The organism is Xanthomonas hortorum pv. pelargonii, from assembly GCF_024499015.1.
Classification (GTDB): domain Bacteria; phylum Pseudomonadota; class Gammaproteobacteria; order Xanthomonadales; family Xanthomonadaceae; genus Xanthomonas; species Xanthomonas hortorum_B.
In genome coordinates this window covers 2588207-2645154 of record NZ_CP098604.1, presented here as the reverse complement: position 1 = coordinate 2645154, position 56948 = coordinate 2588207, and the positions used below count along the sequence as shown (strand labels likewise).

49 protein-coding genes, 1 other RNA gene and 2 pseudogenes are annotated in these 56948 nt (G+C 62.1%); 18 read left to right on the top strand and 34 right to left on the bottom strand.

The annotated features are described in order from the left end of the window. The first annotated feature begins 507 nt into the window (after positions 1-507). The 4 genes from NDY25_RS11570 (at position 508) to NDY25_RS11555 (ending at position 3614) form a co-directional block, all read left to right on the top strand. Positions 508-1616 (top strand): IS3 family transposase gene (locus NDY25_RS11570; RefSeq protein ID WP_256627460.1). Its coding sequence is split into 2 segments (ribosomal slippage): positions 508-769 and positions 769-1616, totalling 1110 coding nucleotides; the frame shifts between segments, so codons are not numbered across the junction. Positions 1617-1856: 240 nt separating this feature from the next. Then, positions 1857-2411, top strand: coding sequence for a hypothetical protein (locus tag NDY25_RS11565; RefSeq protein ID WP_233366665.1), 555 nt, complete (start codon positions 1857-1859; stop codon positions 2409-2411). A gap of 291 nt (positions 2412-2702) precedes the next feature. Continuing rightward, positions 2703-3350 carry a hypothetical protein gene (locus NDY25_RS11560; RefSeq protein WP_251755205.1) on the top strand — a complete coding sequence of 216 codons (648 nt, stop codon included), beginning with the start codon at positions 2703-2705 and terminating at the stop codon, positions 3348-3350. A 3-nt stretch (positions 3351-3353) separates the two neighbouring features. Further along, positions 3354-3614 carry a hypothetical protein gene (locus NDY25_RS11555; protein ID WP_180336623.1) on the top strand — a complete coding sequence of 87 codons (261 nt, stop codon included), beginning with the start codon at positions 3354-3356 and terminating at the stop codon, positions 3612-3614. A gap of 44 nt (positions 3615-3658) precedes the next feature. On the opposite strand, the gene NDY25_RS11550 is transcribed toward NDY25_RS11555, so the two are convergent. The 6 genes and pseudogenes from NDY25_RS11550 to NDY25_RS11525 all read right to left on the bottom strand — a co-directional run bounded on the left by NDY25_RS11550 (position 3659) and on the right by NDY25_RS11525 (position 8869). Continuing rightward, on the bottom strand, positions 3659-6487 hold the full coding sequence (locus NDY25_RS11550; RefSeq protein ID WP_168960094.1) for an XVIPCD domain-containing protein: 2829 nt from the start codon (positions 6485-6487) through the stop codon (positions 3659-3661). A 42-nt stretch (positions 6488-6529) separates the two neighbouring features. Continuing rightward, a pseudogene (locus NDY25_RS11545) lies at positions 6530-7176 on the bottom strand (imm11 family protein). A gap of 205 nt (positions 7177-7381) precedes the next feature. Then, positions 7382-7882: an imm11 family protein gene (locus NDY25_RS11540; protein ID WP_256627989.1), complete on the bottom strand. Its 501-nt coding sequence runs from the start codon at positions 7880-7882 to the stop codon at positions 7382-7384. After that, a complete protein-coding gene (locus NDY25_RS11535) occupies positions 7828-8031 on the bottom strand; it encodes a hypothetical protein (RefSeq protein ID WP_256627458.1) in 204 nt (67 codons plus the stop codon). Before NDY25_RS11535 ends, NDY25_RS11540 begins: the two co-directional genes overlap by 55 nt. A gap of 182 nt (positions 8032-8213) precedes the next feature. Further along, positions 8214-8441, bottom strand: a complete 228-nt coding sequence (locus NDY25_RS11530) for a hypothetical protein (protein WP_168960095.1) — start codon at positions 8439-8441, stop codon at positions 8214-8216. Positions 8442-8551: 110 nt separating this feature from the next. Next, complete coding sequence (locus NDY25_RS11525; protein WP_425510817.1) at positions 8552-8869, bottom strand: SymE family type I addiction module toxin; 318 nt, start codon at positions 8867-8869, stop codon at positions 8552-8554. Positions 8870-9066: 197 nt separating this feature from the next. Here NDY25_RS11525 and NDY25_RS11520 point away from each other — a divergent pair. From NDY25_RS11520 to NDY25_RS11510, 3 genes are all read left to right on the top strand, one after another. Beyond that, a protein-coding gene (locus NDY25_RS11520) for an IS5 family transposase (protein WP_168960125.1) occupies positions 9067-9872 on the top strand; the annotation gives its coding sequence in 2 pieces (ribosomal slippage) (positions 9067-9397 and positions 9397-9872; 807 coding nt in all). A 496-nt stretch (positions 9873-10368) separates the two neighbouring features. Next, positions 10369-11400: a hypothetical protein gene (locus NDY25_RS11515; RefSeq protein ID WP_251765976.1), complete on the top strand. Its 1032-nt coding sequence runs from the start codon at positions 10369-10371 to the stop codon at positions 11398-11400. Positions 11401-11803: 403 nt separating this feature from the next. Continuing rightward, the gene (locus NDY25_RS11510; RefSeq protein ID WP_233366671.1) at positions 11804-12490 is read left to right on the top strand and encodes a lytic enzyme; all 687 of its coding nucleotides are present in this window, start codon (positions 11804-11806) and stop codon (positions 12488-12490) included. A 60-nt stretch (positions 12491-12550) separates the two neighbouring features. Here the strand turns inward: NDY25_RS11510 and NDY25_RS11505 are convergent, their stop codons facing one another. Beyond that, entirely contained in the window at positions 12551-12787 is a 237-nt protein-coding gene (locus NDY25_RS11505; RefSeq protein WP_168960130.1) for a hypothetical protein, read from the bottom strand. Positions 12788-12898: 111 nt separating this feature from the next. Beyond that, entirely contained in the window at positions 12899-13249 is a 351-nt protein-coding gene (locus NDY25_RS11500; RefSeq protein WP_251757468.1) for a SymE family type I addiction module toxin, read from the bottom strand. A 518-nt stretch (positions 13250-13767) separates the two neighbouring features. On the opposite strand from NDY25_RS11500, the gene NDY25_RS11495 reads away from it, so the two are divergent. Together NDY25_RS11495 and NDY25_RS11490 are read left to right on the top strand one after the other, a co-directional pair. After that, positions 13768-14457 (top strand): hypothetical protein, encoded by a 690-nt coding sequence (locus NDY25_RS11495; RefSeq protein ID WP_168959226.1) that lies wholly within the window; start codon positions 13768-13770, stop codon positions 14455-14457. Beyond that, the gene (locus NDY25_RS11490) at positions 14454-15905 is read left to right on the top strand and encodes an XVIPCD domain-containing protein (protein WP_168959225.1); all 1452 of its coding nucleotides are present in this window, start codon (positions 14454-14456) and stop codon (positions 15903-15905) included. The genes NDY25_RS11495 and NDY25_RS11490 overlap by 4 nt, the downstream gene beginning before the upstream one ends. Positions 15906-16200: 295 nt before the next feature. Here the strand turns inward: NDY25_RS11490 and NDY25_RS11485 are convergent, their stop codons facing one another. The 12 genes from NDY25_RS11485 to NDY25_RS11430 all read right to left on the bottom strand — a co-directional run bounded on the left by NDY25_RS11485 (position 16201) and on the right by NDY25_RS11430 (position 32836). Continuing rightward, positions 16201-16911: a hypothetical protein gene (locus NDY25_RS11485; RefSeq protein ID WP_168959224.1), complete on the bottom strand. Its 711-nt coding sequence runs from the start codon at positions 16909-16911 to the stop codon at positions 16201-16203. Positions 16912-16978: 67 nt separating this feature from the next. After that, on the bottom strand, positions 16979-17722 hold the full coding sequence (locus tag NDY25_RS11480) for an abortive infection family protein (protein WP_168959223.1): 744 nt from the start codon (positions 17720-17722) through the stop codon (positions 16979-16981). A 76-nt stretch (positions 17723-17798) separates the two neighbouring features. Continuing rightward, complete coding sequence (locus tag NDY25_RS11475) at positions 17799-18263, bottom strand: toll/interleukin-1 receptor domain-containing protein (protein WP_251754966.1); 465 nt, start codon at positions 18261-18263, stop codon at positions 17799-17801. A gap of 352 nt (positions 18264-18615) precedes the next feature. Beyond that, positions 18616-19140, bottom strand: a complete 525-nt coding sequence (locus NDY25_RS11470; protein ID WP_168959222.1) for a pYEATS domain-containing protein — start codon at positions 19138-19140, stop codon at positions 18616-18618. A 347-nt stretch (positions 19141-19487) separates the two neighbouring features. After that, complete coding sequence (locus NDY25_RS11465) at positions 19488-19688, bottom strand: KTSC domain-containing protein (protein ID WP_059030905.1); 201 nt, start codon at positions 19686-19688, stop codon at positions 19488-19490. Positions 19689-19741: 53 nt separating this feature from the next. Continuing rightward, a complete protein-coding gene (locus NDY25_RS11460; protein WP_233366597.1) occupies positions 19742-20125 on the bottom strand; it encodes a hypothetical protein in 384 nt (127 codons plus the stop codon). A gap of 60 nt (positions 20126-20185) precedes the next feature. Beyond that, on the bottom strand, positions 20186-20395 hold the full coding sequence (locus NDY25_RS11455) for a hypothetical protein (protein WP_168959220.1): 210 nt from the start codon (positions 20393-20395) through the stop codon (positions 20186-20188). Positions 20396-20581: 186 nt separating this feature from the next. Continuing rightward, positions 20582-24430, bottom strand: a complete 3849-nt coding sequence (locus tag NDY25_RS11450) for a LamG domain-containing protein (RefSeq protein ID WP_256627988.1) — start codon at positions 24428-24430, stop codon at positions 20582-20584. Positions 24431-24637: 207 nt separating this feature from the next. Further along, entirely contained in the window at positions 24638-25666 is a 1029-nt protein-coding gene (gene pelA, locus NDY25_RS11445) for a pectate lyase (protein ID WP_168959218.1), read from the bottom strand. Continuing rightward, a complete protein-coding gene (locus NDY25_RS11440; protein ID WP_168959217.1) occupies positions 25666-26643 on the bottom strand; it encodes a pectinesterase family protein in 978 nt (325 codons plus the stop codon). The genes pelA and NDY25_RS11440 overlap by 1 nt, the downstream gene beginning before the upstream one ends. A gap of 12 nt (positions 26644-26655) precedes the next feature. Next, complete coding sequence (locus tag NDY25_RS11435; protein WP_256627457.1) at positions 26656-29856, bottom strand: TonB-dependent receptor; 3201 nt, start codon at positions 29854-29856, stop codon at positions 26656-26658. Between the two features lie 232 nt (positions 29857-30088). After that, positions 30089-32836, bottom strand: coding sequence for a TonB-dependent receptor (locus NDY25_RS11430; RefSeq protein WP_168959215.1), 2748 nt, complete (start codon positions 32834-32836; stop codon positions 30089-30091). 287 nt (positions 32837-33123) lie between these two features. Between NDY25_RS11430 and NDY25_RS11425 the strand changes: the two genes are divergently transcribed. Next, positions 33124-34146, top strand: a complete 1023-nt coding sequence (locus tag NDY25_RS11425) for a sugar kinase (protein ID WP_168959214.1) — start codon at positions 33124-33126, stop codon at positions 34144-34146. Between the two features lie 193 nt (positions 34147-34339). Here NDY25_RS11425 and NDY25_RS11420 read toward each other — a convergent pair whose 3' ends face one another. Further along, on the bottom strand, positions 34340-34627 hold the full coding sequence (locus tag NDY25_RS11420; protein ID WP_168959213.1) for a hypothetical protein: 288 nt from the start codon (positions 34625-34627) through the stop codon (positions 34340-34342). A gap of 233 nt (positions 34628-34860) precedes the next feature. Beyond that, positions 34861-36068: pseudogene (gene fabV / locus NDY25_RS11415) on the bottom strand (enoyl-ACP reductase FabV). Between the two features lie 293 nt (positions 36069-36361). Between fabV and NDY25_RS11410 the strand changes: the two are divergent. Together NDY25_RS11410 and NDY25_RS11405 are read left to right on the top strand one after the other, a co-directional pair. Continuing rightward, complete coding sequence (locus tag NDY25_RS11410; RefSeq protein ID WP_168959211.1) at positions 36362-39712, top strand: nSTAND1 domain-containing NTPase; 3351 nt, start codon at positions 36362-36364, stop codon at positions 39710-39712. Then, positions 39709-40101 carry a hypothetical protein gene (locus NDY25_RS11405; protein WP_168959210.1) on the top strand — a complete coding sequence of 131 codons (393 nt, stop codon included), beginning with the start codon at positions 39709-39711 and terminating at the stop codon, positions 40099-40101. The genes NDY25_RS11410 and NDY25_RS11405 overlap by 4 nt, the downstream gene beginning before the upstream one ends. 240 nt (positions 40102-40341) lie before the next feature. On the opposite strand, the gene NDY25_RS22940 is transcribed toward NDY25_RS11405, so the two are convergent. From NDY25_RS22940 to NDY25_RS11390, 3 genes are all read right to left on the bottom strand, one after another. Continuing rightward, positions 40342-40701: a hypothetical protein gene (locus tag NDY25_RS22940; protein ID WP_343243425.1), complete on the bottom strand. Its 360-nt coding sequence runs from the start codon at positions 40699-40701 to the stop codon at positions 40342-40344. Between the two features lie 742 nt (positions 40702-41443). After that, on the bottom strand, positions 41444-42076 hold the full coding sequence (locus NDY25_RS11395; RefSeq protein ID WP_168959208.1) for a response regulator transcription factor: 633 nt from the start codon (positions 42074-42076) through the stop codon (positions 41444-41446). Next, a complete protein-coding gene (locus NDY25_RS11390) occupies positions 42073-43299 on the bottom strand; it encodes a sensor histidine kinase (RefSeq protein ID WP_168959207.1) in 1227 nt (408 codons plus the stop codon). Before NDY25_RS11390 ends, NDY25_RS11395 begins: the two co-directional genes overlap by 4 nt. 32 nt (positions 43300-43331) lie before the next feature. Between NDY25_RS11390 and NDY25_RS11385 the strand changes: the two genes are divergently transcribed. The 4 genes from NDY25_RS11385 (at position 43332) to lldD (ending at position 47476) form a co-directional block, all read left to right on the top strand. Further along, positions 43332-43895, top strand: a complete 564-nt coding sequence (locus tag NDY25_RS11385; RefSeq protein ID WP_256627958.1) for a methyltransferase family protein — start codon at positions 43332-43334, stop codon at positions 43893-43895. A 217-nt stretch (positions 43896-44112) separates the two neighbouring features. Continuing rightward, positions 44113-44535 (top strand): DUF2141 domain-containing protein, encoded by a 423-nt coding sequence (locus NDY25_RS11380; protein WP_168959205.1) that lies wholly within the window; start codon positions 44113-44115, stop codon positions 44533-44535. Positions 44536-44564: 29 nt separating this feature from the next. Continuing rightward, positions 44565-46082 (top strand): carotenoid oxygenase family protein, encoded by a 1518-nt coding sequence (locus NDY25_RS11375; RefSeq protein ID WP_168959204.1) that lies wholly within the window; start codon positions 44565-44567, stop codon positions 46080-46082. Positions 46083-46315: 233 nt separating this feature from the next. Then, complete coding sequence (lldD, locus tag NDY25_RS11370; RefSeq protein WP_168959203.1) at positions 46316-47476, top strand: FMN-dependent L-lactate dehydrogenase LldD; 1161 nt, start codon at positions 46316-46318, stop codon at positions 47474-47476. A gap of 376 nt (positions 47477-47852) precedes the next feature. Here the strand turns inward: lldD and NDY25_RS11365 are convergent. The 3 genes from NDY25_RS11365 to ku form a co-directional block, all read right to left on the bottom strand. Then, positions 47853-47929, bottom strand: a non-coding RNA gene (locus NDY25_RS11365) — sX9 sRNA. 44 nt (positions 47930-47973) lie between these two features. Next, positions 47974-50733 (bottom strand): DNA ligase D, encoded by a 2760-nt coding sequence (ligD, locus tag NDY25_RS11360; RefSeq protein WP_256627957.1) that lies wholly within the window; start codon positions 50731-50733, stop codon positions 47974-47976. 8 nt (positions 50734-50741) lie between these two features. Further along, positions 50742-51689, bottom strand: coding sequence for a non-homologous end joining protein Ku (ku, locus tag NDY25_RS11355; protein WP_256627956.1), 948 nt, complete (start codon positions 51687-51689; stop codon positions 50742-50744). 151 nt (positions 51690-51840) lie between these two features. Between ku and NDY25_RS11350 the strand changes: the two genes are divergently transcribed. Further along, complete coding sequence (locus NDY25_RS11350) at positions 51841-52020, top strand: hypothetical protein (RefSeq protein WP_168959200.1); 180 nt, start codon at positions 51841-51843, stop codon at positions 52018-52020. Positions 52021-52070: 50 nt separating this feature from the next. Here the strand turns inward: NDY25_RS11350 and NDY25_RS11345 are convergent, their stop codons facing one another. From NDY25_RS11345 to NDY25_RS11330, 4 genes are all read right to left on the bottom strand, one after another. Beyond that, on the bottom strand, positions 52071-52475 hold the full coding sequence (locus NDY25_RS11345) for a DUF779 domain-containing protein (RefSeq protein ID WP_168959199.1): 405 nt from the start codon (positions 52473-52475) through the stop codon (positions 52071-52073). Between the two features lie 227 nt (positions 52476-52702). Continuing rightward, positions 52703-53347 carry an NADPH-dependent F420 reductase gene (locus NDY25_RS11340; RefSeq protein WP_168959198.1) on the bottom strand — a complete coding sequence of 215 codons (645 nt, stop codon included), beginning with the start codon at positions 53345-53347 and terminating at the stop codon, positions 52703-52705. A 143-nt stretch (positions 53348-53490) separates the two neighbouring features. Next, entirely contained in the window at positions 53491-53937 is a 447-nt protein-coding gene (locus tag NDY25_RS11335; RefSeq protein WP_168959197.1) for an Rrf2 family transcriptional regulator, read from the bottom strand. Between the two features lie 32 nt (positions 53938-53969). Further along, a complete protein-coding gene (locus NDY25_RS11330) occupies positions 53970-54320 on the bottom strand; it encodes a hypothetical protein (RefSeq protein WP_256627955.1) in 351 nt (116 codons plus the stop codon). Between the two features lie 59 nt (positions 54321-54379). On the opposite strand from NDY25_RS11330, the gene NDY25_RS11325 reads away from it, so the two are divergent. After that, positions 54380-54544, top strand: a complete 165-nt coding sequence (locus tag NDY25_RS11325) for an SDR family oxidoreductase (RefSeq protein ID WP_343204266.1) — start codon at positions 54380-54382, stop codon at positions 54542-54544. Between the two features lie 49 nt (positions 54545-54593). On the opposite strand, the gene adh is transcribed toward NDY25_RS11325, so the two are convergent. Both adh and NDY25_RS11315 read right to left on the bottom strand, forming a co-directional pair. Then, positions 54594-56123, bottom strand: coding sequence for an aldehyde dehydrogenase (gene adh, locus NDY25_RS11320; protein WP_256627954.1), 1530 nt, complete (start codon positions 56121-56123; stop codon positions 54594-54596). Positions 56124-56362: 239 nt separating this feature from the next. Beyond that, positions 56363-56842 (bottom strand): hypothetical protein, encoded by a 480-nt coding sequence (locus NDY25_RS11315; protein WP_233366598.1) that lies wholly within the window; start codon positions 56840-56842, stop codon positions 56363-56365. Positions 56843-56948: the final 106 nt, after the last annotated feature.

Genomic DNA, 56948 nt, shown 5'->3' with positions numbered 1-56948 from the left:
GTGATGCGCGGTGGCGTGTCGCACGCCATACGTTAGGCGGAGGTATTGCCTGGGTCGCTGCGTCGATGCAAGGCGGGTCAGCTCGCCGTTGCGCAGGCGGATGTGGAGGTAGCGACGGGATGCAGGAGGTTAGAAACCGCACAGAATGAGTGGTCGTATTTCCCGACGAGTGTTGTCAGCCGGGCTCCGGGCGCAGGCATCGCGTCGATTACAACCACCAGAAACTACGGACACAAAAACACACTGGGTTGACGCCGGTGGATACAGCTCTTAGAAGATTTTCTATGATCTTGAAATAAAGCTTGCTAGCGATCTGATGCGATACCAGCCCACTGGGACAAAAGCATCGCAAATCGCGCTGACACCTTTATTGCACTATCTGATCAATTTCATACCGTTCGATGCGGCTGCACTGGTGCTTGATCACGTTGCTGTGTCAGCCCCCGTAAAATTGATCCAGCCATAACTAGAGGTCTCCGGGCACACTAGCCACCGAGGAGACCAACGATGCGCAAGAGCAAGTTCACCGAGAGCCAGATTGTCGCCACGCTGAAGCAGGTTGAGGGCGGCCGCCAGGTCAAGGATGTGTGCCGTGAGCTGGGTATTTCCGACGCGACGTACTACGTCTGGAAGTCCAAGTACGGTGGCATGGAGGCAGCTGATGTGCAGCGCCTTCGCGACCTGGAGACCGAGCACAGCAAGCTCAAACGCATGTATGCCGAGCTCGCGATGGAAAACCATGCATTGAAGGATGTCATCGCAAAAAAGCTGTAGACCCGGCGCACAAACGCCCGCTTCTTGCCTGGCTCGTCGAGCAGCATGGCTGGAGCGAGCGCCGGGCCTGTGCGGTCGTTGGCGTGGCTCGCTCGACAGTGCGCTATCGGCGTCGTCCCGATCGCGACGAGGAGGTCATTGCGCTGTTGTCCGAATTGGCCGAGCGTTTTCCCGAGCGTGGTTTTGGAAAGCTCTTTCAGATCATCCGCCGTCGCGGACATGTGTGGAATCACAAAAGGGTGTGGCGCGTGTATTGCCTGATGAAACTCAATCAACGTCGTCGCAGCAGGCGCCGGGTCCCGACGCGTCATCCACAACCGCTGGCATGCGGAGAGCGACCCAATGCTGGATGGTCGATCGACTTCATGTCCGATGCGTTGTGGGATGGTCGACGCTTCCGCACGTTCAATGTCATCGACGATTTCAGTCGGGAAGCCTTGGCGATCGAAGTGGACTTGAATCTCCCGGCCGCCCGCGTCATCCGCACCTTGGAACGCATCGCAGCCTGGCGCGGCTACCCCGCCAAACTTCGCTTGGACAATGGCCCGGAGTTTGTCGCATTGGCCTTGGCCGAGTGGGCCGAGCGCAAAGGCATCGCCTTGGACTTCATCGAGCCGGGGCGTCCAATGCAAAACGGTTTTATCGAACGCTTCAACGGCAGCTACCGGCGCGGCGTGCTGGACATGCATCTCTTCCGCACGCTGAGCGAGGTTCGCGAACAGACCGAACACTGGCTGGCCGACTACAACCAGCAGATCCCGCACGACAGCCTGGGCGGGCTAACGCCCGCCGAGTTCCGTGATCAACATCAACCGCAGACCTCTAATTTTGGCTGGCATTGAATTACGGGGAGTCGACAGCGGCACCGTGGCGCGCTTGCGCGCCGGCTTGGGCGGGATGGGATCGACGCATGGCAACGCTTCTCCTTGACGAACAAGCCTTGCCACCTTGGCGGAATTCGCACAACGTCCTGCAGTCAGATACCCTCGCGAGAATCCCGGCAGACGTGCGGGCTGTTTACGTGACCGACCATTCTGGCGACCTGCATCGCCAACAGCCAAAGTGCAGAAGGAACGATGGGTATGGGTGATAATCACCGAAAGGCCTATGTCGCATTCGTTGGATTGCTTTGCGCCGCAGTGGCGGGGTGTACCTCACCTGCGCCCGCCGTCGCGTCACAGCGCGAGCATCCGAGTCAGCACACTGCTAAGGCTCCTGTTGTCTTCTATCCTTCTCAGGATTTCGGCACGTTTCTGCGACGTTATGCTGATTCTGCCGACGACAGCGTGCACCGCAGCTTTACTGACGACCCGCTGGAGTATGAGGTGGCGACTCACACGGTCGAAAAAGAAACTGACGCGTCACCCACTACGCATCTCTCCAGGCGAACAGGCCTCTCCCGCCTGGAGCTCTTCCCCTATCGTTACTTCAAGGATGCAAAGGTCTTTGATCGAGTCGTTCTGGGGGAGATGAAGCCGGAGCGTCAAAGTAAAGTTGGATACCCGGTCTCTATCCAAACGATGGCCGGTGATGGCCGCAGTGTGGACTTCGGCATGGAGTACGAAGTAGATACCTACGTGTTTAGAGGGAGCCAGGGCTGTTGGTACCTGTCTCGTGCGATCAACCTTAGGGACTAACAAGGAGTAGGCACATGGCCGCACAGGACGCGACACAGCAGGTCCCTTATCGCGTCATTCAACTTGAGTGGGATGCGGGCGGAGAAGGGCTATCACAACGAGGTTGTGGAGAACTTCGATGGCCTGGTCACGCACCATCCCAACAGCAATAGCGGTGCTCATCTGGTCAACGGCAGCGTCGTTGGCGGGCAAGCGCCGAAGTCCCTACTTATGTGAAGCCAGTTCAGAACCCGCTGCCTATTGCAGTGTATAAACGGGCTAATTCTGGATGTCGTCGGCGCTATAGACGACATGCTTTACCAACACGAGGAAGAGATGCGAAGTTTACTGAGGCCATGGATGGTCATACTGCCAATGTTGATCGGTGGATGCGGGGGAAAGGTACCTCCGGCTTATGGCGACGGCTTTCCAGTCGTCAAGCCGATTGATCTAGTCCACTCCGGTGCGACGGTCGAAGCGCGCTTCGAACTGCCTCTGCAGGAGACAGGCGATCCGGGACCCAGCACGTTTCTGATCGGATTCCGTTCTGGTGGGCCACGCAAACGCCCCGATCTGAAGCCAGGGGATGCGGACTTCCTTGAGGAAGCGAAGCTTCCCTTGAGGGTCCAGCTTTGGAAGCAGAATGGTGGCAAAGAGACGCCCGTGGTGCTTCACGAGCTGAATCGTGATTTGCCGGCAGTGTGGCAAGGCACGCGCTACCAAAAGGCAAAGAGTGACGTCTTCCCCTACAGAAGCGCTGTCGGCGCGGATTCCAATAGCCTGGTGAAAGCCGGCAAATACGACATGTCGATGGCCTATATGGAATATGAGGTTGCCAGTGCCGAGTCTAAGGACCTGACTCCCGGGAAATACCGGTTGAAGGTTACCAATCTTCAGGACAACCCGCAGATCGCTCACCTCAGCTTTGAGCTTCTTGTCGCTAACTACAACGTGAAATAAAACATGGACAGTCAATCTCATAGCAGTGCTCAGGCCCAACCTGGCAGGAAAGATCCCGGCCCCTACACCGTTACCGTCTATCTCGCTGCACCCGGTACGACCGTGCGCGATGAAAAGGGCCATGGTCACCCTTCCTCCGCAGGCCATGCGTACTTCATGATCTCTGACGGCGAGCACAAGAGCGGATATGGATTCTCGCCGATCAAAACGGGTGTTAAAGGCCCCGGACACGTCGTCAGATACGAGTACAAGAGCGGTATGTAACTAGGCAGGAGACATGAGATCAAACTGACACGCTCTGAGTTTAATCACACCATCCTCGGCCCGCTCTTGCTCGGATCATCAGGACCGCGATCACGCGCTTGCGCGAGCTCTTGCAATCGTGTCTGTTCCTGCGCATCACGTGTTTGATTGGCGGCGAGGTATTGTTGTTCCGACGATGCGGTGATTGCTTCTTGTGTCGGCATATTTGCACGGTTGGCGAAAGGATCCGGAGAGGCTCCAGGGCCGGTACGCATCACGAACATCGTGACTCCCCCTGGGAGCTTATCGGTGGGCACGTTCAACGCAACGTCCACGTTGTCGCCGGGTTTGAATCCCGCTTCTACCGCCAGCTTGTATGCGCTCGCGACCATGCGATCGCTTCGCTCGTCCCAAGGCTTGTTGGCGCTTTCATCGAGCTTGGCGATGGACAAACGTATCTGCTCCACCAACGCGGCGTCTTGCGGTTTGGGACCAACAGGGCTCTGACGGTCTACGGATCGCTGATCGTCAATCGGCGGATCCTGCGATGCAGTGGCGCGCGCGCTCAGCTGCATTGCCGGGGCAGCACCCTGCCCTGCAATCGTGCTCGTAGAAGCTCCACGCTCTTGTGTCTGGCCGTCGTCCAGCGAGGATGACCGTCCTGGCACAGTTGGTGACGAAGGCGCACTAGGTAACGGTGCTTCCGACGACGGCGTTGCAGGTTGTTGTGTCTGAGGCGCTTGCGTAGGAGCACCGGGTTGGGGAGTTTCCGCAGGCCTGGCTTGCTGCGTTTGCGCTTGCGATATCTCTGCTGCTGTCGTGGTCGCCCTGATCTCCATGCGGTCGTCATTTTGGCCAACCACCGTGGCGATCGAACCGTCTTTCTGTAGCTGCAGGAAGAACGGCATCGTTGGGCCAGTGTCACGCGCGTGGTCTTGTGCGACCGCCGAGGTCGCCGCGTCGATCTGCTCGTCGGTGCGTGTAATGCCGGCACGGGCGTAGACACCGGCTACCTGGCTGCGCAAGTCGCTTTGTGTCGGCGTGGGATGGGTGCGCGCAACTTCCGCCATCGACGCCATGTCTTGAAGCCCGGCCTGCTGACTCTGCAACGTGCGGTTCAATTCCTCGCGCGTGTTGCCGGTTGCCTGGTTCGTTCCGTAAAACGTTCCTGGCGTGCTCCATTCGCCACTGGCATCACGGGTGTAAGCGTTGCCGTCGGAGGCCTGCAGTGACTGTGGTTGTGCGCGGGCATTGGCAATGACGGGTGGCACCGGTTCGCGGGAGGTGAACTCGTTCCAGCCAAACTGGTTGTAGGCAATCTGATAGCGCGCTGCGGTCGCCTCTGGTGTGTTGGCCGCGTTCTGCGCGATCACGGTTTGCGATTGCCGATCCAACTCGGTCGCACGCTCAGGGCTGACCGGTGCGTTACGCGTCACAGGTATCTTGCCGTCGATGTTCTCCCGGATTTCAACTTGCCACCGCCCTGTCTGGGCATCGCGTACGTAGTCGCGCCCCGTTTCGAACGGTTCGCGCGGTGGCCGGGTTTCGGCGCTGGCATCAAGGCGGTATGGGTCTTGCGGCTTCGGCGGGCTCCCCAAGCCGAGCGAGTACGAGTCGTTGGCAGCACGGTAATTCAGCTCGTCGACCAAGCGCCCAGCGGCAAGCAAACGTGTCTCTTGATAACCGCCGTTTGGCGTTGGAGCACGCACCGTGCGTGTCCACGCGCCTTGCGCGTCTTCCGGATTGCGTGTCCACTCGTTGCCGCTGCCGTCTGGTTGCGTGTAGATCCGCTTGATGTCCTGCTGCTCGGCCCAGCGTTCGCCAAGATAGACGCCGGCCACGCCGCCAACCAAACCGGTGGCCAACGCTCCCGGCCCCGTCCATGAACCGGTGGCGGCGCCGTAACCAGCACCAAGCAGGAAGCCGCCAGCGATACCACCGGCATTGCGGCCAACGAAGTGGGTGGCCGCCGATTGGGCCGCTGTCTCGTTGCCCGCCGTCTGCAGTTGGACCACACGATGGCCAGTGACGGCGAAGTCGTAAGCCATGAGCGCCACGCCCGCAGCACCGGCAACACGGGCGCCGGGTCCTCGCAATCCAGCTGCTTCTGCTGCGGCGCCTTCGCCCGCAACAATGCCGCCCTCGCCTGGGACACCCGGCATTCGGGGAACAATTGGCGGCCGCGCAATGATCGGTGGCATCTCATGGGGAAAGGCAACGCGCAACCGCGCTGCAAGCGGGTCTGAAAGGGGCAAGTGGCCCGCCTGGTTTGCCTCCGCGATCGCCGTGCCCAGAGACGGCCGCCCGCCCCATCTCTCACTCAGCGTGGAGGCGCCCGGCTGATCGGCGGCATCCAGTGCAAGTTTGATGTTGCCTTCCGATTGGGTGACCCCCGCCCAGCGCGCTTCTGCTGCTGACATCTTTCCCATTTCGGCGATTTGGGGAGCATGGCTTTGCCGGTATTCGGCAAGGTCGCCGTGAAACTCCCGAATCCGCGCATTCGCCTGCTCCGGTGTCATACCCTGCGGCGCGTTAGTCACAAGATCGCCGTTGACCAGCCCCACCTTGAGCGTGTCAGTCAGACCATTGACCCGGGCGGCGATGCGCTGCGCTGCGGCTTGGTCGCCTCGCAAGGTCGCTTGGCCGTCGGGTGAAATCTCCAGCCGCTCCAGAGCGTTCGCGAGTTCCTCTGTGTAGGCCCCTAGCGGCCCACCGGGGTGCGGTGACAATCCCATTTTGGCAGCTAGCGCTGGATCGGCCGGCAGGTTGAGCATGTTGTGCGGGCCATGGAGATCGAACAGTTTGCGTTCCGACAAGGCTTGCAGCAGTTCGCTGCGGCGATAGGCGCCCTGCTCGATAACGTGATGCCCCTGGAAGACAGGCGTGTCGGCCATGCTAGTGCTCCCGCTCAAAAATCCATGGAAGATCGAAGGAAATCAGAATTCCGCAGCGTCACGCACCTGAATACCGTCGAGATTCGCAGCCTCCAATGCATCGGCTAAGGTCCGGTCGCAAATAGCGTCGATCCCGAGCCGGGGCTGGCGGAAGATATGGCCATTGCCAACGACTTCTTGCTTGAAAACCAGGCTCGCGCCACCGGCAACGCTGTAGAACTTAAGGTCCTCTCCAGTTTGATGGTCCCGTTCGTACTCGATCTTGACCCGTGACTCAGCCTCATCGAGCGCGTCAAGCGACCGCAGCACACCGCAAAAATAATATTGAGGCCCGGGGAACCGTCTGCGAGCGTAAAGTCGCAGGCCGAAAAAGCTAAGCCCTGTGGGTCCACGGCCTCAAAGACATGCTTCAACGCCTCGGAGACGATCCATTGGCCTGCCAGTTTTTCGAAATCCCGCGGCATTCCGCCAAGTTCCGGCACATGGATCAGATGAGGCTTTTCTGGGTATTGATTTGGATCGCCATTGGGCGGCTCAATCATGAAGGTTCCGGGAAGCCGAAGCCGTTTCTTGTTGGCAATCTCTAAGCCAGAACTCTGACCGTTGCCCCAGAAGCTCGGCCGGAGGACAAAGAACTTGCCCTTGTGAGTAACGCTTGGAATCGTAACGGGAATTGCAGTCTGGTTCATGGCGACTTCCATCTTGAACGCGGGTGGATTACGCATTTCGGCTAATTACCTAGCCTGGCGATTTTAGAGCTACAAGCAACCGGTCTGTGAATCAGTAAAGTAATCTTTTTAAGCCGTTTTCTCAACGAGATCATGATGTTACAAAAGAGCATGTAGGTCATGCTGATGCTCGCGCTACGCAATCCATGGACAACGTTGGGAAGAACTACAAATCCGCGGCGTCGCGAATCTCAACACCATCCAGATTTGCAGCATTCAACGCGTCAGCCAACACACGGTCGCAGATAGCATCAGTCCCAAGACGAAACTGCCGAAAAATGTGCGCATCGCCTACGACCTCCTCCTTGAAGACTAGGCTGGCACCGCCCGATACGCTGTAGAACTTGAGATCCTCTTCGGTTTGATGATCTCGCTCATACTTGATCTTGACCCGTGACGCGTCCTCATCGAGCGCGTCGAGTGAGCGCACCACCTCGCACAAATAGTGCTGAGGCCCAGGTGAGCCATCGGCGAGCGTGAAGTCACAAGCCGCGAACGCGAAACCTTTCGGGTCAATGGATTCGAACAATTGCTTCAGTGCTTCTGAAACGATCCAGATGCCGAACAGGTTTTCAAAATCGCGGGGCATGCCACCCAACGCTGGTACATGGATCAAATGGGGCTTTTCCGGATACTGCCCTGGATCGCCATTGGGCGGCTCAACGATGAAGCTTCCAGGGAGCCTAAGTTTTTCTCGTTCGCAATCTCTATGCCAGACACCTTCCCATTGCCCCAGAAGCTCGGCTCGAGAACAAAGAACTTACCCTTGTGGGAAACGCTTGGAATCGTAACGGAAATTGCAATCTGGTCGTTCATGGCGGCTTCCATCGTGGATGCGGTTGCGTTGTGCATTTCGGCTTATCACTTTGCCAAGCGATTCTAGAGTAACGAGCGGACTATCAGTGGATTACTCGAAAAACCTCTTAAGTGGCCGAACTGGCGTATGAAAATCTTGGTTAACGCCGGCATCAAATTAACTTCTGTAACAAAACCTGTTTTCATTGTGGCTCGCCCCGCCTTTGCTCCACCCGCTGCTCAAGCATCTCGCGCACGGCATGGGCGGCATCGAAGATGGCTTGTCCGAGCGTGGGCAGGGTCTGCGCCTCCAGGCACTCCGGTTTGCTCATGGCGATGACGTCGCCATGAGCGATGAGGGTGCGTAGCAGGCGGTCGAGCTGGTCGCGTTGGTCCAACGTGAGATGCAAGACGACGGCGGGGTGCTCCATCTGTGTTCTCCTCTGCGCGGTGAGCGGGGAGCGCGCACGGTATGGCGATTGGCGCGTTGCGCTCGGCGCGGGGCGTGCGGGTGCGTGCTGCGCGTGCGCGGCGCACCTGGTTAGTCCGTAGGTGCGACGCTGACGACCAACTCGCCATCGCGCAGGCGGATGTGGAGCTTGCTGCCGATGGTGAAGCCCAGTTGTTCCAGCCAGCGGCCGCGTAGGCGTAGCGTGGGGATGCGTTGGTCGCTGGCGGGGTAGTAGCCGTAGCCGACGGTGCAGTGTTGCGGGGCACGCGGGTGGCCGGGGCGGGGGGGCGGGGTTCGGTGCGGGGTTGGGGGATGGGGGTGCGCTCGACGTAGGGCCGCGGCTTGATCGAGGGGTCGAGCGAGCGCCAGACGATCTCGGTGGGCGGCGGCTCCGTGGCGCGCTTGCATGCGGATGTGGAACGGGACGTGGATCGACGCATGGCAAAGCCCTCCTTGACGAACAGGCCCCGTCGCCGGGTGGCGACGGGATGTCGGGAGGTTAGAAACCGCACACAGTCGGCGGGCGTATTTCCCCGAAGGGTGTTGTATTAGAGCGTCTAACAAAACCCCTTGAATCTTGTCTCGCCGGGGGCAAAATTGCGGACATGACACGTCGCAAAGAGATCCCCATTGCGCTGTGGAAGCGCATCGAGCCGCTGATTCCGCAAGTGAAGCGTTCGCCCAAAGGTGGACGGCCGCGTATCAGTGATCAGCAAGCCCTTAACGGCATCGTCTATGTCCTGCGCACGGGCGTGCCGTGGGAAGACCTGCCCATGGAGCTGGGCTACGGCAGCGGCATGACCTGCTGGCGCCGGTTGCGTGATTGGCAAGCCGCCGGTGTGTGGCATCGTCTGCATCAGGTGTTGCTGACCGAGCTGCGTCGCGCCCAGAAGCTGGATCTGAGCCGAGCCAGTCTGGATGCCGCCAGTGTGGCCTCCCCCCGGGGGGCGCCTACACCGGGCCAAACCCGACCGATCGCGGCAAACTCGGCAGCAAACGGCATCTGATCGTGGACCGCAACGGCGTGCCCTTGGCAGTGTGCGTCACCGGCGCCAATCGGCACGACTCGGTCGTGTTCGAGGAGTTGATCGACGCCTTGCCGCCAATTGGTGGCAAACCAGGGCGCCCGCGACGTTGGCCAGACAAATTGCACGCCGACAAGGCTTACGACATCGACCGCTGTCGCGCCTTCCTCAAACAGCGCGGCATCATTGCGCGGATCGCACGCAAGGGAATCGAGCGCAACGACCGGTTGGGCCGTCATCGCTGGGGCCTCGAGCGCACGCATGCCTGGTTCGCAGGCATGGGCAAACCGCGCATCCGCTTTGAACACCGCATCGATCTCCACTTGGCGTTGCTCTCGCTTGCTTGCTCCATCATCTGCTTACAGCTTCTTTCTGGGTTTTGTTAGCCGCTCTTATGCCCAACATCTGGCAAACACCGATATCATCAACCCCGGACTCTAAACCCGACCACTACTCAGGGCGGGGGACGTCGGTTTCTATAAAAGTCTCATATCAAGACATTCAACCATTATCGTACACATGCCCTATTAATTTTACAGGTGCATTAAATGCACTTATGACGGATGCCACAAAGAAACGCATAATTCACCACAATTACATCACAAGCCAGCAGAGAGGCGTTGAAGTTATCGGATCTTTTCAGCATAGTTACCCCGCCGCACGGCGGCATGAGATTGCTAAGTTTCGTGCGATGAATATGACTGCACAACGGCGTATTTTGTTCCACACCATTGAATTAATTACCCAAATAAAATAGATATTGATGAAAATAAATTTTCTAGCAGCGAAGATCTTTCTGGGACTGAGCTGCACTGCCACCTCTATGACATTTGCAGCGAAGTAGGAAATCGCATTTATTCTACCGTTAACAAAGGAAATACGATGAAGCACATTACATTTTTGCTAGTAATTGCAATTGCCACTACTACCTGCGCACAGGCAGCTGCACAATTAGGTGGTACGCAGCCAGTAAACGCCAGTTCCAGCCAACTGGAATTGCAGGTCCAACAGGCATGGCAAACAGAGCTTGCAAGGTCTGATACGCCGACGACCGGATGCTTTCACGCCAAATACCCAAGCATGATTTGGGAGTCGGTACCCTGCAACGCATTGCCACGTCGAAACCATCGTTTACCCTTCGGTAAAATGACCACTCAGGGCGCCGCTGGACGAACGGTACTTCCAGATGCCGTCGGTGCAACGCAAGGCCCCGTGAGCTACGCGCTCAGGGGGCATGGTCTTATTAGCGAGGCGGTGGGAAGTTTTCCGACGGTAACCGGGCTGAAGACCGTACAAAGTGACTCTAATCCGGATGAATATAGTGTGCAGCTGAATACTAATGACGATGGAACAACGCCCGCGTGCCAGAATCATTCGGGCTGCACAGTATGGGAACAATTCCTCTACGGGAACGATGGCCCCGCAAACTCGGCATACGTTTTAATCGAATACTGGATGATCAACTTCGGCAGCACATGCCCGCCCGGATGGAGCAGCGACGGAGACAATGCCTGCTGGAGGCAAAGTAAAGCCGTACCGACGCCGCATTACCCAATCGGCCAACTACCAAACTTCCGATTGACGGCGAAGGCGGCCGCCAACGGCAACGATACCGTGATTTTCACAAATGGTACTGATGCCTACAGCGTAAGCGCGAAAGGCAACATTCTCAACATCAGTTCCGTATGGACGCAGGCGGACTTCAATGTCGACGGTAGCAATAGTGGCAAGAAAGCATACTTCAATACAGGCACATCCATTACCACGAAATTGGCTGTGAAGGATGGGACAACCCTGTCGCCCACGTGCATCAGTGACGGCGGTACGACTGCTGAGATTAACAATCTCATACTGGGTGCCTGCGCTGTGTCAGCAGGCGTCATGCCCTCAATTGAATTTACCGGGAAGCTCTGATAGACAACTCGAAGTCGGCATCAGGATAGATCGAGCGTAACCAGACCAATACATCGAGTCGACCGTTGCGCTAGTGGGCATAGCTCTGCCTGACAGTTTGACGCTGTTGAGAGTCGACAGGGATTCGTACGAGAAACATCCAATTCGTCGGCAGCTCATTAATTGCTAAGCGACAGCAGTGTCCGAAGAAAGGCTAGGCCCAGGCGATTGGCATTTCTTGCTTTTAAACGATTAAGGAATTTACTGCAAGAGGACTCAGGCAAGCTACCCACCTTCGCTGGCTCAAGCTCGTCTGGCGCGAGCCAGGCGATTTAACCATCTCGTTCGGGATTGCCGCTGCGCTGGTGTCTTTCAGTTCAGCACGCTGTTTTGGCTAATAACCGACAATCCGCAGATGTAAGAAATGAGCGCCCGGAGGGTTCGGGCGCTCATTTCCTCGGCGGTCACAAGCCTCAGCCTGAGTCGATTCGGCCTCTATTACAACGGGTTCTCCAATAGTTGCATCGACTACGTCTGGGGCGGACTTCGGGATGCGGGTCTGCAGCCGAAGCTCGAAAAGCCAGATCCCAGCTTTGACGGTACGATCAAAGTTCTTCCTAATATCGATGCGCTGAAGAGCATTCCCAAACCATTTCCAGATAGCAAGCTCAACTCGTCACACGAGAACCCGCTTCCGAAGAACCAAAGCCCACTGCAGAAATTGCTGACTGAGGTCGAGGGCGAGCCAGAACGTGGTCAGGCTTCTGCGCTGTCGCGCGAATCGCAGCAATTGTTTGATCGCATGCGATCGGATCTTCCTGCCAATGTCACCGACGGTCAGGTGATGTCAGCGATGGTCGCCGCACGAGAAAGCGGCATTCACCAACTGCAGCAGGTGCGTGACGTGGTTCTGCATGAAGAGAAAATCTTCGTAATGGGAACGACCCCCGGCTTCCGGGCGATGGTAGATCTCAACCAGCCACAGCAAAGCATCGAAGAAGGGCTGGCCCGCAGCCAGCAGATCGACGCGCGGGTGGCAGAACAAACCCGGCAGGAAACGCAGCAGCGCGAAGCAGCCACGCAGACTGCCGGCGGCCCACAGATAGGCTAGTGGTCTGGGACGTAGCCGGAAAACCTGGCTCAGACCAGCTCCTGCCCCCTTCAATCTTCCCTAGCTACGCTCATCACCAGCTTGGTGCGTCTGCTCCACCCGCTGCTCAAGCATCTCGCGTACGGCATAGGCCGCATCGAAGATGGCTTGCCCGAGCGTTGGCAGCGTCTGCGCCTCCAGGCACTCCGGTTTGCTCATGGCGATGACGTCGCCATGAGCGATGAGGGTGCGTAGCAGGCGGTCGAGCTGGTCGCGTTGGTCCAGCGTGAGATGCAAGACGACGGCGGGGTGCTCCATCTGTGTCCCTCCTCTGCGCGGTGAGCGGGGAGCGCGCACGGTGTGGCGATTGGCGCGTTGCGCTCGGCGCGGGGCGTGCGGGTGCGTGCTGCACGTACGCGGCGCACCTGGTTAGTCCGTAGGTGCGACGCTGACGACCAGCTCGCCATCGCGCAGGCGGATGTGGAGTTTGCTGCCGATGGTGAAGCCCAGTTGTTCCAGCCAGCGGCCGCGTAGGCGTAGCGTGGGGATGCGTTGGTCGCTGGCGGGGTAGTAGCCGTAGCCGACGGTGCAGTGTTGCGGGGCACGCGGGTGGCCGGTGCGAGGTGGGCGGGGTTCGGGGCGGGGTTGGGGGATGGGGGTGCGCTCGACGTAGGGCCGCGGCTTGATCGATGGGTCGAGCGAGCGCCAGACGATCTCGGTGGGCGGTGGCTCCGTGGCGCGCTTGCGTGCGGATGTGGGACGGGACGTGGATCGACGCATGGCAAAGCCCTCCTTGACGAACAGGCCCCGCCGCCGGGTGGCGACGGGATGTCGGGAGGTTAGAAACCGAAGACAGACGGCGGGCGTATTTCCCCGAAGGGTGTTGTATTAGCCACCCTCCCGACGCAGGCAACGCGTCGGCTGCGCCCGCAGGAAGCTGCAGGCACAAAAACCCACCGGGATTTCGGAGGTGGGTACCGCTGTCTTAGGAGTTTCTACGCTCCGTGGCCAAAAGACTGCTACGCGCTGCGTGACATGTCAACTGGCTGACGCTGGCAATCTGGAAAGCGTTGGTGGAAGATCCTTGCGTCAACGTTTGAAGCAGCAAGGTCAGAGTTGGATTGAACCTAGAGAGATTGCTACTCCAAGCGCATCCCCACCTTCCCGCAAATAGCTTTACGTTCCCTCGCTATCCATCACTATCGCGCCACTCAGATTCGGGCGCGGTAGTGCATGACACAGACGGCACGGGTGACAATTGACCAGCAGCGCGATGCCGCGTGAGTCGCAGGATCCCAATGACAAAAATTAGCTTCCGAAACCTGTTTCCCTTGCTGCTGCTTTCACTAGCGCTGCCAAGTGCATGTGCTCGCACACCCCATGAAGCAAAGCGGGATGCAGCCACGTCATCTGCTGCGACAGCGACGCCGCCCCCTCAAGAGAAGAGCAGAGGTACCGACAACGGTGCCGACATCGTCTCTGCGAATACTACTCTGCAAGAATTGCAGCGCCGGCTGCTGCGCTTCATTGATGGACTGACAGTGCCAGCGGATCTGGACTATCCCCAGATGGAGTCAGCACTTGGCATCAAGCTTGGACCACCGTCTGATCCGGCATACCCGTGGCGTGAAGTAAAGGAAGTTCCTCTGGTCGATGGCTATGAGCTCTACGCGACGCATCGCCCAACGAAAGATGGATTCTCGCGGATAGAGGTTGCAGTGACTCTACCTGACCATAGCAACCCCACGCGCGTGCCTACGTCGACCTGCATTTGGCAAGCAGAAGCACTCTCCAAAGCGCTCGAAGGGATGGGATACACGCGCGGCGGGCAGCGGCCTTTTCAGGGTGGATGGCTACGCCAGCATTGGCGCGCGATCAACGGCGGAAGTCAGATTTTTTCGGTCTCATTGCTTCTTTATCGAACCAATGAACAAGGCAGTCAACAAGAGTGCGTTTATAGCGTCAAGATCGATGGAGGCAAGCCATGAACCGGGTTGACCCACGTATCGAGCCTCTACTTGCCCAGATGGCAAAAGACCCTGCACTTCCTGCTGGTGCAGAGAACAGCATTCGCCAGACAATCGCCGAATCACCCTATCTGTCGAACCTGCTAGGTGATGCCATTGAGAAAGGTCGAATTGGCGCGATTGCTGTTTCGCATGGACAGAACAACGGCGGCCACTTCCAGGACGGCAAGGACGGCAAGGCGGGCACACTCAATATCAGTGAAGCAGCGTTCAAAGATTTCACAGGATCAGAGCGCATCGACTATCTGACTGAGGTCATGGGCCACGAAACAATGCATGGCGTGTTGGCCCAGCATCGTGCCGACGCCCTTGCCGAGTTCGGCAAGAGTATGGGTAACCGCATGCAGGAAGCCTACGACAATCGGGAGCATCAGGTCGACCTGACTGGCCCTACCCGTGTTTACCTGGATTCGACTCGCGCAGATGAAGCACTGTCGGAAATCTCGGGAATGCGTGCCCTGCATGATCGAATCAAACATCTGAACCCTGAGATGCCCGACAGTGTGGTTGAGAAGGAGTTGCTCGACCGGTCGAGTAATCGGTGTGTCGTGCGACAACCGAACGGCGCTCCGCAGTTTGCAGACGGACTGACCTACGATGCACTCACCAAGCACCCTTTTACCCGCAACGATGCGCTGACCAAATCGGTTGAGCACTGTTTTTACGACAGCAGTGGCACGCTAGGCCCACATGGCGATTCCGACTACCGCAACTACTATGGCGTCAATCCGATCAGTCACATCGCGCAAAACTACGCGCATCTGGCGCATGACCGCCAGCCTCCGGAAGTCCGCATCGATCTCAAATCCTTGGGCCTGGACCCAAGACAGCTGGAGCGCAACGGGCTGGACCTCGGGTCTGCGAAGACCTTCAACGTCGTTGACCTGGGCAAGGACGGCTATGGCATGGTCCAGCTGAAGGACACTGGCGCACGCGGCGTTATCTCTCCCAATCTTGCGACACAGAATGAGCCAAGCCGCACATTGAGCCCTGCAGAAGCGGGGCACCCGGACCATGCCATGCATCAGCAGATCCGAAGCAAAGTGGAACAGCTGGACGCCGCCAACGGCCGCACGTTTGACGCCACCAGTGAACGAATGACAGCCAGTCTGCTGACGCTAGCCAAAGACAATGGGCTAACCCGGGTGGATCACGTGCTGCTCAGCGAAAAGACCGAAGACTCGCCCGCTGCGCAGACCTTGTTTGTAGTGCAAGGCGATCCAAAGGATCCGGCCATGCTGCGCGCTCATATGCCGACGGCCGATGCAGCGCAGCGGCCTGTTCAAGAGAGCTTTACGCAATTGGAATCTGTCAACCAGCGGCTAGCGCACGAGCGCACGCAAGAAATAGCGATGGAACAGCAGCGCTCGCAGGAGCAACAACAGCGCGGCCCCGTTCCGTCGCTTTGAAGCGATGACGTGCCCGCACTTGTCATCATCAAAGGCCAGCAGCTCTTGATCAACAAGGAACGGCGCTGATTCCTAAGTGAATCTGACCCCGTTCTTCAAATTCAACTTACCTCATCTCCACTTATTAAAAAATACTTTGATCCCTTACCTTTCTTCTCATCTGGTCGATTTATCTCAGGAAGTGAACCTGACCCCGCTTGTGCCCGACCCCACATCTAAACCCCGTTTCTGGCACTAACGTTTGAGATTAGAGGCGTCGTCCAGCTTGCCAGGCGACGTCGTCTCGATTGAACGGTTAGGCCTCAACCAGCGTGGCGATGACCTCTTGAATGAGAACTTCAAAAGCCGCTTTATATGGCTCCAACTGATTTTTTGTTGGCAAATATTCACTGCGGCGCATAACCAGATGTGTATGAAGATCGGCAATTGGACGCGCATCGTCGTTGAGGCGCGTCAGGATCGCTTTGATGCTGCGTCCTGATTGAGCAACGACCTGAGAAAATGTGTCGACACCAAATACGGTCGGAACGTGGTTGATACATGCGCGAATCAATAGTGCAGCGGAGATGAAGTTTGCTCGTGCGTAGGCATCATTGAGCTCTTCACAAATGCGCACCAACTTTGCCGGATCGAGGTTCGTGGCCGGGATTGCTTTGAGACGAAGTAGTACCTCTGGGCTTAGGAATGCACCATTCGTGGCAGCAATTGCCGAGTAGTTTGGGTCCCGCGCAGCCTCTCGAAGTGCGTCGATAGCGACGTATAGATCAGCCCGCAAGTCGTGCGCTTCCGAGATGTAGCTTGGTGAGGTGTTTAGCTCAGAGACCAAAAGTGAAAGATCTGGGTCACCGATTCGCTTCACCGCTGCAACGAACCTCTTCGCAGTATCTCGGAACGCCGCGCAGTACGCGTACTGTTTGTCTGGGTCATCGCTCGGACCGCACTCACCAAGAGGGAACTGATCGATCTGATCGGCAAGCTGGACAGCAAGTTCGAAAGCGGTAGTCATGAGGATTTCTGAGGCCTAACGCCTGAGTTAAGCCAACCCGCCAAGCGGGTTCGCCTTGGACAAATTGTTAGGCGGCCGCTTCATTGCGCGCCTCCCATGTGGCGAGAAGAAATGTTGCCATGGCACCCGAAAGGTTGACCGCCAGCTCCGCGTGCCTCGGGGCCGGCTTAGAACCTACCTTGCCCTTTCCGTGTGCATCGCTGAGACGATTTCGGAGCGAGCCAAGGCCCTCAACAACGGAAGTGCACCCTCCGAGCACTTGCTTGAAGACAGCCTCGGTATGCTGAGAAGGCGCCAGTTGGAGTGTCTCCGCCGTTAGCTTGTAAAGCTTCGGCAGATCTGTGCCATCGTCGTACGTAGTGCCAGCGGCATCAAGGATGTGCTTACACACTGACTCGATGAGTGTCCGGGCCGACGTGATAGCCCCCTCGGGGTCTGCTGCCCGCCGTTCGAGCGCCTTTGACCAGGCAGCCTGAACATGCGACGCATCAAACTTTTCTAGCTTTTCAGAAACAATTTGATCCGCTGGCGACAGCGGACCTCGCTCCAAAGTTTCAAGCAGCGGGTGGAACTCTCCCCAGATGAAGTCGCGGCGCTCGGCATAGGTCGAATACTTGAACTTTATAAACTGCCAGAATTGCGACAGGTTCCTGCAGGTTCGTATGAAACGCGGAATTAGAGGATCCAGAGCCTGGTTAGAGAGCAGCATCTGGCGCAGCCGAACAAACTCTGCATCGTCTTCGCTACCGCCTGTAGCCTGCGAGATAAGCAGGTTCTGAAGCGCTTCTGTTTGATTGAGTAGTTCGTGCACTGGTTCGGCCGCCTAACGTCTGAATTAAGCCGCGCCGCGAAGCGGCGTGGGCTTGAATGAATTTTTAGGGTGCGCCCTAGAACGTAACGAGCTCAGCGATTTTTGCAGCTACTTCGGACATCGAGTCTTCTGCAGTGTCAAGACCCGTTCTTGAAGCGAGCATTGGACTCACCTCGCGAAGCGCCTCGTATGTTGTCTTGTGAACGATAGGCACAAGTCGATTTCCAGCAAGCAGCGTTGAGAGCTCCTTGTCTGCGACACTTTCTTTTGGAAGACGTGCCAAAAGTGCCGGTGTCACAAGCACGAGGCCGACTTTGGAGTTGGCTAGGCCCTTATCAATTGCGCGCATCATAGGGACGCCAAGTCCAAGGTCCTTCTCACTGAACCAGACTTTTACCCCTGCAGCTTCGAGAAGGTCATGCAGTTCTTTCGCAGCTCCCTGACGATCATCCCAGGCGTGGCAAAGAAACACATCTCGTTTGTCTGGGTGCCGCGCGACCTGGACCTCCACAGCCTCGCGGACCGGTGTAAGTGATTGCACCTCGGTCGGTGTGTAGAGAATAGTCGATCCCGTCTTTGACCAGCGCGGCTTTGAGTTCTTGCGCCCACTGCCGCTGCTTGAGCTGGTATAGCTAGGGCTACTCGTTGACGGGTAGTAAGAACCGCCACTTCCGCTGCTGTAACGCGAGCTGCTGCGGTAGCGACAGGCAGGACAAGCGGCTGCTGCCGCTGCTGAACTGTGACCACGAACTGGTGCCGTGCATCTAGCCATGAATCAGCCTTCCTTTTTTGTATAATATTCATCTACAGGACAATATTATTAAAGTCGCTCCGACACTTAATCAATCCTACATACAGATCATTTTCGGCTTGAATAAAATTTAGAGCACACCTTAGAAATTTAAGTACCGCTCAATGCGCCAGACGGTTCCGTCTTTAAAGCTTACATCGGCGAAGAGCAGGAACGACCCCCAGGCTCCCGTGTCTAATGCGAATGCTGTCAAATGATCTGAGACGACGCGAACAGGATTTTCAAAGGTCTCATGAAGGTGGTAGGTAATAGAATTAACCGTTCCTAGATCGATACCATCCGACTCGACCCAAATATTGAGTCGATAGTATATGCGACCATTTTTGTCCAGGGATTTTGCGCGGGTGTATCTGTGCAGCAAATAAATCTCATGAGGCGCGCCCGGGTCAGCTTGCGCCGGTGGGCTGGACGCAGGAAGTGCAGCAGCGGATGTGTCGGGAGGTAGTTTCGGTTGCGAAGAGCCAAGCTTTACCCCAAAAGCTTCAGCTGAGTCGCCCTTTTCCACGCGGTCGACCAAGGCGCCAAAAAGACGTGGAATATCTTTGCGCAGCCACCATAGAACAGCGCCTATGAAGACAGGCCAGATAAGTGCGGCGATGAGATCCATGGAACCTCCCTGTGCAGCCTAATGCTTGGATTAAATCACATTGCGAAACAACGTCGACTTGGATGAATTGTTAGGCACCTGATGCATCTGATACCTTTCTGTTCCAGTTAAAGCCCTCCTTTTCCTCTCCGCACTGTGTACAAACATACTCGCCGGTGTTGGAGCCAAGGCGATACTCCTTCTCAATGTGCGAGTGGTCGCAAGGCTTGTCTCCCCATGCCTGACGAAATTTTATGCGGCCAACATCTGCATACATACCCCGTCGATGCCTAACGCTGGAATTAAGCCGACTGGCGATGCCATCTCGGTGTGAATTAATTGCTAGGCCACGTCCCAAAGCCAGGCAGTTAACACTGATAGCGGTCACGGATATGATCGTTGTAGTAACTGCCTTTTGAGCCCGCATTGAGAAGCCCCTGAAACACGTGCGAGGGCACACCGCAGAAGTCGTATGTGTGGCCCTGCACGAATTGAATTTTCATACGCATACCAGCCGGGTCGTAGCCAATAGCGCTGATGGCTGACGAGGCTACGCGAATCATATCCATCGATTTTCCTATCGCTTGAATTAAGTGGGACCACATCGGGGCTGCTGTTTGAATCAATTGTCAGTACTAAGCTTCGTCATCTTGCTGCGGCGAGCTAGAAGCAACCGGAACATCAAGAGCAACGGAAACGCAAGTACAGCGGCTCGCAGGTGTAGCGTCGGCGTAACGCCCTCCTTCGGCCAGAAGCAAAGCCAGATCGCGAGTGCGGCAAGGCAGCACAGTGTCAGCATCAGCAATCGCTTGGCAGCGCGTAAGGAAAACGGCATTGCCAGCGCAGGAGCGGCCACCACCAGAAATCCAATTCCGCTGATCAATGCGCCCGTCTGTCCCTCACGTACCTGGCCTGCTGCAACCAGCGCCACCAGCAGTGCGCCTGTCGCCGCGAGCATGACGCCGGCAAGGCCGGCGAGCAGCTTCAGGAGTTTTTGATAGCGCATTCTTTGCGTCCTAGTTCTTGCATTACGCAGCACTTCCGAGTGGCGTTGGCTTGAGGCCTGCTAGGACTTGTGACGCCGATAGTGGTTGTTGGTACTGGTGCTGCGGTAGCTGCCACCCTTGTGCGAAGCACCGTGGCCTGCGCTGTAGTGACCGCCGTGACTGGTGGTGTGGTGCGTGCCGGCGGCCCTGACGCGCGCTTGCGCTGTTGGAGTAAACACACCGAGTGCGGCCACAGTCAGTGCCACGATGCTCCATGCCTTGCTCAACATTGTTTCTTCCCCTGAAGAAATGTGTGGCTTTGCGGCTGCATTAAGTACTGCGTGCCTTGATCCTCGCCGAGTTTTTGGGTTGCGTCAATGTGCTTGCGCGGCTGATTGCTGGCTTTATCGGGTTTGCCCTCATCCGCCCTGCGGGCACCTTCTCCCGTGCGCGGGAGAAGGGCTTGGTTTATCGAGTTATTGGCTGTTTTTTGCGGTTGCCGGCGTAACCGGTGCGGGCAGAGCGAGATTATTGTTGAGTTCGGTAATCTCCGGCGCCTTGCTTTCGGCAACCACACGCAAATGCGCGGTTTTTAGATTTGCTGCGTTGGTCAGCGGCAGGCGTACCTGCGTGGTGATCGGATGCAGATCGCGTGGTGCCGCGAGTGCCGGGAACGCGGCTCTTGCCAGCTCCTTCCCACGCCCATCCTCCAACACCACAAATCCGGCCGGTGCATCGGCATGGCCGAGGCTGTGCACGGTCACTTCGATGGCATCGGCAGTCACACGCACGTCGCCGTGGCCGATGCCCAGGTCCGGGCGCAGTTCGACCGGGGTGGCGGCGGCGATGCGTTCGAGCCGCAGGACGGTGGTGCGGCCTGCGGGGAAGTCGACGTCGATGGCCGCGCTTTTTTCGAAAGCGACCTCTTGCGTCTTGGCGTTGCTGTCGAGCTTGCCGTCATTGGCTTTACTTACGCCTTGGGTGATGCGCCATTGGCCTGGAGCGACGTTCCAGCCGGTCATGCTGGCGCGCTGGTTTTTATTCGATGTATTGTAGGCGATGACGGTGAAGCGGTCTTGCTGGGGTGCGGGGATGGCGATGGCCACTTGGGTTGCGGCCTCTGGATCGTTGAAGCGCCAGCTGACGGTGTGGCCGGGGTAGGTCTGGTTGCGCTTGAGCGCCACGCCGCCCAGGCGTGCGCGTTGCAGGTTGACCGTGGGGGATTCCACGCGGTCGCTCCACCAGTGGCCTTCGGTGTTCATGTAGAAGTTCTGCAGTTTCTCGCGTGCCTCACTTCGGTAAATGGCGGCGAGATACTCGAGATTGCCGGTCTGCTCCCAGGCCACATGGTGCGGGAAGTCCGGGGCGCTGCCGTCGTCTTTGCTTGCGGCATCTAACAGCTTGCCGCTCCAGTCGCTGCGCTTGCCCATGACATCGAGAAAGTTTTCGTTGAGCAGGGACAGGCCGTTGGGGCCGCTGTTGGCGACGCGGTAGTTAATCGGCTTGAGATAGCGATCTTCGCCGGTGAAGCGGTAGGCGGCCCAGAAGGTGTGCAAGGTGTCGGCGCCGCCGCTGCCTTCGAACAGTTCGCCGCCGCGGGTTTTGCCGGTTTGCCAGTTGATCTCGTTGGGTAGCGCCCAGTTGCCCTTGGCGTTGGTGTAGGCGAGGGCGAGATAGCCGTCTGCTAACCCTGTGACGATGCGGCGGCTGTTGGGGTCGGCGTTATAGCCGCCCAGCAGGATGGCCGGGTGCACGATGGGGAAGGAGTACGGTTTTTGCCATTGCCAGTTGGGCTCGCGGTAGACCTTGCGGCCGCCGAACCAGTTGCTGGCGAACAGCAGATGCCCTTGCGGGTTGATCTGGATGATGGTGTCGAAGGCCTTGACCGTTTGCATCAGGCGCTCGACGGTGCGTGGGTCGCCCCAGTTGAGGTACAGCAGGGCGCTGTTGAGGTTGATGCCCTCCTCGTAGGAATGCAGCTCGTCGGTTTCGATGGTGGACAGGCCGTTGGTGAACATGCCGTTGCGGTAGTTGGCATCGGACAGCGCCAGCATGGAGGCATTGAGCATGTCCGGGTCCACGCCCATCAGGGCGACGCCGGGCCACTGCTGCACCAGGTCCGAATCGTCGGAAATGCCGCCGCCGAAATCGCCGTAGGCCACCTGGCGCTGCTCGATCCACCAGCGGATGTAGCGGCGGGTGGCGCTGAGGTCTTGCAGCTGCCAGAACGCCCAGGCGGGCACGCCCTTGGGCACGGCGGGCAGATCGACAGGCAACTCGCCCTGGTTGGCGTAGCTGATGTCGTTCCAGTACTGGCGGCCGAGGGCGTTGTCCGGGTCTACGCGCAGTAGGTCGGTGATGTCGGCGTCCAGGCGCTTGTAGAGCAGCTGGCGCTTGGAGGTGGTGTGCTCTTCCACCAGAAAGCCCCAGTTGTCCTTGACCTGGTTGAAGCGGTCGGCCACGTGCTCTTTGAGGGCCTCGGCGCGCGGCTTGAACACCAGTTGCAGGTGGGTGCCGTCGAGCGCGTTGGCGTTAAAGCCGGGCGCGGCGGCGGCGATGCTGAGCATCAGGCTGTCGTTGCTGAGGATTCTGTCGCGCAGGTCCAGCCACAGGGTGCGGGCCTGGCCGGGGGTAACCGCGACCGAGACGTCGATCATGTCGCGCGCGGGCCAGATGGGGTCCTTGATGCGGATGTTGAGCGGGATGCGGCCGTTATGGGTGGCCGGCAGGTTGAGCGCCGGCAGGGTGATGGCGATGCCGTCCAGGCCGTCGTGCATGTTCTCCCAGCCGTAGGACCAGCTGCGCATCAGCGCCTGGTCCGGCGGCGGGTTGCCCAGGCTGGACGGCACCAGGATGTGCACGATGGGTTGCTGCGCGCTGCCGGTGGCGGTCTTGTCGCTGGGGCGCTTGCGTGCGGGTGCCTTGGTGGGCAGCGCAACCACGGTCTGGCGCTCGCCTGGCGGGTAGCGGCCGGCGATGACATCGCGCAAGGGCGCGAGGTTGTCGTAGTCGGGCTGGATGTCGCTGCGCACGGTGTAGCTAAGTTGGGCGCTGCCTTTGGGTACCTCGCCCGGCTGCACGTTGTAGGCCCAGATTTCCTGGATGGGGGTTTCCTGCGCGGTGTTGGCAAAGCGCAGCGTGCCGCCGCGGCGCTCGGGGAACTGGTCCACGCTGCGCACCACGCCCTGGCTGCGCGCGAACAGCGGCTGCGCCTGTGCGTTGGGCGCGGCGTAGCTGGCCTGGCCATAGGCGGCGCCGCGCAGCTCGATGCGGTTGACCGGCTCGTCCGGCAGGGTGAGGTCCAGCGCCTTGCCGCCTTCGACGTAGGTGTTCCAGTCCGGCAGCTGGAAGTAGTCGTCGCGCCCCGGCAGGCGCGAGCGGTTGTAGACGCCGGGCCAGGTGGTCTCGGCGATGCCGTCGGTGGCCTTCCACATCCATTGCTTGAGGTCGCGTGCGTCTGCGAATTCCACCTTGCGGATACGGGTGATGGGTGCGCTCAGCAGCGGCGGTGCGTGGCCGTTGTCCCAGCCAAAGCGGTGCAGGAAGGCGGCGTGTTGCGCGTCGCTTGTGGGTGCTTCAGCGGTGGTGGGCTCTTGCAGGCGCGCCAGTGCGGCAGCGCCATTGGTATCGAGCATGCGGTCGTAGATGCGGAGTTCGTCGAAGTCGCTGCCGCGCAGGAAGTTGTAGCGGCTCTGCACCTGGTGCGGCGACATCACGCGGCCGGCCAGGCCGAACTGGTCCAGTGCGGCGTCGAAGTCGAGCGCGCCGCCGTTGGCGCACGGTTGGCCGCAGTCCACGCGTGCGGCCTCCTTGCCGTCCACGTACAGGCGCACGCCGCGGGTTTCGTCCCAGGCGAATGCGATATGGGTCCAGTCGCTGGCGGCGGGATTTTTATCCAGCTTGAAGGAGACGCGGGTGCGCGCGAGGTTGGCGTCGGTGACGAAGGCATCGAAGCCGTGGCCGTTCCAGTCGATGCGCAGCCAGGCCATGTCCCAGCTGGTGTGGTCGGCATAGCCGACGCGGAAGATCACAAATGGCGCTTCGCCAACGGGATAACGCGCACGCCAGAAGAAGCTCAGCGTGCCGCGCTGGGTGTAGAGGTTGCCAGGCGCATTCCACGACAGCACGCCGTCGTCGGCCCACTCGATGGCGTTGCCGCGTTTGCCGGTGGGCACCAGGGCGATCTTGTCGCGGAAGTTGGGCACGCGATCGCCGCGGGCCACATCGGCCTCCAGGCTGCGATCGGCCGAGACCCGGAACAACAACTCCGGGGCCGTGGGGGTGGCCGCGCTCACCGGCAGCGCGATCAGACACAACAAACCCATCCAAACCTTCAGCACACGCACCTCGTCTGTTTCAAAACCACTGCCGCACCGCATGGGCGACAGACATTGCAACGTGCCACCGCAACGCGGCACGCGGTGCACGGTGGGCGGCGAGCAAGCGGGCCGGCACGTACGAGAGTACATGCCGTGCCTGCGTGCTGCGCGCGCCAGCATGCGCCGCGTGCGGTGGTGCGATGGCTGCGTCCACTACAGCCCGTTTGCGGCCTTCCACTTGGGGATCTCATCCTTCAACAACTTGTCCGGCCAGGTGCCATGCCAGGCATAGCCCACGCGGCGTTCGTTGGGCACCTGCATGTAGTCGGTCAAGGCCTTGCCGTCGCGGTTGGCATACAAGGGGCGTTGATTCTGCAGGTCGTAGAAGCGTGCCCATAGCGATGCACCGGGTTGCGCCACCAGGATCACGTCCTTGCCGGTTTCCTGGGTGGGGTCGTCGATTTTCTTGGTAGCCAGATCGCGCATGCGATGGGTGTCGAACCAGACACCGGCCGCTTGCACCGCAGTCTTGATCTTGGCCGAGGGGTTGGGCTGGCGCATCAGAAACCGCACGATGCTCACCGACTCGCTGGACGACAACGAGGCCAGTTCATACGCGCGCGCCCTGGCCGGCTTGAGCGTGACCTCGTCGTACTGCGCGCCCCACACGGTGAGCGTGCCGCCGATCTTGACCTGGGTGGCGAGCACGCATTTCAGGCCCTTGGCCACCGCCTGCACTGCGCGTGCGCCGTGGCTGCTGCGCAGTTGCGCGCCGGTGTCGCCCTTGCCCTCGCCGATGTCCTGCAGCAGGTTGAGCACGCGCACCATCGCATCGTCGTTGTAGGTGAGCTGATGGTGATAGGACGACAGGTCCGGATAGAACTGCGGCCAGCCGCCATTGGCGTATTGCGCCTTGAGCAGGTAGTCCACGCCACGGCGTGCGGCGGCGATGTACTTGGCGTTCTTTTCGTTCTTGAAGGCGGTGGACAGGTACGTAATTTCGTACGTGGTCGCCTTGTTGTCGATGGTGGCGTCGTCCTTGCGCTCGGGTTGCTGCAGCTCGGCGATTTCGGCAGCGATAAAGGTGCGGTTGTAGTCGACGGCGACGCCCTTGTATTGCTTGGACCAACCGCCGGAGGCGGTCTGCAGCAGCAACATGTTGTCGGCGATCTTGTCGGCCATGGCCGACAGCGGTGCCAGCAGCAACGCGGTGGTGAATGCAATTGTCGATAAGCGGATCATCAGAACGGCCTCCAGCTGCCCAGGATGGTGTTGCGGTCCAGCGCGGCGGCCTGCGCAGCGGTGAGTTGGCGCGACCACTTCACGCGGCGCGACGGGTTGGCGCCGTTGCCGCTGCTCTGGTATTCGCTGTAGCGTGCGGTGGCCTCGTTGGCGGTGTTGCCCCAGTTGTTCCAGCCTTCCGCCGGCACATGCGCGCCGAGCTGGCTGCTGATGAAGCTGACGCTGGCATACGGCCGCCACGGCCGCCCCAGGTGCACGCGCGAGACACCGCTGGCAGCGGTGACGCGGGCATTGCGGAATACGAAGCCGCGCGCGCTTTCCTGCCGGGTGGAGGCGGCGGTGAGATAGCCATCGCCCAGCGAGTGCAGTTGCACGTTTTCGAACAGCGCGGTGCCGGCGCCGAACACGAAGTCCACCGTGCCTTCGACATAGCAGTCGAGGAAATACGACAGCTTGGCGCCGCGCAGGTACAGCGTGTCCTGGTAGCCGAGGAAGCGCACATCGCGGAACGCAGCGCGGTCGCCATCCACACGCACCGCCACCGCCTGCCCGACCGGGCCTGCGTGATTACCGAAGCTCAATTGCTCGGCAGTGAAGTCGTTGCCGGCGATGATGACGCTGGACGAGCCGGAGGTGCCGTACTCGGTGCCGGTGGCCGGATTGATGCGTGAGGCGTAGTTGTCGTAAGTGATGATGGTCTGGGTGGGGCCGGCGCCGGTGAGCTTGAGCGCCGGTGCGTTGGACGGCACCACGATCAGCTCCTGGTAGGTGCCGGCGCCGATGTTGATCTGCGCGCGCTTGCCGCCCTGCACGGCGGCGTCGATGGCCGCCTGCACGATGCGGTAGCCGGCGCTGCCCTGCTTGGCCACGGTGTAGACCGGGTCGGCGGCGATGGCGGCGGTGCTGCCGAGCGACAGCCCGGCCAGCAATGCGGTGGCGACGAGGGTGCGTAACACGATCCTGCGATGCGCTTGCATGCGTTGCTCCTGTCAGAACTTGTAGCGCGCGCCGATGTAGTACTGGCGCCCGGTGACGGTGTACTTGTCGGGCAGTTCCAGCGTGGAATCGACGTAGCGGCGGTCGGGGGTGTCGAGCAGGTTGATGGCCTCAAACGTCAGCGACAGGTGGTCGTTGAGCTTGTAGGACATGTTGAAATCCACGTTTTCCACGCTGTATTTGCCGGTCACGTCGGCCGTGACCAGGCGCCTGCCATCGAGGTCGTAGACGTCCTCCTGGGCGAGGATGTTGTTGATGTAGCCGTCGCGGTAACTGGTGGACACGCGCGCACTGAAGCGGCCGTCGTCGTAATAGACGGTGGCGTTGTGGGACTGCGGCGAGAGGTTGAGCAGGTCGCGCTCGGTGGCGGTGGTGGTGATGCTGGTGTTGCTGCTGCCTGCGGTACTGAACAGGTAATTGATCTTGGAATCGACCTGGGTGTAGTTGAGCTGGATGCCGAAGTTGCGCCAGAAACCCGGCAGAAAGTCGAAGGCCTGCTGGTAGGTCAGCTCGAAGCCCTTGAGCGGGCCGCCGGGCGTGTTGAAGTAGCTCTGCACATTGAAGATGGTGTCCGGGGTAAAGCCTGCGGGCAGCAGATCCAGCGCGTAGCCCATCGCCTCCCAGGTGCTGAGCACGCGGGTGCGTTGCACGTAGCTGTCGATGTCCTTGTAGAACACCGCCGCCGACAACAGCGAGCCTTCGCGGAAATACCACTCGGCGCTGAGGTCGTAGTTGGTGGAGCGGAACGGGTCGAGCTTGGGATTGCCCAGGTTGATCGAGAAAAACCGCCCGTCGTCGAAGAACTGGGTGGGCCCGCCGCTGACGCTGGGCGACAGATACGCCAGCGTGGGGCGCGCCATGGTCTTGGCCGCACCGAAGCGCAGCACCACCTCCTCGCTGACATCCCACGAGAGATTCAACGAGGGCAGGATGTCGCGGTAATTGTGGTTGACCGTGGTGGGCACCAGCAGGCGCTCGCCGGCTGCGGCGGTGGCACTGGCCACGCCGAAGAACGACTCACACGCAGGCGAAATCGCACCGGCCGCAGTGGCCGTACACGGCGCATAACCACTGGCGGCGATCTGTGTCTGCACATAGCGCACGCCCAGGTTGCCGCGCAGCGCGCGGCCCCAGAGATCCGTGTTGAAATCGAGCTGCAGGTAGGTGCCCAGGCTCTTTTCGTTGACGGCGAAATTGTTGTTGGACGAGCCGAAATGGCCGACATCGGCCAACCTGTAGTCGCCACCGGGCACGCCGGTGTCGCAGTTGCAATTGATGTTGAGCAGGTCGGCGACTTTCTGGAAATCCGGAATCACCCAGGTGGTGGGGAAGCTGCCGTTCAAGCTGCGGCCGAAGCCATCCAGGTTGGTGCTCAGCTCATTGACGCCCACACCAGCCGGCAACGCCTGCGCCAATCGCCCGTAGGAGATGTTGCGCGACTCCGACGTGTCCATGTCGTAGTTCTTGTAGGCCAGCCCGGTGCGGAAGGTGAAGGTGGGGCTGATGTTGAATTCCAGATCCACCTTGGCGGTGTCGAAGGTGTTGTTCACCGACTGCGGGTTGAGCCGCACCTCGCTGATGTTGGTGCCGCGCGCGGTGCCGTTGCTGTTGACCGGCACCGCGCCGTAGCCCAACCACTGCCAGTTGTTGGGGTTACCCGCATCGAACGGGAAACTCATGCTGGGGTAGTCGCCACCGTTGCGCCGGTCGAGCACAAAACCGTCGAGATTGGTGTTGTCGAAACTCACCATCGAAAACTCGGGGCGCTCGTAGTCCGAGGTCGAGTGGCCGACCAATGCATTGACGCGCACCTGGTCGTTGAAACGGTGCTGCAGGTCCAGGCTGAATTGCTTGAACTCGGTGGATTCTTCGATGTTGCTGGATTCGGTGCGGAAATCGACGTTGTCGAACACGCCGTAGGTGAGGCGGTTCTGGTCGTCCACTTGCGCCTCGCGCACGGCGATCTGGGTCTTGCCACCGAAGTTGGCGGTGCGGTGCAGGTTGGCGCCGACCGAGTCTTCGCGCTGGTCCTTGTCCAGCTTGGAATACAGCATGTCGAAGTTCAGCAGGGTGTCGTCGCTGACCTTGAATTGCAGCGCGCCGGTGACGCCGAGACGTTTGATCTCGTGGTCGGTGCGGATATAGCGCGGGTAGCGCGGAATCCAGGCGTCGGTGGCGGTTTCGTAGGCCTGGATGTTCTCCGGCGTGTTGGCCGGGCGCGCGATGCCGGTGCCGCAATTGGCGGCGCTGATGCCATAGCTGCCCCAGCCGTTGTTGCGGTCCTGGTTGGCCTGCGAGCCGACGCCGGCCGGGGTTTCGTTGGCGAGCGGGTTGCGCGGGGTCTGCGGGTTGTAGCCCACTGGCGAGCAGAAGCCGTAGGTGCCGTTGTTGGTGGCGGTGCTCTGGTTGGAGTTGCGGTAGTTGCCGTGCTCCCAGCGCACCGGGTTGTAGCCTTCCTCGCGCAGGTGGCGCTCGCTGTAGGACACCGACATCAAGGCGCCCACACGGCCATCGGCCCAGATGTTGCTGATCAGGCCGGAAAAACGCGGGTCTTTTTCGCGCGAGAGATCGTTGTAGCCGTATTGCGTGGAGGCGGCCGCTTCGAAGCCGTCGAAGTCGAACGGGCGCGAGCCGCGCAGATCGACGGTTGCACCTAGCGAGCCTTCGTCCATCTGCGCCGATTGGGTCTTGCTGATGGTGACGCGGCTGAAGAGTTCGGAGGCAAAGGTGTTGAAGTCGAAGCCGCGGCTGCGGTTGACGCCATCGCTGCCGCTGCCGGCGGTGGCCAATGCTTCCAGCCCGTTGATGCGCACGCGGGTGAAATCCGAGCCCAGGCCGCGCACGGAGATCTGCTTGCCCTCGCCGCCTTCGCGGTCGATGGAGACGCCGGCGATGCGCTGCATCGATTCGGCCAGATTCAGATCGGGAAACTTGCCGATGTCTTCGGCATAGATCGCATCCACCTGCTCCACGCTGTAGCGCTTGGCATCGAGCGATTGCTGCAGGCTTTCGCGGTAGGTGGCCTTGACCTGCACGCGGTCCAGATCCACCGCATCGGTTGGCGTGGTCGGCGGGCCGACGGTTTGCGCGGCAGCGCCGGCACCGTGCAAGGCCAGGACGATGGCCACCGACAGACGCGCGGCGGACAGGCAGGCGCCTGCCGCAGAGGCAGGACGACACGAACGGGCTTGCATGAGGCGGCTCTCTCCCTGGCACTGGCTGCAATGACGCGCTCAGCCCCCCAAGGCCCTGGCGTCGCAATGAGCGACCAACACCCCTGCTGCGCAACCGCGCACTACAGCGTTGCTGGAGGCTTTCAAACATCACGCCCACCGCGTTGCATGCGTGCACCAGTGCACCGCATACAAGGCGATCAAGCGTTGGAATAAGGGCCCGCTGCGCGCGTGCGCAGCGGGCGGACAGCGGTTAGAACTTGTAGCGCACGCCCAGCAGGAACTGCCGGCCGGTTTCGCTGTATTGCAGCGGCAACTGCGCGGCCGCACCGACCCACTCGTCTGCCACTTCGTTGGTCAGATTGATGCCTTCCAGGCTCAGCTCGATCTTGTCGTCGAACTTGTAGCGCAGCGAGGCGTCGATCATCGTGGTGGCCTTCATGCCGTGCACGTCGAAGCCGGTTTCGGTTGCCGGCACCTGGGTCAGATAGTCGTCGCGATGCGTGGCCGACACGCGCCCGGCGAACTTTTCGCCTTCGTAGAACAGCGTGGCGTTGTACGCATTCTTCGACAGACCGGTGAGATCGGTTTCCAGCGACGCCGCGCCGCTGGTGGTCAGATACTGGATCTGCGAATCGACGTAGGTGTAGTTGAGCTGGATACCCAGATTGCTCCAGACGCCCGGCAACCAGCTGAAAGGCTGGGTGTAATTGGCTTCCAGACCCTTGAGATCGCCACCGGGCGTATTGAGCGGCACGCTGAAGACGAAGTCGTCGTTGACGCCGGCGCCGGTACCGTCGAGCAGGCTCACCGGCAGGCCGCTGGAGGAATACGGACGCACCTCGCGTGCGGTCTGCACGAAGCTTTCGATGTCCTTGTAGAACAGCCCAAGGCCCAGCAATGCGCCTTCCTGGAAATACCACTCGAAGCCCAGGTCGTAGGTGTCGGCGAGAATCGGTTCCAGATTCGGATTGCCGCCACTGACGGTGCGCGCACCGCCGCTGACGTTGACCGTTACACCGGGCGTCAGGCTACCCAGACCAGGACGCGACATCACCTTGGCCGCACCGAAGCGCACCAGGAAATCCGGGCTGACTTCGGCCACCAGGTTCATCGATGGCAGCGTGTTGTTGTATTCGCGCTCGGCGGTGGTCTGCACGAGTGCGGAGCCGACGGTGGCAAAGCCGGTGGACTCCTGCTTGGTGCGCACATAGCGCACGCCCAGATTGCCGGAGAACGGAATCGCGCCGATATCGAAGGAGAAATCGCCCTGCAGATACGCACCGCGATCCTGCTCGGTGACGCTGCGGGTGTTCACCGCACGCTCGGCCAGGGCGAAGGTGCCGGTGCCGCTATAGATGCCTAGCGCATCGGCCACCGCATCCAGATTCGGCACCACCCAGGTGTTGGGCGAGCCCTTGATGGCGCTCAATCCGGTTTGCTGGGTCAGGTCGGCCGGCACGATGCGGGTGCCATCGGCGAAGGTGGGCACCGCCACTTCGGAAGCGCGGCGGAATTCCTTGGTGGCGAAGGTGTAGTTCTTGGCCAGCACGCCACCCTTCAAGCGGAAACCGGGGCTCACGCTCCAATCGAAATCCAGGCTGCCGGTATCGAAGTCGTTTTGCACCTGTTGCGGACGCAGGCGCAGTTCGGCCAGGGTCCAGCCATTGGGGTCGGTGGGGTCGATGCCGTAATTGAACACCGGCTTGCGGCTGTTGCCGCGGTAATCGTACGAATAGCCATCGACATTGAGCTTGTCCATGATCACCGTGGTCTGGATCGGGTTCTCGTGCTTGGAGCTCGAGGTGCCGACCATGCCGCTGATCTTGAACACGTCGCTGAAGCGATGCTCGCCGGTCAACGACAGCTGCTTGAAGACGGTGTTCCATTCGTCGTAACGGTTTTCCGAGCGCACGTCGACGTTGTCGAAGTTGCCGTACAGCATCGCACCGGTGGCCGGGTCGATGAAGCCGTCGTTGACGATGGTCTGCGGCTTGCCGCCCTGCGCTGCGCCACGGCTGAAGGAGATCGCCTCGATATAGTTTTCGCTGCGCTTGGCGTCGATCTTGGAATACAGACCGTCCAGCGAGAACTCGGTGGAATCGCTCGGCGCCCATTGGAGCGAGCTGGTCACGCCGATGCGCTCCTGCTTGTGCTCCATCAAGGTGTAGCGCGGGAAGCGCGGATGGAACACGTTGGCGTCGCGCGCCTGCGGGAACGCCGGGCTGGCGGCGAAGTTGCCGTTGCTCGGGCCATTGGCCCAGCGACCGCTGTTGCTGCCTTCTTCCAGCAGCTCGCGCTCGGTGTAGGCCACCGACACCAGCGCGCCGAAGGTGTTGTCGGCCCAGGTGTTGGAGATCAGGCCGGCTACGCGCGGGTTGGCCTTCTCGGACATCGCGTTGTAGGCGGCCTGGCCGCTGGCGGCGATGGTGAGGCCTTCGTAATCAAACGGGCGTGCGGTACGCAGGTCGACAGTGGCGCCCAGCGAGCCTTCTTCCACATCGGCCTGCGCGGTCTTGCGCACGATCAACTGGGTGAACAGGTCCGAGGCGAACACGTTGAAGTCGAAGCCGCGGCCGCGGTTGGAGCCGCCGGACTGGTCCGAACCGCCCACCGTGGTGAGCGCTTCCATGCCGTTGACGCGCACGCGGGTGAAGTCAGGGCCTAAGCCGCGCACGGAGATATTGCGGCCTTCGCCGGCATCGCGGGTGATCACCACGCCGGGGATGCGCTGCAGCGATTCGGCCAGGTTGAGGTCGGGGAACTTACCAATGTCCTCAGCGACAATGGCATCGACCACGCCGGCTTCGCCGCGCTTGATGTCCAGGGCCTTTTCTACCGAGGCGCGATAGCCGGTGACGGTGACGGCGTCGAGGTCGACCGTTGGCTCGGTGGGTACCTGGGCGGCGTCCTGTGCAGCCGCATGGCCGCTCAGCGCAAGGCCGATCGACAGTGCAAGCAAGGTAACCGGTGTCTTCCGGTTGGTGGTCCGAAATTGCATGTCCTCCCCTCCCAAGGGTCCATGAACAACGTGAAATAGCGGGGGTGTGGGCGGTAATGACACCGCTGGTCAAAACGACGTTACCAGCTGAATCGCCGTTCAACATCTTGCAGCGCAGCAGAAAACCTCACCTAATTTGCACAAAAGGGGTGCAACCAGCCCCTGCACGTCGCATTATTCTTGTGATTGGTCGTCTATCACGACGGCTAGAATGACACCGATGGTCATCCTGACGCGTCCCGGTCTCCCCACCCCGTGACGCACCACACAGACGAGGTAATTGCCGCATGAGTCGTGCCCGCATCCTGTGCTTTGGAGAGTTGTTGTTGCGCCTGGGGGCGCCTGGTCACGAGCTGCTGCTGCAGCAGCCTCGGCTGGATGTGCATTGCGGTGGGGCGGAGGCCAACGTTGGCGTATCGCTGGCGCATTTCGGCCACGAGGTGGCCATGGTCAGCACGGTGGCGGACAACCCGCTGGGTGCGGCAGTGCTGGGCGAACTACGGCGGCACGACGTGGACACGCGCCATGTGCGGCAGGTGGATGGACGCATGGGTCTGTACTTTTTGACCACCGGTGCGATCCATCGCCCCAGCGAAGTGGTCTACGACCGTGCCGATTCGGCGTTTGCGCTGGCGCCGGCCGATGCCTACGACTGGCCGCGTCTGCTTGAGGGCGTGCAGTGGCTGCATCTGTCCGGGGTCAGCCCGGCGCTGGGCGCCGATGTGGCGCAGGCCACGCTGGCGGCCGCACGCGCCGCACGTGCGGCCGGGGTCAAGGTCTCATTCGACGGTAACTACCGGCCCAAGCTATGGCAGCGCTGGCAGGGCGATGCGCGCAGCATCCTGCACCAGCTGTTCGACTGTGCGGATGTGGTGTTTGCCGACTACCGCGATATCGGTGTGGTGCTCGGTGGCGAGTTCCCGCAGGACACGCTGGAAGCGCGCGTGGAAGCGGCCGCGCAGCAGGCCTTCGCGGCGTTCCCGCGACTGCAGTTGATGGCCTGCACGCAGCGCGTGGCGCACAACGTGGACCACCACAGCCTGGGCGCGATGCTGGTGCCACGCGGTGGCGAGGTGGCACGCGCGCCGAGCGAGGAACTGACCCCGATCATCGACCGCATCGGCGGCGGCGATGCCTTCGCGGCCGGCGTGCTGCACGGCTTGATCGAGGGCTGGTCGCTGGAGGACACGGTGCGCTTCGGCCTGGCGGCGGGGTGTTTGAAGCACTCGATTCCCGGCGATTTCAATCCGCTGTCGGTGGCCGATGTGCAGGCCTGTGTGGGCGATGCGCGGTTTGATGTGAGGCGGTGAAAAGCTGGGATTGGGGAATCGGGATTGGGGAATCGTAAGAGCATTCAAGAGCGCTGGCTTTCAGCGCTTTAGCCAGGTTTGTTGCTAACAGCGCGCGGTGCGCTCGGAGCTGACGCGCGATTGTGCGATGTGATGCGCGATCGCGGGCGGCGAGTAGATGCTTGCTACGTGTTGCTCGCTGCACTCACGCGTTTCAGGCGGGCGCAGGTGCGCGGCGTTTGTTGATGATCCACTTCAGCGCTGCGCTCAGCAGGACCACGCACAGCGAGGCCGGTACGCTGAAGAACAGCGTGAGCATCAGTGCGAACTGCCAGTCCGGCGCCGAGCCGTCCTGCATGACCACGGCACAGACGATGGCCGTGGTGATCACAAAATTGCAGATTGCCTTGAGTGACCAGTGCAGCTTGACGAAGCGCAGCAGCACGGCACAGGTCACGCTGACCAGGATGGCCAGCACCAGGATAGCGATCAGTTTGTCCATGACCTCGTGCGCTCCATGCAGTGTGGATGTGGTTCAACAATCAAGCCACGTCCCTGCCGAACCAGTGATCGACATGAAAGCCTGCGATTCATAGCGGCGTCTCGACCTTTAGCGCCGGGATTTGGCATTGGGATGGAGTCGGGAGTCGGAAACAGTCAAAGCACTGCGTACTGCACAACCAGCGTGCCAAGCCGCCACGGCTTTTCCGATTCCCCACTCCCGATTCCCGATTCTCAGCCCAACTCGATGCAATCGAACCTCACGTCCGTCTCCACCTCGGCGTCGTAATCCACATCGTCACGCTCGAAGCCGAACAGCTTGAGGAACTCGTGCTTGTAGCCGGCGTAATCGGTGAGGGCGAACAGGTTCTCGGTGGTGACCTGCGGCCATAGCGCCTTGCAGGCGTCCTGCACGTCGTCGCGCAGTTCCCAGTCGTCCAGGCGCAAGCGGTTTTCGTCGTCCACCTCGGCAGGCTGGCCGTCTTCGCGGTACAGGCGCTCGCGGAACAGGCGGTCCAGCTGGTCGATGGTGCCTTCGTGCAGGCCCTTTTCCTTCATGATCTTGTAGACCATGGAGATATACAGCGGCATCACCGGAATGGCCGCACTGGCCTGGGTCACCACCGACTTGAGCACCGCCACATTGGCGCTGCCGCCGTGCTTGCCCAGGCGCGCATTCAAACGCTGCGCGGTGTGGTCCAGATCCACCTTGGCCTTGCCCAGCGCGCCGTGCCAGTAGATCGGCCAGGTAATCTCGGTGCCGATATAGCTGAAGGCCACGCTGCGCGCGCCATCGGCGAGCACGCCGGCACCTTCCAGCGCGTCGATCCACAATTCCCAATCCTGCCCGCCCATCACGGTGATGGTGTCTTCGATCTCCTGCTCTGTCGCCGGCTCGATCGAGGCCTGGATGATGGTGTCCTTGTTGGTGTCGATGGCGGTGGCGGTGTAGGTCTGGCCGATCGGCTTGAGCGCCGAGCGCTTCACTTCGCCAGTGCCCGGCAACTTGCGCACCGGCGAGGCCAGCGAATACACCACCAGGTCGACCTGGCCGCCCATCTCGCTCTTGATCAGCTCGATCACCTGCGCACGCGCCGCATCGGAGAACGCATCGCCATTGATCGACTTGCTGTACAGACCCGCGGCCTTGGCATGCTTGTCGAACGCAGCCGAGTTGTACCAGCCGGCGGTACCGGCCTTGGTGGCTGTGCCGGGCTTTTCGAAGAACACGCCCAGCGTGTCGGCGCCGAATCCGAAGGCAGAGGTGATGCGCGAAGCCAGGCCGTAGCCGCTGGACGCGCCGATCACCAGCACCTTCTTCGGGCCGTCGCGACGCACGCCGCGGCGCGCGTGGCGGCGATCTGCTCGAGCACATTGCGCTCGCAGCCAAGCGGATGCGTGGTGGTGCAGATGAAGCCGCGCACTTTGGGATGGATGATCAACGTGTACTCCTCGTCAGCAAGATGCTGGCGGCATCTTAATCGGTGGGCTGCGCGCGAAACAGCCTGATGCGCAACACACGCTGCTGTATGGATGCGCGTGAAGACGCCGGTATCGCCACACGGTGTGGCGTGCAACGCATGCATCTTCAGCGCACAGGCGCGAACGAACAGCGATCACCATCGATTTCCTGCCGGGCCGCCTGTGCTATTTTTTGCGCCTGCCGTGCCGTGCCTGGCTGCGCCTGTTGGCGATCGTCGAGGTCCCTTCCAGCTGTGCGACCGGTATCCGAGCGATGTCTCTTCGAAGCGAGCGCGTCACGCAGCTGAGCTCCGTCCCACGGTTTCGGCTTGGGCCATTGCTGGTCGAGCCGGAACGGCTGGCGCTGATCGATGACGGCCAGACCATCACGCTGGAACCGCGCATGATGGAAGTGCTGATCGCGCTGGCCGAGCGCGCAGGCGAGGTCATCAGCGCCGAGCAGTTGTTGATCGAGGTGTGGCACGGCAGCTTTTACGGCGACAACCCGGTACACAAGACCATCGCCCAGCTGCGCCGCAAACTCGGCGACGACAGCCGCCAACCGCGCTACATCGAAACCATCCGCAAGCGCGGTTACCGGCTGCTGCCCAAAGTGGTGTTTCCCGAGGATTATCGCGGCGTCGTGATTGGCGCGCGGGCGTGGGAGCACGGCAATCCCTACGTGGGGTTGCAGGCGTTCGCTCCCGCGCATGCCGAGGTGTTTTTCGGCCGTAGCCACGCCATTGCGCAGGTATTGAGCGCGATGCGCGCGCAGTTGCACAGCCAACGCGGGCTGGTGCTGGTGAGCGGTGCCAGCGGTTGCGGCAAGACATCCCTGCTGCGCGCCGGCGTGGTGCCGTTGTTGTCGCAGCCCGGCGGCCTGGATGGCCTGGAAGCGGTGGCGGTGGCCTATTGCAACCTGGCGCAGTGCCATGGCGGCGATGTGCTGGACACGCTGGCGCGCGCACTCGGCGACTGGGCACCGAACGGGCGCGCGGTATTTTCGCCGGCGCAGACGGCGCTGCTGCCCGATTGGTTGCAACGCCCGGCACCACTGCATGCGGCCATTGGCGAGGCAATGCGCCAGAGCGCCCCGGCGCGCGACAGCCTGCAGACCCAACGCCATCTGCTGTTGGTGATCGACCATGCCGAAGCGATGGTGGCCACCCCCGGTATCACCGATGCCGACCGCGCCGCATTGGCTGCCGCATTGCAATCGCTGTGCAGCAGCGCGCAGGTGGCGGTACTGATGCTCACCCGCAGCGATTTCTATCCGCGCCTGATCGATGCCTTGCCGCAGATCGTGGAGCTCAAACGTGGCGACGGGCATGTGGATCTGCTGCCGCCGCGCGATGGCGAGATCGGCCAAATCATTCGGGTGCCTGCAGCGATGGCCGGGCTGCGCTTCGAAGAAGACCGCGACAGCGCCAGCCGCCTGGATGATGTACTGCGCGACGCCACCGCGCGCCAGCCCGATGCCTTGCCGTTGCTGCAGCACTTGTTGCATGCACTGCACGCACAACGCAGCGACGATGGCCTGCTGACCTTTGCGGCCTACCGCGCACTGGGCGGGCTGGAAGGCGCGTTGGCACACCATGCCGAACACACATTTCGTGCCTTGCCGCCCACCGCGCAGGCCGCGCTCGGCGAGGTGCTGACGTTGCTGAGCGTGATCCATCCCGACAGCGATGCGGTGACCGCGCGGCGTGCGTTGTGGTCGGCATTGCCCCAGAACAGCGCTGCACGCGTGTTGGTGGATGCCTTCGTGCATGCGCGATTGTTCGTCAGCGAATTGGTCGCAGGCGAGCCGGGGTTTGCGGTTGCGCATGAAGCCTTGCTGCGGCAATGGCCGCGCGCGGCCGAGTGGATCCATGAAAACCGCCGCCTGCTGCAGGCCCACAAACGCCTGCAACTGGCCGCACAGCGCTGGGCCGCCGAAGGCCGGCGCACCGATCATCTGCTCAACAGCGGGCGCCCCTTGAGCGAAGCGCGCGAAGCGGCGCGGCGCATGCCGCAGGAGTTGGGCGCGGTGGATCACGCGTTCCTGCATGCCTGCGAGCGCTCGCAGCGGCAACGGCGCGGGATGTATGCGGTGGCGGCGACCTTGCTGGTGGTGCTGGCAAGCGCCTCGATGCTGCTGGGCTGGCAAGCGCGGCAAGCGCAGCAAGTGGCCGAACAACGCCGCGACCAGGCGCAGCAACTGGTGAGCTACATGCTGGGCGATCTGGCCGAGCAATTGCGCACCGTGGGCAACCTCAAACTGCTCGACAGCGTGGGCAGCCGCGCGCTGCGCTATCTGGAAGACCTGCCCAACGCGAGCATGCAGCCTGGCGATCTGATCAACCACGCACGCGCCCTGCGCACCACCGGCGAAGTGCTGATGAATCAGGGCAAATTGGACGAAGCGCATGCGGCATTTACGCGTGCCGCTGCCACGGCCGAGCAGGCACGTGTGCGTGCGCCCGGCTCGCTGGAGGCGCAGGCCGAAACCGGGCAAACCGCATATTGGCTGGGGGACCTTGCCTACAAAGGCAAGCAGTTGCCGCTGGCGCACCGGTATTGGTCGCAGTATCTGGCGGCCTGCGAATGGCTGGTGCGCACCGCGCCGCAGGATCCGCGCTGGCAACTGGAGCTGTCCTACGCACTCAACAACCTTGGCACGCTGGCCAAGGAGCAAGGCCAGACCAACGCCGCGATCGGTTTCTTCGCGCGCTCGATCGCACTCAAACGCCAGCTGCTGGCACGCACGCCGGACAACGCATCGCTGCGTTACGAACTTGTCGACAGCTTGTCCTGGCTCAGTCTGACCCAGGAAATGCAGGGCTTGCTGGCACCTGCCGAGCAGGGCTACCGCGAGCAGATCGCCATGCTGGGCGCACTGGTCGAACAAGATCCCGACGCGCATGCCTGGCGGCGGCGTCTGGCCGGATCGCTGATCCGCACCTCCAACCTGGCACTGGCGCGCGGCCATCTGGTGCAGGCGCAGACCGATGCGCAGAACAGCGTGCGCATGCTGCAGGCACTGGTGGCGTTGCAACCGGACAATGTCGCCTGGCGTCGCGATCTGGCGCACGCCGACGCACAGGTCGGCTGGATGGCCGCACTGGACGGGCATCCCGATCTGGCCGAGCGCCACCTCGACCGGGCCCGCCAGACCATGGCCGATGTGCTGAAACAGGCGCAACCGTTGCCGGAATGGCAATGGCTGGACGCCATCATCGCGCTGCGCTTGCAGCGGGTGCACACCGCCCGCTCGGACACGAATGCCGACAGCCTTGCACCGATCGTTGCGCAGCTGGATGCGTTGCATCGCGCCAGGCCCGACGATCTGCTCGGCCTCTCGGCCCTGGCCCAGGCGCTGGTCTGGCACGGCGAACAGCAGGCCGCTGCCGGCAACGGCGCCGGTGCTCGCGCGGCGTGGCAACGCGCGGTGGCGGTGCTCGGCAAGGACATCGCCAACAGCCGCGACAAGAACCTGCTCGACCCCTGGATTCGCGCGCAGGTGCACCTGGGCCAGCGCAGCGCCGTTACGCAACAGCTCGGATGGCTGTATCACGCGGGCTACCGCCACCCGGGATTCGTCTCCCTCTATGCCCCGCTATTCAAGGAACAGGACAAGTCATGACGGAATCGAATGAGAACGCGAGCATCATCATCACTCTCACCGTGGCGCGTGTGGATTTTGGCGGCAACAGCGGGAAAGGCGAGTATTTCTACAGCTTCTCGCCGGACCTGCTGCTGGTAGGCAAGGGGCAACAAGATGTGACCTTGGTCTACCGTTTCGATGTAGACGTGCCCTATCAGTTTCGCATTCGCAGTCTGCTGAGTTCGGACGCGCACGACCAGCTCGAGGAGCCGAAGATCGCCGACGATGGGCGCAGCGTGTCGGTCGTCAATCGCAATAACAAGGCGACGCTGATTTTCTTGACCGTGATCATCGAAGACGAGAAGCGCAAACTCTTGTTCAGCTGCGACCCGCAGGTCGGCAACGATCCGCAAATCTCACCGCAATAATCCCCACGCCGGCATCTGTCTGGCGGTTCGCCGCCAGGCAGTCAGCGTGCTGGACCAGGCAGTTGGGCCTTGCCCCACGACGACGCCGGCTGCCAGGTCGCAAGCGGACTGGATAACGGCAAGCGCTCAGCCCAGGCAGTCACGCCGCCGTGGTTGGGTGCTTGCCGGTGCGTCTGTCAGTGCGGTGCCGCATTCCGACTGTCGCATTCGACTTCGGCAGCTGCGCGCCGTCATCCCCGATCAGACAGGTTGCTGAAAGCCACGTTGATCTGGCTGCGTATTGCCAGCACGCTGGGCATGCTCGCGGTCGCGGTCGTTACGGCCAGCTCCACGCCCTGCCCCTTGCCGACACGCCAGGCCCTGTGCGCAACCGCGCTGATCGGCGTGGGCGGCCGCGCTATCGCATGCTCCGGCCGCGGGTCCCTGCACTGCCAGATCACAGCGACCCACGGCCACTCGCAGGTCACGCTCGGCCGTGGCGGGTTGGGTCAACAGCGCGGCACGGGGCCAGGTCCCCGGCAATTCGGGCTGGGTAGGTGCCGTCCAGGCACTGGTGGACAGCACGACGATCAACACGAACAGGTATCGGACCAGGCGCATGACGGACTCCGCGGCAGACCGGAGCGCGGCGCGTCCCCGAGCGGCGTTGGTGGCCGCCAGACGACCTTCGCGCCTGGCCGCCGGTGCGACCTGACGGCAACCTTACGGTTGTTGCCCAATTCTGCAGAAGCTGGGAAATTCTTTGTAAAACAACGTCATGCACACTAGCGAGATATCGTCATGTAAATGAGGTGGCGATGTGTCTGGGCGCCGAGCTGGCTCTTGCGTGTGGTGGTAGCAGCTCAGTAGAGCTTCGCCCTTCGGCCGAGATGAATGGGCCAGTGCCACCGTCGACGAGAGCGAACCTCGGGGGACCGGGACCGGGACCGGGACCGGGACTAGGGGCAGGCGGCGGGCGCCAAGCCCGCTGACCAAGGGCTGTTCCTTCTCCCCTCGGGAGAAGGTGCCCCGCAGGGGCGGATGAGGGTACGGGCGAAGCCTCGTGTCATCTCGTTCCAAGTGTGGCTTCGCCCCGTACCCTCACCCCAACCCCTCTCCCGAAGGGAGAGGGGCTGGCCTCCGGCTCCCGATTTGCGGCTCGACTTCGACGCCAGTCTCACCCTTCCAGCGCCCGCTCCAGCCCCGCTCTTACGACTCCCTAATCCCTAATCCCTAATCCCTAATCCCTAATCCCTAATCCCTAATCCCTAATCCCCAATCCCCAATCCCCATTCCCCATTCCCCATTCCCCATTCCCCATTCCCCATTCCCCATTCCCGATTTCCATTCCCAATCCCAACCCTCAAATCACCCGCAACGTGATCGCCTTCAACACCGCGCGCGTGCGGTCGCGGGTGCCGAGCTTTTCCAGGATGGTGGAGACGTAATTCTTCACCGTGCCCTCGGCCAGGAACAGGGTGCGGGCGATCTCCTTGTTGGAGTAACCGCCGGCGAGCAGGCGCAGGATCGCCACCTCGCGCTCGCTGAAGGTCTCGCGCGGGGGCTGCTGGTCGCGGAACTGGTAGCGCGCGCGCACCGGGTCGGTGCTGACCGGCTGCAGCAGGGTCTCGCCGTTGGCCACCCGCTCGATCGCCTCGCGCAGGTCTTCCGGGGCGGCGTCCTTGAGCAGGAAACCTTGCGCGCCGGCCTCGGTCGCGCGTAGCAGCAGGTCGCTGTCGTCGAAGGTGGTGAGCAGCAGCACCGGCGTGCGGTCGCCGCGGGCGCGCAATTGCTGCAGCGCCTGGATACCGTCCAGGCCGGGCATGCGGATGTCGCTGAGCACCACGTCCACCGTGTTGATGACGAGCGCGTCCAGCAGGCCCTGGCCGTCGTCGGCCTCGCAGACCACCTCCACGCCCTGCTGCTGCAACAACGCGCGCAAGCCGGCGCGGACCAGCACCTGGTCGTCGGCCAATGCGATGCGGCGCGCGCTCATGCCGGCAACCTCGCGGTCAACTGCATGCCGCCGTGCGCGGCGCGGCCGAGTTGCAACTGGCCATGCAAGGCCGCCAGCCGCTCGCGCATGCCGGCGATGCCGTTGCCCTCGCGGATCTGCTCGGCGCAGTGGCCATCGTCCTGGATGTCGATGTGTAGCTGGCCGTCATGGGTGTGCAGCGACACCTGCACGGTGTCGGCCTCGCCGTGGCGTGCGGCATTGGTCAGCGCTTCCTGTACCAGCCGCAGCAGGGCTTCGGCGATTTGCGGGTCGCTCACGCGTACGGCCGGGTCGATCTGCAGCTGCAGCACCGGTTTGGGAAACGGCGCGGCCAGGGCATGCAGCGCGGTGTGCAGATCCAGCCCGGCATCGTCGCGCAACGACTGCACCACGCTGCGGATGTCACCAAGCAACTCACGCGCAAGGCCTTCCAGCATCGCCAGCTCCTGGCGCGGCGCCAGCATGGGGTCTGCACGTAGCAAGCGCAGATGGATGCTCATCGCGGTGAGTTTGTGCCCGGCCACATCGTGCAACTCGCGCGCCAGGCGCAGGCGCTCGGCATCGCGCGCGCTGTCGGCCAGCAGCGCGCGGGTGGCCAGCAGATCGGCATTGACGTAGGCCAGCGCATCGCGGGCACGCTCGGCAGTGCGCGCGTAATGCGCGGTGAGCGCGGCGAAGGCCTGAAAGCCGGCGTAGATGCTGACGATGGACAGCGCGCGATCGATGCCGGCCTGCACCAACACCGCGTACATGCCCGCGTTCAATGCCAGCGCCAACAGCAGCACGCGCAACGGCGGCCAGGCCATCCCTGCCTGCGCCACCAGCAACACCAGCAGCACCGGCGCAGTGCCTGCATGCGGCTCCATCCACACCAGCAGCAGTGCCAGGACCGCTTGCAGCAGCAGCGCGCCGTTGCGCAACGCGGGCAGCGGCCGCAACAGGGAGTGCAGCAGAAACAACGCGGTGAAGCCGGCCAGCACGCCCCAGCGCCAGGCGCCCTGCGCTGAAGTGTCGGGCGTAAACGACAACGCCACCGCGGCAATGGTGAACGCACCGGCCAGGCGCAGGGGGTGCAAAAGATGACGCAGGGAAGAGTTCATGCGGCGATGCTGACGGCCGCGCGGCCACTCGGCAATGGTGCGCATGCAGAAAGTGACTTCCGGCAGGTGGGATCGATGACCTGCGGCCCCTGTGGTCGATGCGGTGCGTGCGCACACTGGCATGACCAACCCACCCATCGCCACGGAGTCACGCCATGTCTGCTTCCAGTCTGTTTCTTGCGCTCAATCTGATCTGGGGCGGCTATCAACTGCTGCTCAGCCGCCGCCGCGCCAGCGATGGTGGCGCGCACGATCAAGGCACCCTGCAACACCTGTGGCGGGTGCTGTCTGCAGCGGTGGCCGTTGCGGTGGTGCTGGCCTACAGCGGCCTGGCCCATTGGCCGCAGGGCTGGGCCGCGCCGCTGCAGTGGGCCGGCTGCGCCTTGATCGGCAGCGGGCTGGCGTTGCGCGTGTGGGCCATCCAGGTGCTGGCACGCTGGTTCACGGTGGATGTGACCATCCAGCCCGATCATCAGCTGGTGCGCAGCGGCCCGTATCGCTGGCTACGCCATCCCTCCTACACCGGCGCGCTGCTGGCCTTTTACGGGCTGGCGCTGGGCATGGGCAATGCGTTGTCGGTGGCGGCGATCGTGGTGCCGGTGACCTGGGTCTTCCTGCACCGCATCCGGATCGAAGAGGCCGCATTGCAGCGTGCGTTTCCGGTAGCGTACCCGGCGTATGCGAAGCAGAGCCATCGGTTGCTGCCGTTGGTGTGGTGAGGGTTGCGAAGGTAGCGGTGTGGCGCCTGCGATGAGGGGTGCTTCGCCTGCTTGCACACAGGTTCGGCCCACGTGGCGTGCAGGCAGACGTGTTGCCGCACTATATGGGCAGCCACGCGCGGGGCGATCTGCGACCGCCACCACCGCCGCCGGGTCGAGGCGCTACGTACCATCGCCCCCCAACGCGTCGCATCCCCACCCGTGTCAGGAGACTTGCATGCTTGCCCGCACCTACGTCGTTGTCGCACTCGTCGGCCTGCTCGGCAGCGCCGGCATCCAGGCCGCCGATCTGGACGTGGGCGTCAGCGGCCTGCGTTCGCAACAAGGCAAGTTGCGCATTGCGGTGATCGCCTCGGCTGCGCAGCTGGAGAGCGCACAGCCGCCGGTGCAGGCGCAAACGGTGCCGATCACCAGCGCTACACCGCACATCCAGTTCAAGAACCTTGCCCCCGGCCGCTACGCAGTGATGATCAATCACGACGAAAACAGCAATGGAAAGCTGGACACCAATTTGATCGGCATGCCGGTGGAAGGCTACGGCTTCAGCAACAACCCTACCGGCATGCGCAAGCCCAGCTTTGACGAGATCGTTTTCGATCTGCCCGCTGCCGGCAAACGTATCAGCGTGCAGATGCGCTGACATTTCCACGTTTCCTCAAGGAGCAGTGCATGCATCGCCGTCGTTTCCTGCAGTCCTTGCTGACAGCTACCGGCAGTGCTGCGCTTGGCGGCTGGGCGCTGCGCAGCTTTCCGGCACAAGCAGCCGAAGCGGCACGGTTTCATGAGCAGTTGCAACGCACGCCGTGGCTGCTGGGCTGGCGCAGCGTCACCCGCCCAAACTTCGGCCCCACCACGGCAGCACTGCAAGGAACGCTGCCCGAGGGTCTGGCCGGCAGCTTGTATCGCAACGGCCCGGCCTGGACCGAGCGCGCCGGCTTCCGCTACGACCACTGGTTCGACGGCGACGGCATGGTGCACCGCTGGCGGCTGGATGGCCGCCAGGTGCAGCACCACGCGCGCATGGTGGACACCCACAAGTTCACCCAGGAACAGCAGGCCGGTCGCTTCCTCTACCGCGCTGCCGGCACCGCTGTGCCGGACCAGCAGCCGGCGCGCAACAACGACGACGTCAACACTGCCAACACCTCGGTGGCGATGCTCAATGGGCGCCTGTTCGCGTTATGGGAAGCCGGCTCGGCGATCGAACTGGATCCCGATGCCCTGGGCACGCTCGGCCCGGTGACCTGGCGCGACGACCTGGCGGCAATGCCGTTCTCGGCGCATCCGCTGATCGACCGCGATGGCAGTGCCTGGAACTTCGGCTCGATCGGTGTGATCGGCGCCACCGGCGTGCTGATCTGGCACATCGGCGCCGATGCGGTGCTGCGCAGCGCGCAACTGCTGCAGACCGACGCGCCGGGCTACCTGCACAGCTTTGCGATGACGCAGCGGCATCTGATCTTCGTGCTGGCGCCCTACCGCCGGCTGGATGGCGAGGGCCCGTTCTTCGAGCAGATGCGCTTCACCCCCGACGCCGCGTGCCGGATTGCGGTGGTGCCCAAGGATGCGCTGGACCAACCGCGCTGGTTCGAAGCCGACTTCGCGGTGGCCTATCACTTCGCCGATGCCTACGAACATCGCAACCGTATCGTGGTGCGCGCGCTGGTCCACACCGACCCGGAGGAGGCGCGCTCGCCATTGCGGGCCGCGATGCACGGCGACCCGGCGGCCACGCCGTCACCGGTGCAGCTGCGCAGCCTGCACCTGGATCTACGCAACGGCCGCGCGCACTGGCAGGCGCATGCGGTGGACAACCTGGAACTGCCGACCTTCGATGCGCGCACGCCCGGCACGCGCGGCGCGCGGCTGTATGCGCCGTGCATCGACGGGCCGAACGCATCGCCGTTTCTCAACGCGGTGGCCAGTTACGATCTGGAACGCGACCGCCGCCAGGTGCACCGTTACGGGCCGGACATGCTGGCCGAAGAACACGTGTTCGTGCCGCGCCCCGGCAGCGAGCGCCCAGACGATGGCTGGCTGGTCGGCACCGTGCTGGACACCACCCGTGCGCGCACCGGCCTGATGGTGCTGGATGCACGCCACGTGGATGCCGGGCCGATCGCACAGGCCTGGTTGCCGTATGCGGTGCCGCTGGGATTTCACGGGCACTTTGCCGCTACCGGGTGAGTCGGTGCGCCGTTTTCCGTGATGCGGCGAACTGAGCTGGCGCCTGTTATCGCTTTGCCCGCAGCCGCAATGCGTGCGCCGCTGGCGCAGTACGCCGAGCGTGCCGCATTGGTTTATCTCGCCAGTCACCCGGCATCGGCCTGCTGCTACGCCAGGCACGCTGTAGCGCGGTCCACCCGCCACACCGATGGTCTTACACTCAGCGGCTACCCCGCAGCTGCCGTGCGTCTTCGATGATCATTTCCGCCGCTTCCGATTACCGCGCCGCCGCGCAGGCGCGCTTGCCGCCGTTCCTGTTTCACTACATCGATGGCGGTGCGTACGCCGAGCACACCTTGCGGCGCAATGTCGCCGATCTGGCCGATATCGCGCTGCGCCAACGGGTGCTGCGCAATATGTCGGACCTGAGCTTGAGCACCGAGCTGTTCGGCGAGACGCTGGCGATGCCGGTGGTGCTGGCGCCGGTGGGGCTGACCGGCATGTACGCGCGGCGTGGCGAGGTGCAGGCGGCGCGTGCGGCGGCGGCGCGGGGGATCCCGTTTACGTTGTCCACGGTGTCGGTGTGCCCGATCGAAGAGGTGGCGCCGGCGATCGAGCGGCCGATGTGGTTCCAGCTCTACGTGCTCAAGGACCGTGGCTTCATGCGCAATGCGCTGGAGCGCGCCAAGGCGGCCGGGGTGACCACGCTGGTGTTCACCGTGGACATGCCCACGCCGGGCGCGCGCTACCGCGATGCGCACTCGGGCATGAGCGGGCCCAATGCGCCAATGCGGCGCATGCTGCAGGCGGTGACGCATCCGCGCTGGGCCTGGGACGTGGGCTTGCTCGGTAAGCCGCACGATCTGGGCAACATCTCGGCGTACCGCGGCAGCCCGACCGGGCTGGCGGATTACATCGGCTGGCTGGGTGCGAACTTCGACCCGTCGATCTCGTGGAAGGATCTGGAATGGATCCGCGAATTCTGGACCGGGCCGATGGTGATCAAGGGCATCCTGGACCCGGACGATGCGCGCGATGCGGTGCGCTTCGGCGCCGACGGCATCGTGGTGTCCAACCATGGTGGGCGCCAGCTCGACGGCGTGCTGTCCAGTGCGCGGGCGTTGCCGGCGATTGCCGATGCGGTCAAGGGTGAGCTGAAGATCCTCGCCGATTCGGGCATCCGCAGCGGGCTGGATGTGGTGCGCATGCTGGCGCTGGGCGCCGATGCGGTGCTATTGGGGCGTGCGTTCGTCTACGCGCTGGCGGCCGGTGGTCAGGCCGGTGTGGAGAATCTGCTGACCCTGATCGAACGCGAGATGCGGGTGGCGATGACCTTGACCGGCACGCGGTCGATTGCCGAGATCAGTGGCGATGCGTTGAGCAGGGTGACGCGGGAGAGTGCGGTTTCGCCTTGACGGGATCGCATCGGGATGCGGGATGCGTCGGTGGCAAAGCGGATGATCTGCGGTTTGGCTGCAGTGTCCTTGCCCGCCCACCGTCGCGGGACACGCTGCAAGTACGTCCCTGTAAGCTCTTACGCGGCATCCATGCCGCGTAAGGTCCCGCGCCGGTGGGCGGACAAGGACCAATCGAGATGCTCGGTGCGCATGGTTTTTAACAAAGCAGCCAGCAAACTTTCTGGTGCGGTGTCCTCACCGATTGCGGGACCGTGTGGCGGCATGGATGCCGCCACCGAGCCTACATGGACGTACTTGCGGCGTGTCCCGCGAGCGGTGAGGGCACCGCGCCCTCGACCAACCAGGCTTTTGACCTGAGCTTCCGACTAAGAGCGGCCAACAAAACGTGGCGAGCGGTCGTCAGGTGGGTGCGGACGGCGCGCTCAGAACCGGAGTTTACGAGTGGTACTTGCCGATTCCGAGCAGCAGTCGCGCAGTATGTTTGTTAGCCGCTCTTAGTTGTGATCGTCACCCGTGGGCAAGGACTGCCGCAACGCCAGCACCGATTCCCAAGGGTCTGCGCGTTGACGCTTGGCACGTTGCAATGCCTTGTCCATTGGAAACGCATCCGGGCCGCTGATCTTGCCGAGTTCTTCCCAGCGCAGCGGCACGGCGACAGTGGCCTTGTCGCGGGCGCGTAGCGACCACGAACACACGCTGGTATTGCCGCGCCCGTTGCGCAGCCAGTCGACGAAGATCACGCCGTGGCGTTTGGCCTTGCTCATGGTCGCCACGTAGCGGTCCGGGGTGTGCGTTGCCAGTGCCTGTGCGAACGCTTCGCAGAAATCGCGTGCCTGCTCCCAGCCTGCCTCCGGAACGATCGGTACCACTACGTGCAGGCCCTTGCCGCCGGACAGGCGCACCGCGCTTTCCAGCCCTGCGCTGCGCAGCTTGGCGCGGATGTCGCGCGCGGCGGCGACCACATCGGGCCAGGACACGTCGTCGCCGGGGTCCAGGTCGAACACCAGGCGATCCGGATGCTCCGGGTCGTCCACCTGCGCACCCCAGGGATGTAGCTCCAGCGTGTTCATCTGCACCAGCTCGAGCAGGCCAGCGGCATCTTCGACGTAGATGTAGTCCTCGGTGCCGCTTTTTTGCTTTAGCGGAATCGCCTTGATATGCGCGCCCAGATGGCGACCTTCGTGCTTCTGGAAGAAGCACTCGCCGCCGGCGCCGTCGGGGCAGCGCAACAGCGATAACGGGCGGCGGGCGATCTCCGCCAGCACCAGCGGCGCCACTGCGCGGTAGTAGTCAGCCACATCGCCCTTGCTGATACCGAGCGCAGGAAACACCACGCGCTCGGGATGAGTGATGGTGATGCCGTCTGTGGATGTGGATGTGGACGCTGCGGATTTCGACGCCCTGGATTCGGACGCTGCAGTCTTCGATATGGCGTTCGTCTTCGATGCCGTTGAATGCACGCGTTTGCTGGTTGTCTTGGTGGATGCTTCGACTGTCGTTTTGGCTGCTCTTTTCGTCGGCGTCTTGCGCGCAGGCGCAATGGCAGTCGTCGCACCGCCATGTTTGCTCGCAGCACGCGGCTTGCCCGGCACGGCGCGATCGCCGCTCAACTCGCTCATGGGTTTGTCCTCACGTAAACGCTTGAACGCGGCTTGCCGCAGCAGCCCTTCCTTGGCCCAACCGCGAAACGCCACCTCGGCGATCAACACCGGTCGCACCCAATGCACATCGCGTGGCCGCCCCGGAATATGCGTGGGCAATTCCAGCGTGGCGGTGTCGCTATGCAGCGCCTGCAACAGTGTGGTGATCTTGCCGAGCAAGGCATCGTCGAAACCGGTGCCCACACGCCCGACATAGCGCAGCGTCTTGCCATCGCGTTGCGCCATCAGCAAGGCGCCAAAGCCGCTGCGCGCGCCCTTGGGGTCGGTGTAGCCCACCACCACGAACTCGTCGCTGTCTGCGTGCTTGGTCTTGACCCAATCGGCGCTGCGTCCTTCGCGATAAGGGGCGTCGGCTAGCTTGCTGACGATGCCTTCCCAGCCGGTGCCGGCGCTGGCCGCGAACACTTCCGGGCCGTGCCCGATCACATGGTCGCTAAATGCCAGCGTGCCCGGTTGATCGCCCAGCAATTCGCGTAGCAGTTGCTTGCGTTGCAGCAACGGGGTGCCGCGCAGATCCACCCCGGCGACCCCGAGCAGGTCGAATACGATATAGCGCAGCGGCTGCGTGACGCTGCCATCGAGCGCGCGTTGCAGCGCCGAGAAATCGCTGCGCCCTTGCACGTCCAGCACCACCAACTCGCCATCCAGGCGCGCATCGCGCACCGGCAACGCCTGCAAGGCGCGCACCACCTCCGGGAAGCGCTGGGTCCAGGCTTGGTCGTTGCGTGAGCGCAACTGCACGTCGCCATCGACCAAATCGGCGAGCAGGCGATAGCCGTCCCATTTGATCTCGTGCAACCAGCGCTCGCCCTCCGGCGCGTGCTCGCGCAGCAAGGTCAGTTGCGCGCGCAGCTCGGTTGGGCATGGCGTATCGCGCGCACCATCCAGCGCCAGGGCGCGGGTGCGCCACTGTTTGGACTCTGCACGCCCTGAGCGCACACGTTTGCTTGTCACTGTCGATGTCTCGGCGATTGCTTCTGGCGGCACACGTTGCGCACGGCTAGCCTTGCCGCGCGTTGTCACCGACGCTGTCTTGGCACGCGTTGCCGAAGTTGCCACACCCGATGCACCGGCGGCCTGCTGCGCCACCAGCGCATCGGCATCCAGATCGGCCGCGTAGGCATCGGTGCGCTTGAACAGCAGCCACTGCGGTTTGCCGCCACGCATCTGCGTGCGCACCAACGCAAAGCCACCGCGCAGCAACGTGCCCTGCAATTCGAATTCCAGCTTGCCCGCCTCCAGCGCCGCCAATGCGTCGCCTTCGCAGTGCCAATGGCCGTGGTCGAAGACATCCACATGCCCGGCGCCGTAATGCCCTTGCGGGATATCGCCTTCGAAGCTGGCGTACGACAACGGATGATCTTCCACCTGCACCGCAAGGCGTTTTTCGCCGGCGCGCAACGACGGACCCTTCGGCACGGCCCAACTCTTGAGCACGCCATCGGCTTCCAGACGGAAGTCGTAATGGCGCGAGCTGGCGTGGTGCAGCTGCACCACGAAGATCGGTTGCTTGCTGGCGCGCGCAGGCGTCTCGCCGGCTGGTTCCGGTGTCTGGTCGAAGCGGCGCTTGGCGTTGTAGTCGTGCAGTGACATGGGCTGGCCTATCCGGCCTTGCGGCGCGGGGGCGCTTTCGCGGCCGCTGTTTTGGTCGGCTTGCTCGCGGTCTTTTTGGTGGCCTTCTTGGCCACCTTCTTGGTTGCGGTTTTCTTGGCAGGCGCTGCCGGCGCACTGCTTTTCTTGGCCGGCGTGCGTGTATTGGCTTGCAGGCTCTTCTGCAGCAGCGACATGAAATCGACCACGTTGGTGGTGGCGTCTTCGTGCTGCGGCGGCTCGATATCCACCTTGGTGGTACCGCCCTTTTCCTGGATGCGCTTGCGCAGCAGCTGCTCCAGCTTGCCGCGGAATTCGTCGTGGTAATCCTCCGGCTGCCAGGTGCCGGACATCGACTCGATCAGTTGCCTGGCCATCTCCTGTTCCTTGGGCGTGATGCGGTATTCGCCCACCGCGCCGGCCGGCAGCTTGAAGTCCTGCGGGTCCACCACTTCCTGCTGGTAGCGCAGCAGCAGCAGAATCAACGCATCGCCCTGCGGCATCACCGCGGCCAGATATTCGCGCGTGCGGATCACCACTTTGGCGATGCCCACCTTGCCGGTGTCGCGCAGCGCTTCGCGCAGCAGCACATAGCCTTTCTCGGCTTTCTTGCCGGGCACCAGGATGTAGGGCTTTTCGAAATAGCGCGGGTCGATGTCGGCGGCGTCGACAAAGGTCTCCACCTCTACCGTCTCGTGACTTTCCGGCGAGGCGGAGCGGATGTCCTGCTCCTCCACAATCACATAGCTGCCCTTGTCGTACTCGAACGCCTTGACGATCTCCTTCCACGGCACCTCGTCGCCGGTGTCGGCATTGACGCGCTCGAAGCGGATCGGCTTCTTGTCGCGCGAATCGAGCATGCGGAAATGCAGATCCACCTTGCGCTCGCCCGACATCAGCGACACCGGCACATTGAGCAAGCCGAACGAGAGGGTTCCGGTCCAGATCGGTCGTGCCATCGGCGTGTGACTCCGGGTGCTGTTGGGGTAGCACATAGCTGTAACGCTGGCGCCGTGATCCATGCGTGAGACATCCGCATGGCGCGACTGCATGCTCTTCACCCCGCGCGCGGTGAACTGCGTACCCATCTGCAAAGCTCAGGAGAACACCATGTCCCGCGACCCACTGCGCGAGCAACCGACCCACCCCGGCGAACAGCACGGCAAGCGCGATGCCGAACATTACGAAGACCGCGGTGCAGGCGATGCGCCAGACAAGCTGATTCCGGCCGATGGCGACACCCCGGCCAAGAAGCCGGGCACTGCTCCATCGGCCGCGACAGACCGCTGAATACACTTAGCTGAAACAACGCGCAGGCATGCCAGCCGCGCAGAGCAGCCCTACGCCCGACCTGCCTGCTGCAGTCGGGCGAACTCGTCATCGGCAAACAGACGCGAGCGCACCAGAAAGCGCACGCCCTCGCCGTTTTCCAGCGAGAACATGCCGCCGCGCCCCGGCACCACATCGATGATCAATTGGGTGTGCTTCCAGTACTCGAACTGCGAGGCGCTGATATAGAACGGCGCACCGCCGATCTCGCCCAGCAGCACATCGCGGTCGCCGACGATGAAGTCGCCCACCGGAAAGCACATCGGCGAAGACCCATCGCAGCAGCCGCCGGATTGATGGAACAGCACATCGCCATGCCGTGCGCGCAGCGTGTCGATCAACTGCAACGCCGCCAAGGTAGCCATGACCTGCAGCGGCATCTCCGATTGCGTGGTGGATTGCGTGGTGTGGTGCATCGTCGGCCTCCTGCAGCCGCATCAGGCCGCCCTGTCAGGCACGATACGCCTCTCACGCTGCTGCGCGCATGCGTTCTCCGCAGAGTGTCACGCGGCCGTGCTGCAAGGTGCAGCCCGACCTACGCGGCTGCGCCGATTGGACAACTGTCGTGGCGGGGAGCTGCCTGCTGTCCGATGCGGCACGCTGCGGCGCTGCATGAAGCGCCGCCTCATCAGAGGTTGCGGGCTTAGATCTTGATGAAGTTATGCGTGGACAATGCACCGAACGGCAACGAGGCAAGCCGGCCGCCAACCTCCAGCGAGCCCAGATCCGCCGCGAAGAAGCCGGCGGCCTCGATGATCTTGCGAACCTCGGCCTTGGCATCTGCGTCATCGCCCGAATAGAACAGCACACGCTTGCCGCCGGCAACCTCTGGCTCTGGCAGCACGTTGACGTCGAGATGGTTGAATGCCTTGACCACGCGTGCACCCGGAACGAACTGGCTCAACACTTCGCTGGAATGCTTGTCACCCAGATCGACCGCCTTGATGCCGTAGGCGGCAAGCGGATTGCTGGGGTCCTTCGCATCTTCCGAATTCGGGTCCAGAAATTCGACCGGATTGGTGCCGTCGACCACGATGCGGCCGTTCCATGCCGGCAGGCTGCCCAGGACGCTCTCGATATCGCTCCAGCGGATCGCCGCGAAGACAATATCGGCACTCGCCGCTTCCGCCGTGGTACCCGCCGTGATCGACGGGCCCAGCTCCTGCACCAGCGCTGCCAGCGAGTCGGGGCCGCGGCTATTGGAAATGGTGGCCGAAATTCCGTGCTTGGCGAGCGAACGTGCAATGTTGGAGCCGAGGGCGCCGGAACCGATGATACCGATACTCATGATGTTCTCCTGATAAGACGTTGGGGTTGAAAGCAAGCGGCCGCCGGCGCCACATGGGCCGATCGGGTGTTGAGGCATCGAACGTACAAACAGCTCATTAATAAACTTGTGTCACTTACTCTATTACATTTATTGGGAAAACTTCACCACACCAGCGGGATCGAAAACTTTCCAAGCCGCGCCACCTCTGCTGCGACCGACGCAATACTGGTTTTTGCCAGCTCCGCTTCAAGCGCCTTGCGTGCCCGCGCCAGCGGCGGGCCAAGCGCTTCGAGGATGTTTCCGCCGACTGCGCAATTCTCGCAGGGTGGCGTTCGATGCGTGGGAAACAACTCGGTATCCTCGACGGCCTGATAGACGTCCAGCAGCCGTATCGTCTTCGCCTGCCGGGCAAGCAGGGCGCCGCCGCCCGCCCCGAGCTGCGAGCGGGTCAGGCCGGCCTCGGCCAGACGCGACAACAACGAGCGCACCACGACCGGCCCGGTATTGGCCGAGTACGCCAGATCTTCGGAGCGCAGCGGTTTGCCATCGCTGACGGCCAGTGCCGTCAGGATGTGGACCGCAACGACGAAGCGGGTGCTGGTGGGCATGTCGGCCTGCTTGTGAATGTGTGTAACCAACATTAAAGCACACTTATCAGGCTGTCAACACGTTGTTGCGACGCGTGCTTGCGCACTGCTTGAGCCGATCGATCATCCAGCGGCCCGCAGGCCCCGGGGGGCGCGGCACTGCGGTAGATCGCGCACATTGGCAACTGCGCTCCATCAAGCGGCAGGCCCTGCACTGCAAGTTCGACCAGGCGCCCCTCGGCGAGGTCCTTGTCCACCTTATGCAGCGGCATCTCTCCCCAACCCAGCCCGCTGAACAGCAGCGCGTGCTTGGTGGACAGGTCTGCCAGGTGCCAGGTCAATGGCGAGCTGGCGGACGGCCGTTGTGCCGACAGTTGCGCGCGATCGGTGAGGACCAACTGCACAAGGAGAGTGGCGGCACGATCGTCAGTACCGCATCGCTGAGCGGCTGACGCATGAGCAGTTGCAGGACAAGGAATGGGCCGACTACATGCTGGGCAAGACCCTGCTCGGCCGGCTCGGCAAGCCCGAGGAAGTTGCGAACGTTGCGTTGTTTCTCGCCTCCAACGAGAGCGCGTACGTGACCGGCATCGATAGCAAGGTGGACGGTGGCATGGCGGTCTGGTGAGTTGATGGTGCGGCAAGCGCAACCTGGGTCACGCTTGCCATGACAACACTCAGAAAAGCCGAAGCGCCTTCGGCGAATAGCTCACCAGCAGGTTCTTGGTCTGCTGATAATGGTCGAGCATCATCTTGTGATTCTCGCGGCCGATGCCCGACTGCTTGTAACCGCCGAACGCGGCATGCGCCGGATAGGCGTGGTAGCAGTTGGTCCACACGCGCCCGGCCTGGATCGCGCGGCCCATGCGGTACAGGCGTGAGGCATCGCGACTCCACACACCGGCGCCCAGGCCGTAGAGCGTGTCGTTGGCGATCGCCAGCGCCTCGGCCTCGTCCTTGAAGGTGGTCACCGACACCACCGGGCCGAAGATCTCCTCCTGGAACACGCGCATCTTGTTGTGGCCCTTGAACACGGTCGGCTTGACGTAAAAGCCGCCGGCCAACTCGCCATCGAGCGTGTTGCGCTCGCCACCGATCAACACTTCGGCGCCTTCCTGTCTGCCGATATCGATGTAGGCCAGAATCTTTTCCAGCTGCTCGCTGGAAGCCTGCGCGCCGACCATGGTGTTGGGATCGAGTGGGTTGCCTTGCTTGATCGCGGCCACACGTGCGAGCGCTTTTTCCATGAACTTGTCGTAGATCGATTCCTGGATCAGCGCGCGCGAGGGGCAGGTACACACCTCGCCCTGGTTGAAGGCAAACAGCACGAAGCCTTCCACCGCCTTGTCGAGAAAATCGTCGTCTTCGGCCATCACATCGGCGAAGAAAATGTTCGGCGATTTGCCACCCAGCTCCAGCGTCACAGGGATCAGGTTCTGGCTGGCGTACTGCATGATCAGCCGGCCGGTAGTGGTTTCGCCGGTGAAGGCGATCTTGGCGATGCGCGGATTGCTAGCCAGCGGCTTGCCCGCTTCCAGACCGAAGCCGTTGACCACGTTGAGCACGCCCGGCGGCAGCAGGTCGCCGATCACTTCCATCAACACCAGGATCGACGCCGGGGTCTGCTCGGCCGGCTTCATCACCACGCAGTTGCCGGCGGCCAGGGCGGGCGCCAGTTTCCAGCACGCCATCAGCAGCGGAAAATTCCACGGAATGATCTGCCCGACCACGCCCAACGGTTCGTGGAAGTGATAGGCAATGGTGTCGCTGTCGATCTCGGAAATGCCGCCTTCCTGCGCGCGAATGGCGCCGGCGAAATAGCGGAAGTGATCCACGCACAACGGCACATCGGCATTGAGCGTTTCGCGCACCGGCTTGCCGTTGTCCCAGGTCTCGGCATAGGCGAGCAGTTCCAGATTCTGCTCGATGCGGTCGGCGATCTTGAGCAACACGTTGGCGCGGTCGGTGCTGGAGGTCTTGCCCCATGCCTCCTTGGCCGCATGCGCCGCATCCAGCGCCGCTTCGATGTCCTGCGCGTTGGAGCGCGCGATCGAGGTGAACACCTTGCCGCTAATCGGCGTAGTGTTGTCGAAGTACTGGCCGCTCGCCGGCGCCACCCACGCACCGCCGATAAAGTTGTCGTAGCGCGGTTTGAAAATCGAGGTCGGGTCGGTATTCAACGGCTTGGTGGAGGGAAGCGCATTCATCATGGTCTCCTGCTGCGATGGTCCGATGCGAACGTGTATACCCGCGCAAGTGCTAGCGCAATGTCATGTCATGCGCTGTTGCGCTGCGTCATTGCGGCGCAGCCGTTTTTTCGTACGCAGCTGTGGAAAGTGCGCTGCAGCGCATCATTGCGTGCACACAGATAACTAGTGCCAGGCTTGCTGCGTGTAGCACCCGCAACGTGCGACACGATGGACCGCAAGCGCTATACACGCTCACCTCAGCTGCGCGGTGCGGCCGGCTTGACGAACCCGGGATCCGCCATGGCGGCATCACAGTCTTGCACCTGCTTGAATTGGTAATCCAGCAATCGCCAACCGGCATTTGCCGACGACGACATCCATCGGTACTTCCACTGATAGCGAATGCCGGCGCCACACGCATCGATGCCGACCTCATCGCCGCTATGCCCACGCACAGGGAAGGCAACCTCTGTGCTGGTCAGATCCGTGCGCCGATCCGCTCCTGGCGCATGCGTGAAGTAGCTGGTCCGCACCTGGCCTAATGCGGCAGCGCTTGCCGGAGGCTTTAGCCTGGACGGCTGCTCCAGCAACCAGCGATGCACTTGCGCCACCGCCGGACTATTTGCAGGATAGCTGCGCGTCACACGCAAATCGCCCTGTTCCGCATGCGTGGCTGCACTGCCCAACAGGCTGTTCGTGCAAAACACCACAATCAACATTGCTGCCAAGAACTTCATCACGTGCTCCATGCATTGTGTGAGAAGACCGAGCGTAGCACGCACCTCACAACCGGCTAGCCGCAGGCACTGCGGCGATGTCATGTATGACGACGTTGTGCCACTC

Excerpts from the sequence above, each read along its gene's own strand:
- NDY25_RS11565 (WP_233366665.1), top strand. The coding sequence starts at position 1,857 with ATGGGTGATAATCACCGAAAGGCCTATGTCGCATTCGTTGGATTGCTT.
- NDY25_RS11560 (WP_251755205.1), top strand. The coding sequence starts at position 2,703 with ATGCTTTACCAACACGAGGAAGAGATGCGAAGTTTACTGAGGCCATGG.
- NDY25_RS11555 (WP_180336623.1), top strand. The coding sequence starts at position 3,354 with ATGGACAGTCAATCTCATAGCAGTGCTCAGGCCCAACCTGGCAGGAAA.
- NDY25_RS11550 (WP_168960094.1), bottom strand. The coding sequence starts at position 6,487 with ATGGCCGACACGCCTGTCTTCCAGGGGCATCACGTTATCGAGCAGGGC.
- NDY25_RS11535 (WP_256627458.1), bottom strand. The coding sequence starts at position 8,031 with ATGAACGACCAGATTGCAATTTCCGTTACGATTCCAAGCGTTTCCCAC.
- NDY25_RS11530 (WP_168960095.1), bottom strand. The coding sequence starts at position 8,441 with ATGGAGCACCCCGCCGTCGTCTTGCATCTCACGTTGGACCAACGCGAC.
- NDY25_RS11525 (WP_425510817.1), bottom strand. The coding sequence starts at position 8,869 with ATGCAAGCGCGCCACGGAGCCGCCGCCCACCGAGATCGTCTGGCGCTC.
- NDY25_RS11515 (WP_251765976.1), top strand. The coding sequence starts at position 10,369 with ATGAAGCACATTACATTTTTGCTAGTAATTGCAATTGCCACTACTACC.
- NDY25_RS11510 (WP_233366671.1), top strand. The coding sequence starts at position 11,804 with ATGAGCGCCCGGAGGGTTCGGGCGCTCATTTCCTCGGCGGTCACAAGC.
- NDY25_RS11505 (WP_168960130.1), bottom strand. The coding sequence starts at position 12,787 with ATGGAGCACCCCGCCGTCGTCTTGCATCTCACGCTGGACCAACGCGAC.
- NDY25_RS11500 (WP_251757468.1), bottom strand. The coding sequence starts at position 13,249 with ATGCGTCGATCCACGTCCCGTCCCACATCCGCACGCAAGCGCGCCACG.
- NDY25_RS11495 (WP_168959226.1), top strand. The coding sequence starts at position 13,768 with ATGACAAAAATTAGCTTCCGAAACCTGTTTCCCTTGCTGCTGCTTTCA.
- NDY25_RS11490 (WP_168959225.1), top strand. The coding sequence starts at position 14,454 with ATGAACCGGGTTGACCCACGTATCGAGCCTCTACTTGCCCAGATGGCA.
- NDY25_RS11485 (WP_168959224.1), bottom strand. The coding sequence starts at position 16,911 with ATGACTACCGCTTTCGAACTTGCTGTCCAGCTTGCCGATCAGATCGAT.
- NDY25_RS11470 (WP_168959222.1), bottom strand. The coding sequence starts at position 19,140 with ATGGATCTCATCGCCGCACTTATCTGGCCTGTCTTCATAGGCGCTGTT.
- NDY25_RS11465 (WP_059030905.1), bottom strand. The coding sequence starts at position 19,688 with ATGGATATGATTCGCGTAGCCTCGTCAGCCATCAGCGCTATTGGCTAC.
- NDY25_RS11460 (WP_233366597.1), bottom strand. The coding sequence starts at position 20,125 with ATGCGCTATCAAAAACTCCTGAAGCTGCTCGCCGGCCTTGCCGGCGTC.
- NDY25_RS11455 (WP_168959220.1), bottom strand. The coding sequence starts at position 20,395 with ATGTTGAGCAAGGCATGGAGCATCGTGGCACTGACTGTGGCCGCACTC.
- NDY25_RS11450 (WP_256627988.1), bottom strand. The coding sequence starts at position 24,430 with ATGGGTTTGTTGTGTCTGATCGCGCTGCCGGTGAGCGCGGCCACCCCC.
- pelA (WP_168959218.1), bottom strand. The coding sequence starts at position 25,666 with ATGATCCGCTTATCGACAATTGCATTCACCACCGCGTTGCTGCTGGCA.
- NDY25_RS11440 (WP_168959217.1), bottom strand. The coding sequence starts at position 26,643 with ATGCAAGCGCATCGCAGGATCGTGTTACGCACCCTCGTCGCCACCGCA.
- NDY25_RS11435 (WP_256627457.1), bottom strand. The coding sequence starts at position 29,856 with ATGCAAGCCCGTTCGTGTCGTCCTGCCTCTGCGGCAGGCGCCTGCCTG.
- NDY25_RS11430 (WP_168959215.1), bottom strand. The coding sequence starts at position 32,836 with ATGCAATTTCGGACCACCAACCGGAAGACACCGGTTACCTTGCTTGCA.
- NDY25_RS11425 (WP_168959214.1), top strand. The coding sequence starts at position 33,124 with ATGAGTCGTGCCCGCATCCTGTGCTTTGGAGAGTTGTTGTTGCGCCTG.
- NDY25_RS11420 (WP_168959213.1), bottom strand. The coding sequence starts at position 34,627 with ATGGACAAACTGATCGCTATCCTGGTGCTGGCCATCCTGGTCAGCGTG.
- NDY25_RS11410 (WP_168959211.1), top strand. The coding sequence starts at position 36,362 with ATGTCTCTTCGAAGCGAGCGCGTCACGCAGCTGAGCTCCGTCCCACGG.
- NDY25_RS11405 (WP_168959210.1), top strand. The coding sequence starts at position 39,709 with ATGACGGAATCGAATGAGAACGCGAGCATCATCATCACTCTCACCGTG.
- NDY25_RS22940 (WP_343243425.1), bottom strand. The coding sequence starts at position 40,701 with ATGCGCCTGGTCCGATACCTGTTCGTGTTGATCGTCGTGCTGTCCACC.
- NDY25_RS11395 (WP_168959208.1), bottom strand. The coding sequence starts at position 42,076 with ATGAGCGCGCGCCGCATCGCATTGGCCGACGACCAGGTGCTGGTCCGC.
- NDY25_RS11390 (WP_168959207.1), bottom strand. The coding sequence starts at position 43,299 with ATGCCAGTGTGCGCACGCACCGCATCGACCACAGGGGCCGCAGGTCAT.
- NDY25_RS11385 (WP_256627958.1), top strand. The coding sequence starts at position 43,332 with ATGTCTGCTTCCAGTCTGTTTCTTGCGCTCAATCTGATCTGGGGCGGC.
- NDY25_RS11380 (WP_168959205.1), top strand. The coding sequence starts at position 44,113 with ATGCTTGCCCGCACCTACGTCGTTGTCGCACTCGTCGGCCTGCTCGGC.
- NDY25_RS11375 (WP_168959204.1), top strand. The coding sequence starts at position 44,565 with ATGCATCGCCGTCGTTTCCTGCAGTCCTTGCTGACAGCTACCGGCAGT.
- lldD (WP_168959203.1), top strand. The coding sequence starts at position 46,316 with ATGATCATTTCCGCCGCTTCCGATTACCGCGCCGCCGCGCAGGCGCGC.
- ligD (WP_256627957.1), bottom strand. The coding sequence starts at position 50,733 with ATGTCACTGCACGACTACAACGCCAAGCGCCGCTTCGACCAGACACCG.
- ku (WP_256627956.1), bottom strand. The coding sequence starts at position 51,689 with ATGGCACGACCGATCTGGACCGGAACCCTCTCGTTCGGCTTGCTCAAT.
- NDY25_RS11350 (WP_168959200.1), top strand. The coding sequence starts at position 51,841 with ATGTCCCGCGACCCACTGCGCGAGCAACCGACCCACCCCGGCGAACAG.
- NDY25_RS11345 (WP_168959199.1), bottom strand. The coding sequence starts at position 52,475 with ATGCACCACACCACGCAATCCACCACGCAATCGGAGATGCCGCTGCAG.
- NDY25_RS11340 (WP_168959198.1), bottom strand. The coding sequence starts at position 53,347 with ATGAGTATCGGTATCATCGGTTCCGGCGCCCTCGGCTCCAACATTGCA.
- NDY25_RS11335 (WP_168959197.1), bottom strand. The coding sequence starts at position 53,937 with ATGCCCACCAGCACCCGCTTCGTCGTTGCGGTCCACATCCTGACGGCA.
- adh (WP_256627954.1), bottom strand. The coding sequence starts at position 56,123 with ATGAATGCGCTTCCCTCCACCAAGCCGTTGAATACCGACCCGACCTCG.
- NDY25_RS11315 (WP_233366598.1), bottom strand. The coding sequence starts at position 56,842 with ATGAAGTTCTTGGCAGCAATGTTGATTGTGGTGTTTTGCACGAACAGC.